The organism is Paenibacillus sp. FSL M7-0656 (assembly GCF_038003225.1).
In the GTDB taxonomy this organism is placed as follows: domain Bacteria; phylum Bacillota; class Bacilli; order Paenibacillales; family Paenibacillaceae; genus Paenibacillus; species Paenibacillus amylolyticus.
Window position 1 is genome coordinate 1 of record NZ_JBBOOT010000001.1, and the last position, 57,671, is coordinate 57,671.

The following is a 57,671-nucleotide window of genomic DNA, read 5'->3' on the forward strand; positions in this document are numbered from 1 at the left end:
AGGAGAGGCTGGGTTTTGCCCAGCCTTTTACTCTAGTAAAAAATGACAAAAAAGTTACTTTTCCATATTTTATAGGTTCACAATCTCCTGTCGAATTGATATACTGCTAGAGTATTAATTACAAAGTTGTAATAACTAATCTTAAGGAGATGAATGAATTTGAAAAAGAAATGGATGAAAACTGTCGTAACGAGTAGTCTGACAGCCGTACTGGCCGTAGGGGTAATGCTTCCTGCTTCCGCGTCTGCTGCAGATTCAACATATAAGACTATCACAACGTACAAAATTACAAGCACAGACAGCTTGAAAGCTTACATTGAGAAATGGCTCAAACAAAATGGATATACCGTATCCGAGGGGCAAATTGTAGAGAAACCTGCTACGCAGCCTGATCAAACGACGAAACCTGCTGAGCCGACAACAAAACCAACTCAACCAACAACAAAACCTGCTGAGCCTACAACTAAGCCTGAGCAACCGACTAAACCAACACAACCAGTTCAAGAAAAACCGGAAACTACACCGGCTAAAGATCCTTCAAACACGGGTAACACAGGTAACAATACAAGTAATAATGGTAGCGAAAGCACACAATCTGACTTTGCTACTCAAGTTGTAAAACTTGTGAACGCTGAGCGTGCTAAAGCAGGTCTGAACGCACTGACTTCAGATGCACTTCTGGACAAAGTAGCTGTTGCTAAAGTAAAAGATATGAGTAACAACAACTATTTTGATCACCAGTCACCTACGTATGGTTCTCCGTTTGATATGATGAAACAATTCGGAGTAACTTACAGCTATGCAGGTGAGAACATTGCCCAAGGACAAAAAACACCACAGGAAGTTGTTACAGCTTGGATGAATAGTGAAGGTCACCGTGCCAATATTCTGAGCAAAAACTTTACGCATATCGGTGTAGGTTTCTACAACGGATACTGGGCACAAGAGTTTATCGGTAAGTAATCGATTTATAATGAAGAAAGTATGATTTTCTTTTCCACAAGGTTATGCCAGTACACAGTTCAAATCTGTGTATGGCATAACCTTTTTTCCGTAAAATGACATATAAAAAATGAATTCTGAGAATGCAGCGCCAAAGTTTGCAAATTAACGACAGAACATTTATGTTATTTAGGAATAGCATCATCAGGGCGTGTCTGAAAACTCCGAAGTAAGCGGATTTTCAGACACGCCTTAATGTAAAGTCATTATAAATTATAAAGCACCCGGACTGGTGTACATGAGCGGAGATGTGATGATGAAAAAGAAAAAAAGCCTTGATTCAGCACCATGGATCTGGAGAACTGTCAGTACAGTATCCATCTTGGCAACTTTGTTGTTGTTATTTGGATTTGGTTACGCCATAAAAGACGTGATTTTCCCCGAGGGAGATTCCGCATTAACGACAGGCCAGGAGGCAACTGCTCCATCTAAGGATATCGAGGGGGAACCGGCTGTCGTGGAAGATGGCAAGATTCGGATGGCCGTCATCGGTGATTCTCTGGCAAGAGGCACGGGCGATGATGAAGGACTCGGTTTTGTGAGACGTGCAGGGAATCTGCTTAAAGATAAAGGATATGACGTTCAGGTTCTTAATAATCTGGGTGTAAACGGTTTGAGAACAGATGCTTTATTGGAAAAACTCGATGAGCAAGGCGTACGTTACGTCTTACAACAATCCAATTTTATCTTGCTCTCGATCGGCGCAAATGATTTGTTCCAGGGAGGACAAGTTCTACAGGGGGAAGATCCGCCAACAGCAGAGCAGCTGGCAGCGGCTTTGCCGGAAACGTCGAAGCGCCTTCAAGAGATATTGAAGAAAGTAAAAGAAATTAATCCCGATGCGCAGATTGCGTACATAGGGTTGTACAATCCATTTGGCGATGTGAAGGAACTGGAGAAGCCAGGTAATGCAGTGGTAGCTGCATGGAACGATGCTGCACTGGCTATTTTGAACAATGAGGACAAGATGACACTGGTCCCTACATTCGATTTGTTTGAAAATCATCTGGGGGAGTATCTCTCGTCAGATCATTTCCATCCCAACGGACAAGGTTATGAGCAAATTGCAGTTCGGATTGCACAGGAATTCCAGGCAGATACATCGGCAGAAGGGAGCGGAAATTAATGGCAGAGCAACTGTATGATTCCGTCCTATCCGTACAGAATCTGAAAAAGCGGATCGGACGCAAATGGATCATTAAGGACGTTACATTTGACGTAAAACCTGGTGAAATCTTCGGATTTCTCGGTCCCAACGGTGCCGGCAAAACAACTACGATACGGATGCTGGTCGATCTGATCAAACCAACAGAAGGAAAAATTAAAGTTTGTGGTTATGATGTGAATCGGGACCCTGAGCGTGCTTTGAAGTATGTAGGCTCCATTGTTGAAAATCCGGAGGTATATACATATCTGACAGGGTGGGAGAACCTGGAGCATTTCGCTCGCATGCAACCAGGTGTGGACAATGAACGAATTCAGGAAGTTGTAGATATTGTGCGTCTGGATCAGCGGATTCACGATAAAGTCAGAACGTACTCATTGGGTATGCGTCAACGGCTCGGTATTGCACAAGCGCTGCTTGGGCGACCGCGTCTGCTTATTCTGGATGAACCGACAAATGGTCTTGATCCAAAAGGGATCAAGGAACTTCGTGTCTTTATTAAGCAACTTGCCAGCGAAGGTATGGCTGTATTTGTCAGCAGTCACTTGTTAAGTGAGATCCAGCTTCTCTGTGACAGAGTAGCCATTATCAGTGCTGGGCGTGTGCTTGCTGTTGGAGGTGTAAGCGAACTGATTGAAGATCATTCGAAGTTGGCTATATGGCATGTTTCACCACTGGAGCAAGGCAAAAAAATGTTGCAGGATGCAGGCATTGCTCTGGTAGGTCGACCTGCGGATGTGATGGATGATACCATTGTTGCGGGCCTTGGTCCCAACGCTGTGGTTGCCGAGATGCACGAAGATCGAATTCCTGATATGGTGCAACAGATGGTTCAAGCTGGTATACAGGTTGAAGGGGTACAGCGGATTCAGCCTACGCTTGAACAACTATTCTTAAAAATGACAGAAGGTGAATCCATTGAGTAATATCATGCCGCTGATCCGCAATGAAACGATTAAGATGGTGAAGAAAAAACGGCTTTATATTATATTTATTGTACTTGCGGTCCTCGTACCGATGTTTACGTATGCCCAGATGAAATCTGCGGAGAATAATCGCGATAAGTTTGGCGGCGATTGGCGTCTTGAACTGCAACAGGCCATCACAGACAATCAAAATTCGCTCGGTAGCGATCGGGTACCTGAAGAGTACAAAAAATATAGAACTGTATATATCCAGCAGATGCAGTATTATCTTGAGAATGACATCAATCCCAAAGAACCGGGCGGTGTCACCTTTACGCGGGAGTTCATGAACAACGCGGTTGGATTGTTTATTCCACTGTTAATCATGGCTATTGCTTCAGATCTTGTTTCTGGTGAACGTACGACAGGTACGATTAAAATGCTTTTAACGCGTCCGGTTAGACGCTGGAAAGTGCTTTTGAGTAAATTAATTACGCTGATTATGTTTGTTTCGATCATAGTGGTATCAGCCTACATTATATGTTATGTCATATCGGGTGCGGTTTTTGGTTATAAAGGCTTCAACATGCCAATCTTCACAGGATTCAAAGTTGTGGGAACAGATGTCGATATGTCGGCAGTGCATGCTGTAGACCAGTGGCTGTACATGCTCATGCAGGCAGGACTGATCTGGTTTGTGAGTGTAATTGTGGCTATGCTTGCATTTATGGTATCTGTGCTTGTGCGCAGTACTGCTGCAAGTATTGTTATCATGATGGCCGCTTTGATTGCAGGAACAATCTTGACCAGTATGGCAGCGTCCTGGCAGACCGCGAAGTATTTGTTCATGGTTAACCTCGAACTTCCGAATTATTTGTCTGGCGGGTTACCTCCAATCGAGGATATGAATTTAGGTTTTTCCCTTATTGTGCTTAGTGTTTGGGGCATTGCTTCACTCATTGTGTCATTCCTTGTCTTTACGAAACGGGATATCTTGAATTAAAATGGACAAGGATAAGAAAACATCTGTTTGCATTTTAGGCATTTTTTTAGTTGCAAGTTAAGAAGGGGGAGCATGAATGGTCGAGCAAATCGATATGTCGGCAGGTTCGACAGGCGGAGGACAGGGGTCTTCAGGCTACGACGCGGACGACATTCAAGTACTTGAAGGGTTGGTAGCGGTACGGAAACGGCCGGGGATGTACATCGGCAGCACCAGCACTTCAGGTTTACATCATTTGGTATGGGAAATTGTCGACAACGCTGTCGACGAACATCTCGCCAAATTCTGCTCCAAAATCGATATCACGCTGCATAAGGACGGTTCTATTACGGTTCAGGATAACGGAAGGGGAATTCCGACAGGTATACATAAAACAGGGATTCCTACTCCCCAGGTCGTGTTTACGATTTTGCACGCAGGCGGAAAGTTCGGTGGATCAGGATACAAAAAATCAGGCGGTTTGCACGGTGTAGGTGCGTCAGTTACTAACGCATTGTCCGAGTGGCTTGAAGTCGAGATTTTCCGTGATGGCAAGATTCATCGTCAGCGATTCGAGTATTGGAAGGACAAAAAAGGGATTGAACATGTCGGTGAACCGGTCTCCGGTCTCGAAGTGTTAGGCAATACCAATCGGACAGGTACAAAAGTTACATTTAAACCGGATATTCGGGTGTTCCAGAGCGGTATTCAATTTAATTATGATACATTGGCAGAACGGCTTCAGGAGATTGCTTTTCTGAATTCGGGTCTGAGAATTGTGCTCAAGGATGAACGTTCGGGCAATCAGGATGAATACATGTATGAAGGTGGAGCAAGCCAGTTTGTTGCTTTTCTTAACGAAAATAAAGATGTGCTGCATGATGTTATTCACTTCTATGCGGAGAAGGATGACATTGAAGTCGAAGTGGCAATCCAGTATAACGCGGGTTATACCGAAACGCTGGCTTCGTTCGTGAACTCGATCTCTACTCGGGGTGGCGGTACACATGAGACCGGATTCAGGGCTGCGTACACTCGTGTAATGAATGACTACGCGCGGCGTACCAGCATGATTAAGGAAAAAGATAAAAACCTCGAAGGCAATGATTTGCGTGAAGGTATGATGGCCGTCATCAGTGTCAAGATGTCAGAGGTTGAGTTCGTAGGTCAGACCAAGGATCAGCTCGGCAGCGCTTCCGCTCGAAGTGCAGTGGATTCGGTCGTGTCCGAGAATATTCAACGGTTTCTGGAAGAAAACCCGCAGGTAGCGCAAACGTTAATTCGCAAAGCGGTCCAAGCCTCCAGAGCCAGAGAAGCAGCCCGCAAAGCACGTGATGATATGCGCACAGGCAAGAAACGTAGCGAAAGTTCCAACCTGAACGGCAAACTAACGCCGGCGCAATCAAAGGATTTTACCCGAAATGAGTTATTTATTGTCGAAGGGGATTCCGCAGGTGGTTCTGCCAAACAGGGACGTGACTCGAAGATTCAGGCTATTCTGCCGCTCAAGGGAAAACCGCTCAATCCGGAAAAATCAAAGCTGGCCGACATTCTCAAAAATGAAGAATACCGCGCCATTACAGCGGCGATCGGGGCGGGCATAGGAACCGAATTTGCAGTTGAAGACAGCAATTATTCCAAAATTATCATTATGACCGATGCGGATACGGACGGCGCACATATTCAGGTGCTGCTGTTGACCTTCTTTTATCGTTATATGAAGCCTTTAATTGATGCAGGCAAAGTATATATTGCTCAGCCGCCATTGTACAAACTTACTCGTAAGTCTGGTAAGCTTGCGAGTGTTCGATATGCATGGACGGATGAAGAACTGGCGAATTATATGAAGGAATTCGGTAATAATGTTGAGCTTCAACGTTATAAAGGTCTTGGTGAGATGAATCCGGATCAACTGTGGGAGACAACAATGAATCCGGAAACTCGTGCGATGCTGAAGGTACAGATTGTTGATGCAGCAAAAGCAGAACGTCGTGTATCTACGCTCATGGGTGATAAGGTTGATCCGCGGAAACGCTGGATTGTAGAGAACGTCGACTTTACAGAGTACGAAGAATAGAAGGTGCTTGGAATGAGTCCATCAGAACAATTTATGCCGGCCTTTCTCGAAGAGGTCGTTGGGGACCGTTTCGGTCGCTACTCCAAATATATTATTCAGGATCGAGCCATTCCGGATGTCCGGGATGGGTTGAAGCCAGTACAACGGCGTATTCTATACGCCATGTATGATTCAGGTAATACGCCTGACAAGACTTACCGCAAATCTGCCAAAACCGTTGGGGACGTAATGGGTAATTATCATCCACATGGTGACTCATCCATCTATGAGGGCATGGTGCGGATGGCTCAGCCATGGAAAATGGGCCATATGCTCGTGGACGGTCATGGTAACTGGGGATCACAGGATGATGACCCGGCAGCGGCGATGCGGTATACGGAGGCCCGTTTGTCGCCCATCGCGATGGAGATGCTTCGCGATATCGAGAAACGGACGGTTCTGTTTAAGGATAATTTTGATAATACGGCCAAAGAACCGGTTGTATTGCCATCCCGTTATCCGAACTTGCTGGTTAATGGTGTCAGCGGTATTTCCTCCGGATTTGCAACGGAGATTCCTCCACACAATTTGCGTGAAGTCATTGATGCTTCGATCGCTGTGATGGAGAAACCGTCGATTGAGCTGGACGAAATCATGATGTTTATGAAGGGTCCTGACTTTCCAACAGGCGGATTGATTATGGGCGGTGACGGCATTCTGGATGCCTATCGCACAGGTAAGGGACGGATCTATATCCGGTCCAAAACCGAGATTGAAAACATGCGTGGTGGCAAACAGCAGATCGTCATTACCGAAATTCCTTATCAGGTCGTGAAATCTCGTCTGGTTACAGCGATGGAGAACATCCGACTTGAGAAGAAGGTTGAAGGTATTGCCGAAGTGCGTGATGAGAGCGGACGTGAAGGTCTGCGAATCGTGGTTGAGTTGAAAAAAGAAGCGGACGCACAAGGTATTTTGGCTTATTTGCTGAAGAAAACCGACCTGCAGGTCACCTATAATTTCAATATGGTTGCGATTGTGAATAAAGCACCTCATCAATTAGGATTGAAATCGATTCTCGAGGCTTACATTGCCCATCAGCGGGAGGTTGTAACATTCCGTACCCGGTTTGAGCTGGAGAAGGCGCAAGACCGTGCGCATGTGCTCGAGGGCTTGGTAAAAGCACTTAACATCCTTGATGAGGTCATTGCGGCCATCAAAGCGTCGAAGAACCGTCAAGATGCCCAAAACAACCTGATGTGGATGTTTGGATTCACGGAACGCCAAGCGGATTCCATCCTTACGTTGCAATTGTACCGTTTGACGAATCTGGAGATCAATTCTCTGGAGAAGGAACTCGGTGAACTGATGAAAAAGATTGCACAATTACAATCCATTCTGGATAGTGACCGCAAGCTCATCGGAGTCATCCGCAAGGAATTGATGGAGATTCGTGAGAAATACGGCATAGACCGTCGTTCTGCGATCCAGGGTGAAGTGGAAGAACTTAAGGTTAATCTCGAAGTACTTGTGAATGCGGAAGATGTATTTGTTACGTTATCCAAAGAGGGATATGTGAAACGTACAGGCATGCAGTCCTTTACACGTTCTGGTGGTGAACGGAGCGGAAGTGGTGTAAAAGACGGCGATTATATCGCTCAGGTTCTGGAAGTAAATACGCTTGAGAACTTGCTTGTCTTTACGAGGAAAGGTCAGTATTTCCTGTTACCTGTTCACCAGGTACCTGAATTCAAGTGGAAAGATCCAGGCACAGCCATTGTGAATGTCATTCCCCTTGCGAAAGATGATCGTATTGCAAGTGTGCTTGCTGTGAAATCCTTTGAAGAGCCAAACCACAGTCTGGTCTTCGTTACGCGAAGAGGACAGGTGAAACGGACGGAGCTGAAGGATTACGTGACCAAGCGTTCCGGTGCAGTTGCGGCTTGTAAAGTGGGCAAGGATGATGAAGTGTTATCTGTACATCTGAGTACAGGTGGTCAAGATATTATGTTGATTACAAAAGAAGCCATGGCGATTCGTTTCCGAGAGGATGAGGTTAATCCAATGGGACGTGTATCCGGTGGTGTTCGTGGTATTCAGTTAAGAGATACAGATGAAGTTGTATCCGCTATATGGGTAGAAGGAGATGAAGGTGAAGTTGCCGTGTTGTCCGATCTGGGATATGGTAAACGATCATTACTTCTGGATTACGCTATACAGAGCCGTGGAGGCAAGGGGCTTGCCACATTCGAGTTCAAAGAAGGCAAACGTGTGAAACCGAATGGTAGCCGTATTGTTGGAGCGTTTTATTGCAAAGAGCAACGTAAGATCACTGTAATGACCAAAGAAGGCCAAGTGTTCCCGATCTCTTCGGAAGGTGTTCCGATTACAGAGCGCAAACATATTGGCAAGCTAATCGTTCATGTGGACAAACAGGACGAGATCGTTGAACTTCTAAGGGACTTCAATGAGAATCAACCACCATCATCTTCATAAAAACAAACAAACGAGACTTTTCGCAGAACAGCTAATCCTGTCATGCGAGGAGTCTTTTTTTGTTGTTCAAAGGCGGATTAGAAGAGGGCATTCATGCGAAGTTTAACAACCTTCGTCGATTACGGTCGATCGCTAGGAAATTGAAAAAAGGCAGCAGGAATGCGGCTTTGGAGCGCGAAAACTTAAGCAGGTGAAGTGATAACCGGTTGCAGAGAGGAGCGATGGAAGATGTATAATTCCGATTTTGCCAAGTGCTGGTCCAGGTTGACCAAAGATTATAAATTGCATATGGATCAAGAGCTGGCACCCTCATTAACGGAGGCTCAGCTGGCTGTTCTGGAGGTACTTGAAGACCATCAGAAGATGAAACCTTCGGATCTGATTCCTTATCTGTCAACTACGCCAGCTGCTGTAACCATGCTGCTCGATCGAATGGAGAAGAATGATCTGATTCGCAGGAATCGGGATAATCAGGATCGACGCATTGTGTGGGTATCTCTATCAGAGAAAGGAAGAATGGAGACAGTGCGGGGAATCACCATCCGTAATGAATTCATGAACTCTGTTCTCAGTAACATTTCCATGCACAATCAACAATTGCTGGTATATCTGTTAGGCAAAATGACAACACCCAAGACCAAAGAGCCTGCCTTATCTACTTCGGTATGATACCATGCTGATTCTTATGAATAACCATAGGAGTGCCTGCTCGTTTCATGCAGGAGCCCTATGGTTATTTTATTTACAAATTACATATGCTACACACTGTGTCCAGGTTAGTTGAGTAAAGGCATGGATGTAACACAGTTAGTATGTCCTAATATTATTTTTGTGAATTCATATGTAAATAGTTGACTATGTAAATATTTTTGTTATAATAAATAATTGTTCCCCTGATATTTCGTGTACGAAATATTATATTCCAAAAGTAAAAGGGTGAAACAATGACTGATACGTATGAAGTATTCTATATTATTAATTCGTTCCGCCAAGTGAATCAAATGCTTTTTCGAGCATTTTGGAATGAAAACAAGGAGATCGAGCTGACTTCGATCCAGTTTATGGTGTTATCCATCCTGAGGGAGCGTCCTTCCATTGGCATCAACGAAGTGGCTGAGCTATGCCATATGGGCAGCAGTTCCATGAGCGCTGTTGTGGAGCGGCTCGTCAAAGGCGAGTATATCGTTCGGACACGTTCGGATGCTGACCGCCGATCCGTTAAGCTTCAGATTACGGATAAAGGGGAACAGGCCCAACAGGAAACGCACCATTTGTGGATGGAAAGAGTGTCACCCATTCTGGATATATCGAAGGAAGACCTTGAGCACCTACTTAGAATTCATAGTCAAATGATTAAAAAGTTAGAAGGAAGAGAGATGAACAACATATGAGTACGACTACTGCTGCAGCTCCATCCTCAGCGATGGACAACATCAAGAAAGGCCCTATTGTAGCGGCATTGTTAATTGGTGCCTTTGTGGCATTCCTGAACCAAACCCTGATGAACGTAGCGCTTCCTAAAATCATGGATGACCTCGGCATCGGGCCAAACAAAGCCCAATGGTTAACTACGGGTTATATGCTTGTGAACGGTGTGCTGATTCCAATTACGGCATATCTGATTGCCAAATTTTCAACGCGTCAAATTTTCATTACAGCCATGACTCTATTTACCATAGGAACGTTAGTCTGTGGTCTTAGTCCAACCTTCACTATTCTGATGGTAGGTCGTGTTATTCAAGCGGCAGGTGCAGGTATCCTGATGCCTCTCATGACCGTTGTATTCCTGACCATCTTCCCGATTGAGAAACGCGGTCAGGCCATGGGAACCATGGGGATTGCGATGATTCTGGCTCCTGCGATTGGGCCTACACTTTCAGGTTATGTGGTTGAGCATTATTCCTGGAGATTGTTGTTCTACATCATCTTGCCATTCTCTATTATTGCAACTGCAATTGGTATTGCTTTTGTCAAAAACGTAACACGTCAGTCCAGACCTAAACTAGATTATCCAGGCGTTATTTTATCTACACTTGGTTTTGGTAGTTTGCTCTACGGATTCAGTGATGCGGGTACCGATGGATGGGGCAGTGCAATTGTCATTGGATGTCTCGTCGTAGGTGCGATATCCCTGATTCTGTTCGTTATTCGTCAACTGACAACAGATCATCCGCTCCTTGAGTTCCGTATTTTTAAATACAACATGTATACATTAACAACGATTATTAACATGCTCGTGACAATGGCGATGTTTGCAGGTATGATCCTGCTTCCTATCTTCCTGCAAAATATTCGTAATTTCTCACCGATTGAATCAGGACTTCTGATGATGCCCGGTGCGATATTGATGGGGATTATGTCCCCAATTACAGGTCGCATATTTGATAAAGTGGGCGCACGCTGGCTTTCGGTTGCAGGTCTTGCCATTACGGCAATTACAACTTTTGGACTGAGTCGTCTGGCAATCGATACTACCTACGGCTACATGATGTTTATCTACACGGCTCGTATGTTCGGTATGTCGATGCTGATGATGCCAATCCAGACAGCAGGTCTGAATCAACTGCCTCAACGTCTGAACGCGCATGGTACAGCGATGTCCAATACATTGCGTACAGTTGCCGGTGCGATCGGTACAGCCATTCTGGTTACTATCATGAGTAGTAAGCTCAAAACACATCTGGCAGATGCAGTGGCTGCTGGCCAAGTTGACCCTAATAATAAGACAGCGATGTTAGCAGCTACAGCAGATGCAACGATTTACGGTGTTAACTATGCATTCATCGTGGCTACTGGAATGACCGTGGTTGCTTTGATCATGGCGTTCTTTATTCGGAAAACAAAACCAGCTGTTGAGCCTGTTACTGTAGAACAGGAAAAAGCAACGGCTACAGCATAACGAATATCAGATAAAACCAAAAAGAGAACTCTAGCAGTCGATGGGGTAACCCTAACTGCCTGAGTTCTCTTTTTTTGGTGTGCGCGATAGGAGGAGAGTACTTTTATTATTCGGGCTGGATCGTTGGATCGATAAGAAATACAGGATCGGGCTCATGACCGAACTGTTTGAGATTAATGGTTCCGTTTAGTTGAAACTCCACACCTTCGCTAATCAGTTCTGTTTCCTGCATCATGCGCGAGTGTTCGTCCGGTATGGAGATTTCTCCTTTTGCATTGACGACACGGTGCCAGGGTAGACGTTCCTTGCGGCTCATCGAGTGCAGAATACGTACGACTTGTCTCGCGGCTCTTGGACTTCCGGCATGTGCTGCAATCTGACCGTAAGTCATCACTTTACCTTCGGGAATCGCCGCGATGATCGCAACGACTTGTTTGGTAAACGGGGTCATCATGATGTCTCCTCTCTGTATTTTAGGTATATAGCTGAAAATATGAAAAAACGTGTCGTTCAGATACAGAATCTGAACGACACGTTGTATGGACAGATGTAACCTGATCCTGTGCACTTATAGAGGTTGTTCGATAAAACCGCTTTTGATCCCATCTTATCGGTATTGAAAACCAGTCTTTTTGAACACGTATTTATTGAGATTGTCCAAAAGCTTTTTGGTACACAGCGTCTGGCCATTCTGCCCAGGGGAATTCTCTTGCAGGCAAAGATTGCAGAATAACTTCTTCCTTAGTAACTGGATGAGGAAAAGCAGCAATCGCAGACCATAGAGCAATCTGTTGCCCGGGTTTATTCACGCTTGCGCCGTACTTCTGATCCCCGTACAGAGGGCAGCCGATTTCTTTCATTTGCACTCGAATCTGATGAGATCTGCCGGTGTGCAGTTCGATATGGACGAGGCTGTAACGGTCTGTCTCGCCGATAACACGGTAATCCAGAACGGCATCCTTACCGCCAGCCGTACCTTTAGGTACAACAGTAACGGTATTTGTACGTGCATCTTTCAGGAGCGTGTGTTTTAACGTTCCCTGCTGTGCAGGCAACTTGCCGTGTACAACAGCCGCATATATTTTACGGAAATGACGTCCCCGCACAGTCTCGGACAATCTCGAAGCTGCTTTAGAAGTCTTGGCAAAAATCATTGCCCCTCCAACAGGACGATCAAGTCGGTGTACTAACCCGAGATAAACATTGCCAGGTTTGTTGTATCGTTCTTTCAGATCCTGCTTAAGCAATGTAAGCAAATCCGGATCACCTGATGAATCTTCCTGTGTAGGTACATTGACCGGCTTCGTAATGCCTAACAGATGGTTGTCTTCGAACAGAATCGGAATTGCATCGTGATCATGCCGATGTTCTGACATGATTAAGACTCCCAACGGCCCAGAATACCACAAGGCAGATCAAGACCACTACGTGTGATCGGCAGACCAATTTCACCTGCAGTAATTTCACCACCGTACTGAGCAGACATCGTCATGGTCAACATGTTGCGCAGAACCGTAGAGGAAATGCCCGTAGTGTAGGAGTTAACCAGCATGAATAATGGATTATCCGACAAGATCGTCATACATGACTTCAGGAAAGGATATAGGTTCTCTTCCAGTTTCCATGTCTCTCCATTAGGGCCACGGCCATATGAAGGAGGGTCCATAATAATGGCGTCGTAACGATTTCCGCGACGTTGTTCCCGTTGTACAAATTTGAATACATCATCTGTAATAAAACGAACAGGGCGATCAGCCAGTCCGGATAATTGAACATTTTCCTTGGCCCATTGAACCATGCCTTTAGCTGCATCCACATGCACAACAGATGCGCCTGCATAAGCAGCAGCTACCGTTGCTCCGCCTGTATAGGCAAACAGGTTCAAGACAGAAATAGGGCGTCCTGCATTGGAGATTTTATCCATCATCCAGCTCCAGTTGGCGGCTTGTTCAGGGAACAGACCAGTGTGCTTAAAGCTGGTAGGTTTAATGTGGAATTTCAGGTTTTCGTATCCGATCGTCCAACGCTCGGGAATGGGCTTTTTCATATCCCAGTTACCGCCACCGGAAGAGCTACGATGATAGTGACCATGCACCTGACGCCATTCATTGGTTTCTTGCTCAAGGGGCCAGATAATCTGTGGATCGGGTCTGCGTAAAATCACATCTCCCCAACGCTCCAGTTTCTCGCCGCCTCCTGTATCGATTACTTCATAGTCCTTCCAATTCTTAGCTACGTACATAATGATTTATCCATCCTTCAAAAGTCATTTGGATACTATTGTACAACAAAAAAGGGCTTGGACGCCAGTTGGGGGACGGGAGTGCACCATATACTGAAAAACAAAGATAACCAAAAATTTAATTTGACAATGATAATCATTATCACATATGATTTTGTTAATCAAAAATTCATTCTTTCTTCATAGAGAGAATATAACATGATCAAATAAAGTGAGGGAAAAATAGATGGCTAAATTGTTAGTGGCTTATGCGAGCATGACAGGAAATACAGAAGAAATTGCAGAACTGATTGTGGAAGGAATTACACAGGGAGGCCACGAGGCAGACCTGAAATCCGTAACGGATTGTAATGCATCTGATGTATTGGACTATGACGGATTCATGATCGGTGTGTACACCTGGGGAGACGGGGAGTTGCCAGATGAATTCCTTGATTTCTATGAGGAGCTGGATGAGCTTGACCTGAGTGGTAAGAGAGCTGCGGTGTTTGGTAGTGGTGACACCTCGTATGAGCAGTTCTGCGGTGCAGTTGATCTGGCGGCTGCCAAGCTGCAGGAGCGTGGGGCGGAGGTATCTCCAGAGATGTTGAAAATTGAATATAGTCCGCTTGAGCAGGAGAAAGAAACATGCCGTGACTTTGGCAAACGCTTCGCTGCTGCCGGATTACAGGTGTCCTAAAGATCATGTTAAGACATAATGTTCAGGCAGCGATGCCAGTCGGAAGGAATGATCTTCCTGGACGTCTGCTTGAAGATTACAGATTGGAAGAAATGCTGCGCAGCCCACATCGATTCATCCGCCCTGAACCAGTGTCTGAGCAGCGTCTTCCACTTCAATGGAGGCACCGTGTACAATATGCGGTGAGCCATGCGGTCAATGCTTTTTACAGTCTCGACCCCGATGTTCGCAAAGAGGTACCCGTACAGTATTTACTTGAGAAGTGGTGGCCCAGAAAGACGGATGGTTTCGAATCTGTTCTCCATTACTGGGATGTGAAGAACAAGATTACGGATGAATTGTCACTCGCCATTGCAATGAACGATGATTTGAAGCATCCAGCCATTCTTTTTGAACAGTGGAGAACGGAGTTACCTTCATTATCCATGCATTTATCGATGATAATTCAGGCGGCCTGGCAACCAGAAGGCTGGGATTCGCTGCTTATTCAGAAATATATGGTTGTCCATGATCCAAACGTAGTTGAGGCGTTTCAGCATATGGTCAGTGCATTCTGCTGGGAAGCCTTCGGAAAATTACCGGGTATGATCGAGATATACTGCTTGTTGGAAGGACGCAAAATCAGGTACATCCCTGGACGCCAGTCTCTGATCCGTTCCATGGACTACATTCGCTTGATACGTGACAGCATGCCGCAAGCAGAAGTGGCGGAGTCAGAACAGTTTACGACGCGTGATAAAGCGCGCATCCACGAAGAGGTAGATCGCTGGAGAACGGAAGCCATTGAACCGAAGAAAACATGGTTGATGTGAAGACAGTTGAAGGATAACGATATATCATGCAGATAGAGGAGGGGAAGTTGCCATGTCTACCGGTCTAAGTCAAGATATAAGCAACAGCAAGAGACGTGCAGGAACTTGCGAATTCAGTCCGTTGCCAGTACCCCAGTCGGTTATACGAAAGTTGCTTGATGAAGCAGATCCTTCATTATATGTAATGAGTTCAGAACCTTGGAGGTTTATGTTGTTTGCAGGCGAAGGACGACAGCTTTATCTGGAAGCGGTCAGACAGAGCTATCCACCCCATCTGGCTGATCGCTACGGCGATTGGGCTACATATCAATACACGGAAGCAATTCCAACCCATCTGGTTGTCGTGGCGCCTAGAAATGCCCGTGAGGATGATCTTCTGCCGGCCAAAGCCTGGAGCAAACGCTTTAGTATTCTGGCTGCGGAACAGGGGTTGAATGCGGTCTGGAAGATCAATGATTATCAACAACATCCTGTGTTTATGAATTTGATGGGTTTGACAAGTGAAGAGAAGGTGCTGGGGGTCTTTCATATCGGTTACGGAGACCAGCCTGCATTGCGGGATATGGATGCAAGCAGACCAGCCTCTGAACTGATGACGGTTTATGACCATCTGGTCTAAAAAAATGATTCATTAGTTCTCTTATTTGCTGGTGCTGAATAGAAAATCACGAACGAGCTGACGATTCGTCTGATCTTTGTTGTAGACGGAGAACAACCGATTGGATACGGTAAGGACATTGCCAAAAAAGAATCGTTCGAATTGGGTCTGTCTGCCCCCGAATGAACCAGACCCAAGCTCCCAGATCAGGCGGAACAGAGCGTTGCGTTCGTGAGAAGCCATATCGTTCCCTTTCAGATATATATTCAGTGAAGGAGCGATATCGGATTGAAACTCTTCTTCCTGAGGGATCATAATCACCCCGCTTGAACCCAAGAGTTGCAGAATTTCAATCATCTCAGGATAAAGTTTCGGAAAGAGGAGATTGGCTGCCATCAACGGTTTGGGTGCAGGTAATACAAATCCTCTTCCGTCAGGTATGGCACCTGCCTCCGCGGCCAAGGCCAATGCTTTTAACGATTCAAGACCTGCGAACACACGTGCAGATTTCTCTATAACATGTGCTTCCGTATTCAGATCCAGCGTATCCGTGAGAAGCTGGATTGTACCGAGAACAAATTCCGTCTTGGCTATATAACGACACAATACCTGATGACCTGCATGAATATGAAAGTTGCTACCACTGAAGAGACGCGAGGACATTTCCTCACTTCCTGCAAAAAATATTCGTTCATGCGGAACGAGCACCCTGTCAAAGATGACGATATTGTCCATTTCTTCATATCTGGAACTCAGGGGATAATTAGTGTGGGATTCGGTTGCGTAGGTATCCCTGCATACCAGACTGATTCCCGGAAGATCATTGGGGACAGCAAAAGAGAATGCAAATGGATTTTCGTCATCAAATGGGGCGGGAGAAGGTGACGGATAGACAAAAATCTCATCCGAAGTGGCAGCTTGTGTAGCCATCATGAATGCTCCGCTAATAATGAGACCTTCCTCGGTGCGATCCACGACCTTTGCGGCAATAGCATCTTCCGTAGCATCCAATTGCCCTGAGATTTTGCTGGCATATGGCTGAATGAAGGCATGGGATAACGTGATATCATGATCACGGCAGTACGCATAATAATTTTTGAGATTTTCTGCATATTGGGGAGATAGTTCGTTCAGGAGATCGGCACCTGTGTAAAAGGACATTATGGCTGTATTCATGTAATCGGGTGAGCGACCAAGAAAGCCATGATGCACATTTGCCCAGATATTCATCCCTTCCCGTCGTTTACGGAGGTCGTCGGCACTGGTTGGAGGCAGGAAGGATATGCCCACAGGTTTGCCGTCTGCCGGGGAGGCATACGTCATCGTTTCTGCAAATTTAGGATCAGATTGCTGATCATACATGTACATCTGAGTCTCCATTAAACCAGCAAATGCTACATGTTCAGAGCGTTTTCCAGTAATAAGGTTACCTTTGTACCAGCAAGGGACGGACTGTGCATCAATTCGTTCGCGATACTGTGTGCCACTTTTAACAGGCATTGTTATTCACCTCTTGGTTCTAATCGTTCATAGGCATACTGACTTCTTACGTAGTGTACGTAGGTCATCTGTCCAATGTGCATTTAAGAGGTGAGAAGGATTTTTACAGAATAGGGCTTGATAATAATTATCATTCTTGTTACAATAGACAAAGAAAAAAGGAACCGGTAAGGGCTCCTTTAAGTGAATCATATGAAATTACTTATTTTACTTCAAAAGTCTTACAGTCTGTTTCAGCAGACTGACTTGCTTCTTTGGAACTGTGACTCACGATGTAGATCGAGGAAGCGTTACATTTGTTTTCTTGAGCCCAGTGACGACAGGAATTAACTTCACACAATACGTCTTTTGCCATGATTGATAACCTCACTTTAATTGGATTACAGTCGTTGGTATAAAGATCCGGATATAACAAGTTGCCGCTTGTTAATCTGGAAAATTTTTGCTCTCGTGAAATTCGGAGGGCTTTTTTGCGTTATACACAACGATGCATACTTAGAATAGCAAATTTAATTGAAGCTTGCAACCAAATGCCCCCATCTGTGGCAAAATAGTGGACGTGCTGTGGTTATATTTGCAAAAAGGCAGTAGTATGTTATTATTTAATAGTAATAATTACGATTAAAAGTCTAATTGATTCTATATAAATTGAACTAAACATTTACACGAAAACGGAGAGGACAGAAAGAAGCTGAAGAAGCGGAGCGTTCGCCTTTATCACCGGATTTCCTCTCTAGGGAAATAATTAAAAAATCTGGGGATAACAGCGATCGGAAGGTTGTTCTGTCAACGAAGTGGTCAGTGTAAATATTCATTAGTTCAACTTATATAACTTGAATCATGGACTGAAACTATAAATGAAGGAGCATGTGAATACATGAGCAAAATAAACCATATGAACCGGATTCCCCGCGCGAAAGGGATCGATATGGCTGCTTTTTACACGCCGAAAGAGTGTAGACGCAAAGCCCAGCATATTGTATTTTCCGCTGAAAATGAGCGTATCATTAACGAATTCATAACCATTCTGGGCATGAAAGAGAAGTTCAGAGAACATGATGTATCAATCCCCAACAAAATGGTCATGTTCGGGCCACCCGGTACGGGAAAAACATTAACGGCTTCACATCTGGCGGAGCGCCTTGATCTGCCATTGGTTCTTGTGAGATTAGATGCGATCATTCATAGCCATCTTGGGGAGACGGGGAGTAACGTACGTAAGTTATTTGAATATGCAAGAATGAATCCCTGTGTGTTATTTCTGGATGAATTTGATGCCATAGGCCGGACACGTGAGAGCAATGATGAAGTGAAGGAGATGGCGCGTGTCGTCAATACATTGTTGCAATGTCTGGACGAATTCGATGGGGACAGCATTCTGGTGGCTGCAACGAATCTGGAAACCCAACTGGATCACGCCATCTGGCGGCGGTTTGATACGAAGATGACCTATGGTATGCCAGATGATGCAAGTCGCAGATTGTATATCAGTAAGTTGGTGGGATCATTTGAACAGGAGACTCGGCTGGAAGATTACATATGTGAACGCTTGACCGGGTGCAGTTATGCGGATATAGAGCAGATCGTTTTGAAAGCAAAGCGGAAAGCAATCATTGTCAGTAGTGTACTTCATAAGCAACTGATCTCGGATGCTTACGATGAATACAGACCACGTGTATTAGAGTGTTGATTGCTTCCATTCTGGATAAAGCAACAAGGAACAACGTTGAACTAGCCCAGTCTCCTGAATGGAGTTCTGGGCTAGTTGTCATGTTAGCGAGGTGCGTTATACTTTAACGGCTGCTCCGTATGCTTTTTCTGTATTCATAGCTTCTTGTGTTGCAGTCCAGCGTGGCAGGCTTAATCTGAACATGCTGCCTTCCGGGCTGCTGGAGACAAGTGTCAGTTCACCGCCCTGTTCCTGAGCGAGAAGCCGGCTATATGTTAATCCTAGACCTAGACCGCGGTTACGACGTTTCTTGAGTTCTCCACGATAGAACCGTTCAAAGATTTTGGGTTGTTCTTCAGCTGCGATGCCTGTGCCGTGGTCCTTAACATCAACGTACAGCATCTGTTCTTCTGTACTTAGATAAATATCGAAGACAGCCTTCTGTTCAGGAGCTGTGGCATGAAGTGCGTTATTGAGCAAATTAACAATGATCTGCTGAATGCGGAGAGCATCCCCCATGGTAAAAAAGTTAATTGGAGGTGCGTGCAGCTGAACCTCTGGCATTTTGTCCTCATACGCAATCTTCCACTGATAGATGATCTCACCGACCAACAGTTTCAGATCCGTCCGTTCCTTGCGAACGGTAACACTTCCTGCAGCCATGGCGTTATAGTCAAGCAAATCTGCCACCATTCGCTCCATGCGTTCAGATTCCTTCAAAGCGATATCCAAAAATTCTTTACCTTCCTGTGGACTCACGACATCGTCACGTACTGCCATAACGAGCCCCTTGATGGAAGTTACCGGTGTCTTGAGTTCATGACTTACCCCTGCCAGCGAAAGTGTACGCCATTCTTCGAGTTGTTGGAGACGAGTGGCCATATCGCGAAATGAATTTACAAGTTCATTGATCTCACGTTCTCGTGTATTCAAGTCAAGACTCACATCATAATTGCCACCTCGAATCTGTTCAGCGGCATAGGCGACCTGACGAATCGGTCTGGATAACTTTTTGGACAGGAGATAGATTGTAAACCATCCACAGAGGATTAGTCCTCCGAGGATTAGAGCCACGAGCCATATCGTCTCTGGACCAAATGTAATGGATTGTTTGGACTGCATGACCCACACTTTGCCCAAGGTTTGATCGCCCTCGGATATGTTGACCGTTACACCTGCATATTTGTTGTTTCGCGGTTCAAGATAGTCGTCTGACAGTCGATAATGCACATCTTTTTGCTCCATTTTAGGCTGGGAAAAGATCAATTGATTGTTATTGTCCAAGATCATGACACAAAAATAATTATCTGTGTTGAATAGTTTCTCTCGCTTGGTTACCAGTCTGTCCAGATCGGGTGGAACTCGAAGCATATTATTCTCACTGGTCACTCGATCGGCAATCTCCAGACCAAGCAGTTCTGCGGTTTTGAGGCTTTTCTCAATGGAAGTTGTTCGAATCCAGTAGAGTGCCCCTGCCGCAATAATCGTGAAACCAATGCACAAAATGAGAAAATATCGCAGTGTCCAGTGTGACAGAATGGATATCGTTCGTTTGGGTTTCTTCTGTTTCAGTTGGCGATCCAAAATTGATACCCCATTCCTCGCAACGTCCGAATTTCTCCCGTCTCTGGCGACCAGTGGGAGAGGGCTTGACGTAGTCGTTTAATCGATAGATCCACAGCACGATCACTGCCATCATAGTCCATCCCCCATACCTGTTCAATAAGATGATCTCTGGTAAATGTACGATTCGGATAATCGGACAGGAAGAACAGTAACGACAGGTCACGAGGTGTGAGTGCAACCTCTGCACCGTTCAGCAGCACCTGCTTGGCAGCAAGATCAATGACGAGATTTCCAAAAGAACGCTTCTCTTCGCCACCTGAGGTCCAATGTGGATTACGGCGCAACACCGCATTAACTCTGGCAACCACTTCTTCCGGTACAAAAGGTTTGCTCATATAATCGTCAGCACCGGCATTTAGTCCGTTGAGACGGTCTGAAATGTCATCCAGTGCAGTTAGCATGATCACGGGACAAGCACTTTTTTCACGAATAATTCGCAGCAGATCCCATCCGTCCATTCCTGGCAGCATCACATCAAGTAATACAAGGGAAGGCGTTACGGTATCAAAAAGGGTAAGTGCAGTCGGTCCATCTGCTGCATGATGAACTTCAAATTCTGCTTTTCTCAGATAAGCAGCCAATACTCGTGCAATAGCTTGTTCATCCTCGACGATAAGTATGGATTTCAAGAAAAGCGTTCTCCTTTCGCTTTGTAAACTTGTACTGATTTTACATGAGCCAGAGCGTAAAGCCAATCCTGTATTACGGATTTCAAAAAAATATGTGACTTGTCTTATCTTGACTTCTTCCTGACACATTCAATTGATATGATTCACTCCAAGAAGCAACCTAAACAATCATGTACTGGAGGAAACATAGAGATGAACAAGAAAGCAAAAGCATGGCTTATTACAGGTGTAGCGGCGGTTGCCGTAATCGGTGGCGGTGGTTACTATATCACAAACAGTTACTTGGGGAACAACGTGGAGATTGAGCAGGTGCTTCCTGCGAGCACAGCGACTTCCACCACAGCTGTAGATAGCACAGGAACGGTTGTAGCCAATGAAACTGCTGGAGCAGAGCAACTGAACGGAGACTGGAGCATCAGCGAAGGTTCCAAAGTATACTTCTCCGTAACCACATCACAGGAGACAGTTAACTTTGTGGACGAGAAGGTAACAGGCAATTGGACAATTAATGTAGATGATGCTGCTCAGATGAAGGCAGAAGGACAGATCGAGATGGACGGAATTGATTCCGGGAATGGACAACGTGATGGTCACGTGAAGCAAGCCGATTTCTTCGATGTCGCTACATATCCACAAGCTACATTTACAGCGACTTCATTTGAAGGGGTACCTGCGGAATGGCCTGTCGGTCAAACGGTTGCTATCAAAATGAATGGTACCATTACGGTTAAAGGTATTGAAAAAGAAGTAACCTTTGACGCAAAAGCTGCTTATGAGAATAATGCAGTATTGTTGTCGGCAACATCGATGGTAACGTTCGAAGATTTCGGAATGGAAAATCCGCACTCCGTTGTGCTCTCGACTGAAAATGATATCCAGATACAACTTGAATTGAAACTTTCTAAATAAGTGTAACAATGATCATATACCTGAAAATCTGTTCTGTTCTGCCTTACGGTAGACGGACAGATTTTTTTTTTTTTACAAAATAGTGTGATTAATATAACTCAAATGTAACTGTCACAGGATCATATTGTTAAAATAACTGCTGTTTCCTTTGGAAAATGCCGTGTTACCCATCACTATTAAGCGCTTACAATGAGGAGGAATCATAACATTCATTGATCCATGCACAATCAAACACAAAAAGGGGGAGATCAAGAGTGAACAAAAGGTACATAAGCGGGTGTCTGGTATTACTAATGCTGTTCTGTGATCTGGGGTTGATGGTTCGTCCAGCGGCTGCAGAAGATGCAAAAGTGAACGTGGCACTTAACAAGGCGGTTTCGGTAAGCACAGAATATTTGGAGCATTGGAGCAAAAAGGAGCACTTGGTTGATGGTAAAAGTGACACGCATTGGGCTGCTAAGGCTGGAGTGACAACGGAACAACCACAGTGGGTGATGATTGATCTGGGTGAAGACTACAATCTGTCCGGAGCGGAGATAACGTGGAGAGAAAACACGGTTGTGAAATATATGGTAGAAACATCTGCTGATCAGCAGGCATGGACCAACGTTGCTGATCAAAAAGAAAATGCCGATCCCAAACAGATCGCTGATCTGACGTTTCAGCAGAATGATGTGCGATACATCAGATTGAACATATCTTTTTACAAGGGTGAGGGTGTCTGGCCGGAAATATTGGAGTTCAAAGTGTGGGGAGAAGCAGAAGGAACTGAACCAGCCAATATTAAAGGATATGATGAGATCGAAGTGAGAACGGTGACCAGAAGTGCGCCAATTCTGCCCAACGAGGTAAAGGCACAGTTTCAGAATGAAAAATCGGGAATGGTACCTGTGACTTGGGATTATATCGACCCTATGCAATACGCCTCTGCAGGCGAATTTACGGTAACAGGAGTTGTATATGGTGCGCCTCCAGAACCTCAGCTTAAAGCTAAAGTGATCGTTGAGGGATATCGTGCAGACTATGTTAGAGGTGTTGATATTTCCACGTTGACTGCCATTGAGGACAAAGGCGGCAAATACGTGGACAGCAACGGTACAGAGCGTGATTTGCTCGATATACTCAAGGACCGCGGTGTCAATTATGTACGTCTTCGTTTGTGGAATGATCCACAGAAATCAGGGGGATACAACGACAAGGACGATGTCATTCGTTTGGCCGAGCGGGTGAAGAAAAAAGGTATGAAGATCCTGTTGGATTTCCACTACTCGGATGAGTGGGCGCACCCGGGCCAGCAGCTTCTTCCCAAAGCTTGGGAAGGTCTTTCGCCCGAAGAGCTGAAGCAGGCCGTATACAACTATACGTATGAAGTTGTGCGAGAAATGAAAGCTAAGGGCGCCATGCCTGATATGGTGCAGATCGGTAATGAGATCAACAGTGGTGTTCTGAACGGTTTGAGCAGCGACGTGGATTTCGAGCAAAATGTTGCATTGCTGAAAAGCGGAATTGATGCTGTACGTGCAGTAGAAGGAGAGATCACCGATAACGCGGATAAGGTGAAGATTATGATCCATCTGGCTGAAGGTGGCAAGGTGGATACGTTCAAATGGTACTTTAAAGAGTTAAGTGCTGGCGGACTGGAATATGACATTATCGGACTGTCGTATTACCCGTTCTGGCATGGGACGTTTGCGGATGTACAGAAAACGATGAATGAAGTGTCAGTCGAGTTTGGCAAAGATGTCATTATCGCTGAAACGTCCTATCCGTTTTCCTACAAAAACGGGGACGCTCATGGAAATATCATCGGATCGGACGAAGCGCTTCATGTTGGGGGAGCAGACTTCCCTGCAACCGTTCAAGGTCAATATGATGCCATCGCCGGCATTATGGACATGATTGCGAACGTGCCAGGAAATCATGGCGCAGGTTTCTTCTACTGGGAGCCAGCGTGGATTCCGGCGGGGGTAGGCTGGATTGCATCTGAAGGGAATGCATGGGAGAACCAAGCGATGTTTGACTACGATGAATTTCCGGCCAACGGCGGGCATTCTTATGAAGGCAGAGCGTTATGGTCCCTTGATGTGTACAAACGCGGATTGGAGCTTCTGCCCGCAGACCGCCAGCAACTGGATGCGGCACTTACACGAGCCAAATCATTGGTACGGACTGATTTTACTCTGGATAGCTGGGTGACTCTGGCTCCGGCAATCTCGGCAGCGAATGATGTATACCAACAGGCATACACGCCGGGTGGGGTAACTCAATTAGATACAGATGCAGCGACAACAGCATTGGAACGTGTGATGCAGCAGATGCAGGTTATCACCCCGCAGCTTGACGAGCTCAGAGCTAAAATAGCGGAAGCGCGTACGTATCAGCAGGCTGACTGGTCTGCGGCCACTTGGGCGGTATTGACCAAAGCGCTGGAAGGCGCTGATCAGATCTTGAATGATCCAAGAGCAACACAGACGGATGCGAATACAGCGGTTAAACGTTTGCATGATGCCATTCAAGGTCTATCCAATGTGGACAAAACACAACTGCACCAGTACATTCAACAAATGCAGCAGCAGACTAAATCTTCCTATACACGCCGGAGCTGGTCTGTATTGGAACAGTCTTTGCAGGCAGCGATTCAGGTCCGAGATAACAATGCTGTTGTCCAGTCTGAGGTGAATTCAGCACTAAGTACGTTGAAACAAGCCTTTACTAACCTAGTCTCTCTGGAGGCTTTAACAACGGGCAAAACGGCAACGGCTTCAAGTAGTGCAGGGACAGGAGGCAATCAAGCCAACTCTCCTGAAGGTGCAATTGACAACAATCCGAACACTTCATGGGGAACAGACCAGAGTAAGGATAGCTGGTGGCAAGTGGATTTGGGTCAGGTTGCTAACCTCCGTAAAATCGAAATGTCGATGTGGAGTGGCGGCATCAAATATACGATCGAAGTGTCCAACGATAACAAAAATTTTGTGAAAGTAGTGGACACCACAAGTGATGTAGTTGTATCAACCGCACCTAGCCATGTACTTCCAGAAGGCACGGAGGGACGTTACATTCGGGTAACGATTAAAACAGGTCCCACATGGGTAGGATTCATGGAATTTGAAGCATACGGTACGTTCCCAGCGGACAAATCTGCACTGCAAACTAATGTAGATACCGCTGAGAAATTAAAACAAACCGAATACACGACATCAAGCTGGAATGTATTTAGTAAGGCACTTTCTGAAGCGAAGGCATTCATTCTGGGTGTTGAATCTTCAACGCAAGATGTAAGCAATGCGGATCGTGCGTTACAAGATGCTGTGAGTAAGCTTGTACGTCAAGATGTAACACCTGGCCCTGGCCAGCCATCACAACCTTCCAACCCGGGAACAGCTCCTTCAACGGGGAATCCGGCTGTAACACTACCGGTTGAACCTGGTAATCCGCCAGTTAAGGGTCTAATAACGGTAAAAGGAACAGCAACCGGGAATGACAAGTATTCGATTCGTCCAGATGTATCTCAATTAACCCAGGCACTGCAATCCATGGATGCAGGAAATCGTACGTTGAAACTGCTTGCAGATGTACCCGACACAGCCAAGACAGTCACATTCCAGTTGGCTGCAAGTCAACTGGCGGCATGGATTCGTTCCGAGGAAGTGAAATCCCTGGATGTAGTTGTAGGACAGACTACCGTTCGTGTTCCTCTGAGATCACTCCCGCTAACCATTGCGGAGACTGAGGGAACGTTCGACATCGTAGTGGCAAAAGGATCGACAGATACATTGTCCACATCTCAAAAAGCAGCGATCAGTAATCATGCGATTGTTGATGTGAATCTGTTAATGAACAATAAGCCATTGCAATGGACAAACAGAGCAGTTGAAGTTGCTCTATCCAATGTGGAGCAACCTAAGAAGAGTGATGTAGTTATGATTGTACATTCCATATCTCCAAGTGGAGAAATGAAACCTGTTACGTATTCCAAGTACGATGATAAGACCAAAACGATGGCGTTCAAACCACTGGAATCCGGCAGTTATGTCATTGAAGAAGTTGAAGTGCCATTACATGATTTGCAAAATCACAATTGGGCAATCCGAGAGGTACAGAACCTCTACGGTAAAGGGATTATTTCGGGGATGAGCGCAACTCGTTTTGCCCCGCAAGGTGAACTGACCAGAGCACAATTTTTGCAAATGATTATTAAAGGTATTGGTGATGCACGCCAGCCGGATCCATCTATTTCAACACCAACGGATGTGAAGGAAGGGCAGTGGTATACCGATTCAGTACGACTTGGAATGGAAATGGAAATAATTCAAGGCCGAGCAGATGGAAGCTTTGGAGCGAATGAACGCATTTCACGAGAAGAAATGGCCGTTATGCTGAACAGAGCACTGAAGGTTGTGCAGCGTGAGGGTGCGACCAATTCTGTACAAGGAAATATGGTGTTTGTAGACAACGCCGAGATCGCAGCATACGCCAAAGAAGCTGTAGCCTCAATGCAACAACTTGGGCTGCTAAATGGCATGCCTGATGGCACGTTTGCTCCGAAAGAAACAGCGAACCGTGCACAGGGAGCTGTTGCAGTCGCCAGACTGATGGAACAACTGTATTAGAGGTAGTTCAAAACGTCCGTTTTTATTATGAAGGATGATGCTTGGTGGCATTATCAACACTCATGAATAGAAAATAACAAAGCAGGTAAAGAGATCGGATCATATGATTCGGTCTCTTTATTTTTTGTGAAAAGAGATTATAACGGACCCGCTTTCTCTAAATAGGCATATAAACAATTTGTTAATGTCGTATTGACAATATCGAATTCATTTGTTATCATTTCGATAATATCAAAACGACAATATTAAGAAATGGGGAATGAGCTATGTTTGGATTCCGATTTGCGAAATTTCAACCCAGTGAATATGTCATGAAGGTGAAAAATGGTGAGGTACAGCGTCAAGGTGTAGGATTGTCTTTCTATTATTATGAGCCGACCACATCGGTAGTGGTTCTACCCGTATCCTCGGTGGATGTACCGTTCATGTTTGAAGAGATTACGGCGGATTATCAGACGGTTACTGTGCAGGGGCAATTAAGTTATCGCATTGTGGATTATTTGAAAATAACCCAGAGCCTGAATTACACGTACAATTTGCGCAAAAATCGGTATATCTCCGACGACCCCGGCAAGCTGGATCAACGGGTGATCACCACAGCGAAAGTACTAACCAAGAAACATCTGGAGCAAATGCCGCTGAAAGAAGCTATTCAATCCAGTGAACGGCTGGCAAGCAGCATGAAACGCGAGGTTGTACAAAGTGAAGAGTTGGAGAAATTGGGCGTTGAGTTGATGAGTCTATCGATTCTGGCCATTCTGCCTAATAAAGAGACGATGCGTGCATTGGAAGCACAGGCGCGGGAAGAGATTTTGCGTCAGGCAGATGAAGCGCTCTATGTACGTCGGAATGCATCGATTGAACAGGAAAGACGAGTGAAAGAGAACGAACTGAACACCGAAATTGCCGTAGAGACGAAGAAACAGCAAATTCGTGAGACCCAATTGCAGACAGAACGCTCGGTGAAACAGAAACAAAACGAGATGGAGCAGGAGCAGCTTCAGTTTAATACAGCGATGGAGGAACGTAAGCAGCAACTGATTGAGTTAACTATTGCTAATCACAATGCCGAGGCAGACGCCAAAGCGTATGAGATTGCTGCCGTGATGAACTCATTGCAAAATGTACAGCCCAATGTACTACAAGCAATGGCGAATATGGGCATGAATTCTGATAAGCTGATCGCACTCGCGTTCCAGGAACTGGCTGAAAATGCAGGCAAGATTGGGCAACTAAATATCTCGCCGGATCTGTTACAGGGATTAATGTCTCCTGCGCCAGGCAGAGATCAGGGAGGTCGAGCGAGATGAGATTAGGAAGAAGAGAGCAAGCAGAGCAGGCAGGGAAATCAGTACGTCAGCAGGCCACGGCAGATGATCGGATGAGTGAACACAAGCTGATTCTGGTGAAACGCCGGACCCGACTGGAAGAGTTGGTGGTTCGATATAACACGGTGCAGCAAGCTCAGTTCTATATTGAACGTCTGGGCGCAGACTTCAGTGATTATATGGAGGAAGACCGTCGTTATCGGCTATCTGTGCAGCAGGCCCAGCAGCAACTGGGTCAATTGGGACGGGTTCAGACGATTGATCGGGAACATGTGCCCAATTTTATCTTTGGAGATCAGGATATCGTGGTCGTGGTTGGACAGGATGGGCTTGTAGCCAACACCCTCAAATACGTAACCGAGCAGCCGCTCATCGGTGTGAATCCGGACCCGATGCGTTGGGATGGCGTGTTATTACCTTTTACCGTGAAGGATCTGAGCTTCATTGTTCCTGATGTCATTCGAAAGCAACGAACCTTGAAAGAAGTCACTCTCGCCAAAGTGGAACTCAATGATGGACAGTATCTATATGGTGTGAATGATCTGTTCATTGGTCGGAAGACACATGTATCGGCTCGTTATGAAGTGCGTTTGGGTACATCCGCAGAACAACAATCTTCCAGTGGCATCATTGTATCCACAGGCATGGGATCGACAGGCTGGTTCAAAAGTGTGCTGGCGGGAGCCACCGGCATTGTTGGATCGGCTGCATGGCAGAACATGAATTCCGAAGCGGAGGTCGCTACAGCATCCGCATCCATTCATGGAAGCAGGCAAGAGCTGAATCATTTTAACTGGGATGCGCCTTATTTATATTTTTCAGTACGTGAACCGTTCCCGAGCCGGACGACAGCGGCCAATCTCGTGTTTGGACAGATTCATTCAAAGCAGCCATTGCACATTGTATCCCAGATGCCGGAGGACGGTGTTATTTTCAGCGATGGGGTCGAGCAGGATTTTCTTGAGTTTAATTCAGGGGTAGAAGCCATCATTGGTTTGGCAGAGAAGAGGGGACGTCTCGTGGTCTAAACCTTTATTTTCAAGCCGTTTCCGACTAGAATGGGTAACTAGATGTGATACACTGACGTCAGGAAACGGAAAGAGGGTTAACGATGCAGTCGATATTGTTGGTTGAAGATGATGCCAAGTTAGCAGGATTACTGGCGGCTTATCTGACCCGAAATGGATTCCAGGTACAGGTCACAGATGATTTTCGTCATGTACTGGATGAATTTGTGGAAGTGAAGCCGGACCTTGTGCTGATGGATGTGAATTTGCCTCAATATGATGGATACTACTGGTGCAGGCAGATACGCACACATTCCATATGTCCCATTTTATTCATATCGGCTCGTGATAGTGGTATGGATCAGATTATGGCGTTGGAACATGGAGCGGATGATTATATTACAAAACCTTTTCAATATGAAGTTGTTCTTGCCAAAGTCCGTAGTCAGCTGCGCAGAGCCTATGGTTCTTACGCTGCTGTTCAACAGGAAGTGAAGGTGAAGAACGGTCCCATGATCCTTTATCCTGAGCGATTTGTATTGAAATATGATGAGCGTTCTACCGAGCTGACACAGAAGGAAGCGATACTGGTGGAAGCGCTGATGGCGAAGGCAGGGCGAGTTATCAGCCGAGAAAAATTGTTAGAACAGATGTGGGAAGATCAGCATTTTATTGATGATAATACGTTGAATGTCTATATTACACGTGTTCGCCGGAAGTTGAAGGAGCTGGGTGCAGAAGAGATTTTGGAGACGGTTCGCGGAGCGGGTTATCGTGTGTTGGATCTGGATTCATCCTCACAGGGGAAAGGGAAATGAGACTGTTCCTGAAAGACCACCAGATGTTAGTTGGATTTTATGTGTTACAGATGCTGCTGGTTCCGTGTGTGTACTGGCTCTCTGGTGAGGGCCGTCCGATGAAGATTGTTCTCTATGGCATGCTGATCAGTACTGTTGTGCTGTTGGTCTATCTGATCATACGTTACTTCCAGCTGCGAGCGTATTATCGTCTGCTTGAACAACCACGAAAACTGGTAAACGGACCTTTCCAAACGCTTGGAAATTCGGTCGTGGCGGAAGCCATCCAGCAATTGTTACATGAACTGGAGCGTAATCGGCAGAACGAGATGGGGCTGTTACGTACTAGCAAGGAACAGCAGGTGGTATTCATGAATCGCTGGGTTCATCAGATGAAGACCCCGTTGTCCATTATCCAACTGACCTTGGAAGATGTGGACGATGAGACGGCTGGCAGTATTCAGGATGAGCTGGATAAGCTACGCAAAGGACTTGAAATGGTCTTGCATTCATCAAGGCTTGAACAGTTCGAAGGGGATTTTCGTGTGGAGCTGTTGTCTTTGCAAGATGTGCTTCGAAGTAGCATTGCAGAGAACCGACGTTTGTTTATTCGCAGAGGCATTACGCCGGATATCCGTATGGAGGGCGACCTCCAGATATATAGTGACTCCAAGTGGCTGCGGTTCATGTTCACCCAGATTTTGACCAATGCCGTGAACTATTCTGATAGCAAATCAGGCAAAAAAGTGATCATTACAGGCTATAAGCAGGAAGAGCGTACAATCCTGGACATTCAGGATGAGGGAATCGGCATCTCGTCCGAAGATATTCATCGCGTGTTTAATCCCTATTTTACAGGCGAACGGGGCAGACAATACCACGAATCTACGGGAATGGGATTATATCTGGTCCGTGAGATCAGTGCCCGCCTGGATAATCGTGTCGAGTTGTTTTCGGAGCCGAATGAGGGAACGTTGGTTAGATTCAGCTGGATTCATTCGAAATATCCGAAGTGAAAAGTGCTTTGCCCATGGGCGAGGTGCTTTTTTAATGGACAGAAGTGTCATAGAGAAGGCAGGGGAACAGAACCTTAAACGCATTGTAAGGGAAGTTTAAGGTAATTCGATAGCACCGTTACGGGAGGTCAGTTAGGATAAGAATAGAATTAACGTATAAAGAATGACGGATTAGGAGGGAATTACGCATGGAAATGTTACAGGTATCAGGACTGAACAAAGTATATCAGGGCAAAGTGCAGACTCAAGCCCTTAGTGATATTCATCTGACAATCAAACAAGGTGAATTTGTGGGTATTATGGGCCCGTCGGGCAGTGGAAAAACTACATTGTTAAACATGGTCTCCACCATTGATGAACCCAGCTCAGGCAAGGTGCTGATTAATGGCATGAACCCGTTTGATATGAAAAAGAAAGAACTTGCCATGTTCCGGCGTCGGGAACTCGGATTTGTCTTTCAGGATTTCAATCTGTTGGACACGCTGACTGTTGCTGAGAATATTGTACTTCCATTGACACTGGACAAGGTCAAACTGAAGGAGATGGAGAGCAGACTACATCGCATTACAGCCAAGCTCGGGATTGATCACATTCTGGATAAACGAGTTTACGAAATCTCGGGCGGACAGCGACAGCGCACAGCCATTGCGAGATCCATGATTAATATGCCTTCGATTGTTTTGGCGGATGAACCCACTGGCGCATTGGATTCTACGTCATCCCAAGCGGTCATGGAGTCACTTGAACAGATTAACCAGCAGGAGAAAACGACCATTATGTTGGTCACACATGACCCGCTTGCGGCAAGTTATTGTAACCGTATCGTGTTCATCAAGGATGGAAAACTGGCAGCCGAGGTACACCGCGGAGATAATCGACAGACGTTTTTCCAGCGGATCATTGATACTTTATCCTTCTGGGGAGGGAATTCACATGAGCTTTCCTCAGTTCGCGTTTAATAACATCCGTCGTAATGGGCGAGCGTATATTGCTTTTTTTCTTAGCAGTGTGTTTATGGTCATGATTTTCTTCGCGTATGCGGTATTTATCTATCATCCATATGTGGCAGAGTTGCCAATGGGTGACACAACCGCTACGGGGATGCAGATCGCTTCGGTTATTGTGTATGTGTTTGCATTTTTCTTTGTTATGTATTCCATCAGTGCTTTTCTCAAATCACGGAACAAAGAGTTTGGCATTCTGACCATACTTGGTGCAGAACCCGCACAGATTCGGAGATTGGTCATTTTGGAAAACATGTTGATCGGCTGCCTGTCCATTATTGCCGGTATCGGCGGAGGTATGTTGTTGTCCAAGTTGTTCCTGATGTTAACCACTCGTTTTATCGGGATGGATGATCTGCCCTTTTATTTTCCCGTGAAAGCGATTCTGATTACGATCGGGGCCTTTCTGTTATTATTTTTCTGCATTTCACTTTTCACATTGGTTTTTATCGGAAACAAACGGACGTTAGAACTTTTGACGGGAACCAACAAACCTAAAAAAGAGCCCAAAGCTTCATGGTTCTTCTCACTTCTGGGTTTTGCATTACTTACAGTAGGTTTTGTGGTACTCCGCAGCGGGTTAAATGGCGGAACAATCATGCTTGCAGCAGTAACAGGGATAGCCGGGACGTATTTTTTCTATTCACAACTTTCCGTGCTCATCATCCGTTTATTGAAGCGTAATCGTAAAACGGTATGGCATGGTACACGTCTGTTGTGGATCTCAGAGATGAGTTATAAAATGAAGGATAATGCCCGCATGCTCTTTATGGTGACCGTGGTGATTGCGATTGCTTCAATGAGTGCAGTTGTAATTTTGTCACTGGATCAAGAGAACCGGGAGCAGTTTACAAACAACGATTTTCCAGTCAAATACAATGTGTACACTCCTTCGGATCAAATGGATATGAGCTATATTGATTCGACACTTGAAGCAGCAGGCTTGAATTATCAGCAAGTGTATCTGGAGTACTTTTGGTCTGATGCGGATCAGAGTGCTGTCTCGGTTATGCCGCTCAGTCATTACAACCGATTCAATGCGATCCAAGGAAAAAAGACGTTCCAATTGGATTCAGCATCAGCATTATTCGTAGATTCGCGTAATGAGAAGGATCAGGATCAGATCGATCGAAACAGGTTTCGCAATTATGCGGAAGGAGAAACCTTGACTCTGAATCTGGAGGATGGCTCATTGCAAGCAAGAGTTACAGCTACGGATGTAGAGCCACGTTTCGCAACCTTGATCTATTCTACAGGTGTAGTCGTTCTCCCAGATGAGAAGTTTGAAGAGATCACACAACAGTTCAATGCAAATAGGTTATCAGGCAAAGTTCTGTACCAGATTCCGGCATGGGGTCATGCTGTACCTGACCGGCACTCCTCGGAAGCCATGGTTAGCGATCAGCTACTGTCGTCCGCAGATACCATTCGAAGCGATAATGCTTCGGATGAGAATTACTCCGGATTTCTGACCACTCGATATGGAGATTTTGAGAGATACAGACAGGGTACAGCACTATTTACCTTCCTGGGCATATTTATCGGATTAATCTTCTCGATCTCTTCCGCAAGCTTTTTGTATTTCAGACTGCATACCGATCTTGAAGCGGATGGAAGGATGGTGCATTCTCTTTCGAAAATGGGTCTCAGTTTCCAGGAAATGAAACGATCATCCACCGTTCAGATTGCCATTTTGTTCTTTTTACCGATCGGGGTAGCTATCATTGAAACTTTGGTCGTAGTTAAGCCATTCCTGACTGAATTCGGTATTACCAATTATACGATGCCGGTGTTGACTGTATTTGGTGCTTTTGTACTTGCACAGACGTTTTATTTCATCATTATACGTTCGAGATATATCGCTTCTCTGCGCAAAATGATGGTGTAACCATCTTAGAAACAAACGGTCATGAGGACCGACCCATGATTTGTTCATTGCCCGCATTTCTTGATTCAGATCAAGGAAGCGCGGGCTTTTTTGCGATAAGATGAATGTATTCACAGATTATATTATCGAGGAGGACGATTATCATGAGTATCACGTCATTGCAAGAAGTCAAAATATTTAGTGAGGACCGGTTTACGAAACGTGTTTTATTCCAACAGGGTGGTGGAGTGACCTTTGTCCTTCATTTTCTGCCAGGGCAGCAGCTTCCCGTTCATAAACATCCGGGCACAGACGTTATTTTGCTGGTGGTCGAAGGCACAGGCACACTTATTCTGGATGGAAAAGAACAAGGGGTGAAACAAGAGGATGTGATCCATTGCGGCGGTGAGGTCGAGTTCGCATTCCATAATACAGGAGATCAGGAGGTTCGTTTGTTCGTGGTGTTAAACAAAGTGCCAGCAGCATCCTATGCAAAGGACATCTAACATCTAATATCAAGGAATCGATAAAATGATTCACTGATTGGCATCAATATAAGGGGGAACTCTATTCTGGAGTTTCCTTATTTATTTTTATTCAAGAATACTCTGCTCCAACATTCGTCCTTCTAGCAATCTCCGGGGTGTATATCCAGTGTATGTTCCCATCGCAAAACAAAAAGCATACCTGGGTCTGAGAACATCAGATCTTAAGTACGCTTTTTCGTATTCCGGCAGCAATTTGTTCATTCATCCGCTCACTGTTCATTCTGCCTAGAAGTATCCCAGCATTTCCTTGGCTTCAATCGACATCAGCTGTGGAGACCATTGTGGCTCCCATACGACTTGAACATCAATATCGGTCTTATTCGTATTTTCCTGCAAAACCCATTTCACCGCACCGACAATTGTATCGTGCAGCGGGCAACCTGGTGTAGTCAGCGTCATTCGTACATGAACCCGTTCAGGCTCTTCCCTTACTTCATACACCAGACCCAGGTCAACGATATTGACACCTAATTCAGGGTCATACACTTCCTTGAGACATTCTAGCAAATGCGTGGTTTGTTCCATCATGTTCACTCTCCAGTCCACCTTATTTATGTTAACGTCTGAATACCAAAGCAATATTTGTTATATAAACGATGGAGACAAGAGACAAAATCGTCCCTCCAACCATCATGACCTCAGCCAGATTAATCAGAATTCCACTGACAAGCAAAAGGCTTCCAGCGACCATGGCGAGCATACCCCAATTGACATACCGTTCACTCAGCATACCTGCCATCAGCGGTGTTCCGGGTCTGCCTGCCTGCTTGCCATATTTGTGGGTCCACCATAGAAAAGGCACGATTTTGGAGGCATAACCAAGTATGGTGAGAGACACCCAACCCCCGAGATATACCCATCCAGACAGCAGAACAACACGTGGATGGAGAAGCAGTTCAGTCCCTTGCGAGGAATAGATCAGTAGGGCAACAGCATATACAGCAAACGCACGGCTTACATACACAGACCAGCGGATACCCGGACCTGGGTTACTTTTGTGCCGTTTCTCCTGAATTTGCTCCAAGTGATACACATAGAAGAGCAGGGCTGAGGTTAGAAGTAGGAGCGCGAGCCAGAGCAGGCCTCCCTTAATACCTGTCAGAAATGCGACAACACCTGTAACTACAGCTGCATTCCACAGAACCAGGACCACTTTTTGCAGTCGAATGGAATAATCGTGGGACAGGTAGAACATCGGAAGCATTTTGTAACTGAATCCGGTAATTAACATGCCAAACCAGCCAAGTGTTCCCATCCAGATATGTGCGCCGAACAAGCGTCCGTGCAGACCATTCCAATCACCAAATGCAAAATTCAAACCCATCAGCATACCGGAAAGCCCGGTTAGAACCAGATAAAGACAGGAACAAGCTGCACTGATCGTTACCGGATTCCACTGTGAGGCACGGAAGAGGGTAACGCCCATATTCCATCCGAACAACAGAATGCCAGAGAGCGCGAGTGTAGCAGAACCCGCAATCCAGATGACATCTGCACGGATGAAGCCGAATAACATGCCCACGATTCCGATACTGAACAAGAAATAATGACAATAACCGAGGAACAGACTATAGATATTGGATTGCAAAATAACGTGTATCAACTGATAAACGGCACCCATAGCCAGCATGGTTGCCCACCCGAGCACAAACTGATGGGCATGAAACCAGCCTTCGGGTCCTCTGAGTTCATCACCAAGCCAGCCTGTCAGCGAGAGCAGGGAGAATGCGTGATACATTACAAATCCAAAGATGCCCGTGATGATAAAAAGAAACGGCAACCTGGACATGGTCTTTGCCTCCTTACCCTTTTTCAATTCTCAATTTGGCCGTACCATCGGCTTGATCCTCAACCGTGAAGGGGCAACCGAGATTATTTAACTCTTCAATCAAGAAGACTGGCACACGGTCATTGTGAATCAGTACGACTTCCCCAGGTTTGCAACGCTCCAGTGCGGCAAGGGTTCGCATCATGGGTTGTGGCGGTTCCAATCCGCGATTGTCCAGTATAACGGTGGGCGCCTGTAGGGATTCAAAGTTTTCAATCGCAACAGCTTGCTCCTCTGGATGGCCTTTGCATGAAGCTGATTCTTCGTCTGAACAGGGCTCAGAAACGACTTCCGATCCAGATAAAACCATTGCAGATAATGCTTTGTCACCGGTTTTATTTTTTTTGTGCACAAACGTGGTAACCCAGTGATCTGAACCTTTTCGTTCCGATGTGCTGGAGTATCCTTTCATCTTGAGAATACCGAGCAGGGGCGTTGGTTTGAATGGAGCGTGTAGTACAAATACATCTTCATGCTGAAGGCCTTTGACCGTGTCCATGATCAGCTGAAACGGCTCCAGCTTTTTACTCAGATGAGGACGCACATCCAATTCAACAATATGGACATCAGATGGAGACATGTGCGTTCACATCCGATCCTGCACTAGCTACATCCGCCTGCTGTACCAACTGTAGAGAAGGTTCATACAGGGCGGCCATTCCACCGTACAGCGCATAGAAGAATGACTCCGGCGCATCGAGGGAGAAGGACAGATAGGCTTTGGGGTCCATCCCGAGTACACGCTCAAAAAGTCTTGCACTGTCATAGGCGTAAAAACAGAAATGAGTATATTCGAACACAGGCATTTTTTCGTAAATGGTAATAATCTCTTGCGCATACTCGGCCTGCTCACGCTGTGCTATCTGCACCATGGTTGTGGCATCTTCCAACCTCAGCGTGATGCGAAGTGTAGTATCGTCAATGATTTCAACGTGGGCCATAGCGGTTCAGCTCCAATCTATAATTTGCTGATTTTGACTTGGAAGGTTGTAGGACCCTGCTCAATATACTCCCAGTTGAAGCCATCAGGATGTGTGGACTGGAATTGGAATCGAAGTGGCTTAGGATCGTGATCGTTAATGAGCAGCATGGATTCCTGTGGTTGCAACTGATCAAACGTTTCAAAAATAACTTTATGTTTCAAATGCGGTGGATACTCCGTAGCATTAATGGTTGCTGCGTATGTGTTCAAGTGTCATTCCTCCAAATAGGGATAGTGTGGTGTTGCAATTTGATTATAGAAAACGTGAGGAGGTGGCTGTGTGAGCCTGCTCACACTTTTTCTTTTGCCATAATTTTGCCTTATTTAGACCAGAATCCTGTTTGGTAAAGGATTACAGAGCATATATAAATGTGCAACTGTGCGCTATGTTTCACTTCTTGTGATATTTTGCACAGTTCGCCGAGCGAGACATCCTTATATTTAGCGTCAAGATGACAAGCGATGAGAGGAAGAAAGTTCCCTCCTTCAGCCGATGTTAAGACAGCACCCTAGAGAAGGGAGGTACGTGTATGGAATCAAAATTAATGGACCCGTTTGGAAGAGTGCATGATTATTTGAGAATTTCGGTTACGGATCGTTGTAATCTCCGCTGTGTGTATTGCATGCCGGAGGAAGGAATGCAGTTTGAACCGACAGAACGCATCCTGTCCTATGAAGAAATCACGTCCATCGTTAATGCGCTTGCTCCACTGGGCATTCGGAAATTGCGTTTGACCGGAGGAGAGCCTCTTGTTCGTAAGGGGCTGGATCAACTGATTGCGATGTTATCCGCTATTCCGGGAATTGAGGACATCGCATTGACAACCAATGGCATCTATTTGGCAGCTTATGCGGATATGCTGAAGGCTGCGGGACTAACTAGGGTGAACATAAGCCTGGATTCTTTGAAGCCAGAACGATTTGCAAGCATTACTCGAGGCGGCAAGGTGCAACGTGTGCTGGAAGGCATTAAGGCCAGCCAAAAGGCCGGATTTCATCCGATCAAGCTGAACGTGGTGCTGATGAAAGGCGTGAACGACGATGAGGTGGAAGATTTTCTGCTGATGACTCGGGATGAACCAATTCATATTCGGTTTATTGAGTACATGCCTATTGGTGAAAGTGGAGAAGGATGGAGATCAGGATATATGCCCCTCGAACATGTACTGGAAACATGTGGAGCGCGATGGGATTACGAAAGATGTGGAGAGATATACGGGAATGGACCTGCGGACAGTTATCGCATAGTGGGGGCTGCTGGAACCTTTGGTCTGATTCACCCGGTGAGTAGCCATTTCTGCGGGAATTGCAATCGGCTGAGACTGACGGCAGACGGTAATATCAAACCTTGTCTCTACTGGTCGGATGAATTCAATGTTCGTCCACTCGTAGGTGATGACAAGGCGGTGCAGGATTTATTTTACAAGGCGCTCGGAGCCAAACCCGAAACACATGACATGTTAAAAGACTTAAACGGGCAACAGATCGACGGCAAGCCAACGTTGCGACATATGTCGCAAATCGGAGGTTAGCAACAGTAGTTCAGGATTCAATTTGCGTCAACAGGTCATATATGTGGGAGGACAACAATGAGTAACAAAAGCATGCCCTGGATGGGCAAACTCAAATATTTTGCCAAACGTGAAAAAAGTGCGGAGGGCTGGAGTGAAATGTCCCCGGTCAACCGGGATTGGGAAGATGTCTACCGCCGCCGCTGGCAGCATGACAAAGTGGTGCGTTCCACACACGGAGTCAATTGTACAGGATCATGCAGCTGGCAGATCTATGTGAAAGACGGCATTGTCACTTGGGAAACGCAGGCTACCGACTATCCTTCAACCGGACCGGATATGCCGGAATTTGAACCCCGTGGATGTCCACGCGGAGCGAGTTTTTCATGGTATCTGTACAGCCCGCTACGTGTCAAACATCCTTACGTACGTGGTGCATTACTGGACATGTGGCGTGATGCGCTTCAGACGCATGGTGACCCGGTTCAAGCATGGTCCAGCATTGCGGATGATCCGGCCAAAGTGAAAAGATACAAATCGGTCCGTGGTAAAGGGGGATTAATTCGCGCGTCATGGGGTGAAGTGACACAGATTATCGCCGCTTCGCTGATTCATACGATCAAAGAATACGGGCCAGACCGGATTATTGGTTTCTCTCCTATTCCTGCAATGTCGATGGTCAGTTATGCAGCAGGATCACGCTTCTTATCTCTGATGGGATCACCATTGCTTAGTTTTTACGACTGGTATGCCGATCTCCCACCGGCTTCACCTCAGATCTGGGGCGATCAAACGGATGTGCCGGAGAGCAGCGACTGGTACAATTCTGGATACATTCTGGTATGGGGCTCCAATCTGCCAATGACGCGGACACCGGATGCCCACTTCCTGGCTGAGGCACGTTATCGGGGAACAAAAGTGGTGTCGATCAGCCCGGATTATGCGGAGTATGTGAAATTCGCAGATACGTGGATGTCGGTAAAACAAGGAACGGACGGCGCTTTGGCGATGGCTATGGGCCATGTCATTCTAAAAGAGTTTTATATTGAAAAACCTACGGACTATTTCATGCAATATGCCAAACAGTATACGGACTTTCCAAATCTGCTGATTGTGGAAGAAAAGGACGGCGTACACACAGCAGGCAGATTTCTAGTTGGGGAAGATCTGGGCATCACAGGTAATAACATGGCTTGGAAAACGCTCGTTTACGATGAAAACAGTGGAACCTATGCGATGCCGAAAGGAAGTTTGGGCTTCCGTTGGGGTGAAGAAGGCACATGGAATCTCAAAATGGAACAGGTGGAGAACGGTGAGCCGATTGATCCAAGACTATCCATGCTCGGCGTCCATCATGAACTTGTAACGATTCAACTGCCGTACTTTGATGATGAGGGAACACATGTCATGGAGCGGCAGATTCCTGTACGTCAGATATGGTTAGGAGAAAGGTGGATTACAGTAACAGCCGTATACGATCTGGTGCTTGCCAAATACGGAATTGAACGTGAAATGACGCGTTCTGCGGATTCAGCAGAAGTAGTCAATGGTGTGGAACAGTTGAGTGTACGTGTTAACCATGGAGATGAAATCTTGCATGCACCACAGGTAAAACCATTCACTCCAGAGTGGCAAGAGAAAATCACTGGTGTGGACCAAGAGACTGTCGTACAGATTGCACGTGAGTTCGCACAGAATGCGATCGATACCAAAGGTCGTTCCATGATCATCATGGGAGCCGGTATTAATCACTGGTACAACTCCGACGTTATCTATCGCGCCATTATTAACTTAATTCTGATGACAGGTTGTCAGGGTGTGAATGGTGGAGGCTGGGCCCATTATGTTGGTCAAGAAAAATTGCGTCCGGCTGAAGGATGGCAGACGATTGCCTTTGCTCGTGACTGGACCGGACCTGCACGTCTGCAGAACGGAACATCCTTCTTCTACTTTGCAACAGATCAATGGAGATACGAGGAGACCCAAGTGGGAGAGTTGACTTCGGCGCTTGAAGGTGAACCGCGGTTCCAGCATGTGGCTGATTATAATGTGATGGCTGCGCGTATGGGCTGGCTTCCATCCTATCCACAATTCAATCGTAACTCGATTGATCTGCATCAGGATGCGCTACAGGCCGGAGCAACGACGAAGGAAGAGATTGGCGCTTATGTTGCTTCCGAGCTACAGAACAAAAATCTGAAGTTCTCGATCGAGCAACCGGATGATCCGGCGAACTTCCCGCGTGTACTATTTGTCTGGAGAGCGAATCTGATCTCAAGTTCTGGCAAAGGGCATGAGTATTTCCTGAAACATCTGCTCGGTGCAACGAACGGATTGCTGAACGATGACGATCATGGACTGCGCCCAGAGCATGTGGAGTGGGTGGATGAAGCACCGGAAGGCAAGCTTGACCTGATGATCAACATGGATTTCCGTATGGCAGGTACAGCGATGTATTCCGATATTGTGCTGCCAGCAGCGACCTGGTATGAGAAAAGCGATCTGAGCAGTACGGATATGCATCCGTTCGTTCATCCATTCAACCCGGCGGTAGCCACGCAGTGGGAATCCCGTTCTGACTGGGATACCTTCAAGGAAATCGCACGTGTATTCTCCGAGATGGCTGCGCAGCAATTCGATGGGCCGCAGAAGGAGATCATCGCTACACCACTCTTGCATGATTCACCGGATGAGCTTGCTCAACCGTACGGAGAGATCAAAGACTGGAGCGCGGGAGAATGTGAAGCGATCCCGGGGAAAACGATGCCGCATATTCAGGTCGTGGAACGTGATTATGCTGCCGTATATAACAAAATGATCAGTCTAGGACCTGTGGTGAAGGATAAACCAATCGGTACCAAAGGCATGTCCTGGTCTGCCAGTGAAGAGTATGAAAAACTCAAGGGTATTCTGGGCGTGCATCGTAAAGATGGCGTTGGACAAGGGTGTCCGGATCTGAGCACCGACCGCAATGTTGCGGAGGCCATTCTGACCTTGTCCAGTACAACGAACGGCAAGATGGCTGTACGTGCGTGGGAAGCGCTTGAACAGAAAACGGCATTGCATCTGAAAGATTTGGCTGAGGAACGATCTGAGGAATGTTTTACATTTGACGAGATCACTTCCAAACCGAAAACGGTCATTACTTCACCTGCATTCAGCGGATCGGAAAAAGGCGGACGCCGATATTCGCCATTCACCACCAATGTGGAGCGCCTGATTCCATGGCGTACATTGACCGGCAGACAGCAGTTCTATATTGATCATGCGATGCTCCGTGAGTTCGGAGAGACATTAGCGACATTTAAACCTGTGCTGAAGCATACGCCGTTCCATCCGAACAGCAAACGTCCGATCGAAGGTGGCAAAGAAATTGTCCTAAATTACCTGACACCGCATAACAAGTGGTCAATCCACAGTATGTACTATGATGCGTTGCCGATGCTGACGTTGTTCCGAGGTGGCCCGACAATCTGGATGAACTACGAAGATGCAGAAGAAGCGGGACTGGTCGACAACGACTGGATCGAATGTTTCAACCGTAACGGGGTAGTCGTTGCCAGAGCCGTAGTAACACACCGTATTCCTCGCGGCATGGCTTTCATGTATCACGCCCAGGACCGTCACATTAACGTTCCGGGTACCAAAATATCACAGACACGTGGGGGGACACATAACAGTCCGACACGTATTCATGTGAAGCCAACGCATATGATCGGTGGTTATGCCCAGTTAAGTTATGGCTTCAACTACTATGGCCCGACAGGCAACCAGCGTGACCTCAATGTCATCATAAGAAAACTGCAGGAGGTGGATTGGCTTGAAGATTAAAGCACAAGTCAGTATGGTCATGAATCTGGACAAATGCATAGGGTGCCATACATGTAGTGTAACATGCAAAAACACCTGGACTAATCGTCCAGGTGCAGAATATATGTACTGGAACAATGTGGAGACCAAGCCAGGGGTCGGTTATCCAAAACAATGGGAGGACCAGGAGCGTTATCGCGGTGGCTGGGAGATGAAGAATGGCAAACTGGAATTGAAGTCCGGCACACGGGCAAGACGCTTGCTTAACATTTTCCATAACCCGGATCAGCCTACCATTGACGATTATTACGAGCCATGGACATACGAGTATGAGAAACTGACGAACAGTCCGGAGAAAAAACATCAGCCTGTAGCACGACCAAAATCCCAGATCACTGGTGAATATATTAATCTGGAGTGGGGGCCGAACTGGGAAGATGATCTGGCAGGTGCCCATGTAACCGGGATGGAAGATCCCAATATGAAGGGTGTCGAGGACTCGATCAAAATGGATTTTGAACAGGTATTTATGATGTACCTGCCACGAATCTGTGAACACTGCCTTAATCCGGCCTGTGTGTCCTCTTGCCCTTCCGGAGCGATGTACAAACGGGAAGAAGACGGAATTGTACTGGTTGACCAAAATGCCTGCCGCGCATGGAGATTCTGTGTATCGAGCTGCCCATACAAAAAGGTCTATTTCAACTGGCAGACGAACAAAGCCGAGAAATGTACCCTTTGTTTCCCGCGGATTGAAGCGGGCCTGCCAACGATCTGTGCCGAAACCTGTGTGGGACGTATCCGTTATATCGGCCTGATGCTGTATGATGCAGACCGTGTTGAAGCCGCTGCTTCCGTTGAAAATGATCAGGATCTCTATGAATCCCAGATGGATATTTTCCTTGATCCGAATGACCCTGAGGTGATTCGCGAAGCGCGCGAGGCCGGAATTCCAGAGGATTGGATTATTGCAGCGCAGCAGTCCCCTATTTATAAAATGGTTATCGACTGGAAAATTGCGCTCCCGCTTCACCCAGAATACCGCACCATGCCAATGGTATGGTATATTCCACCGCTTAGCCCGATAACCAATCGGGTAGAGGGACAGGGAAGTTCGCTGGAGGCCAATGATATTTTCCCGGCGATTGATAACATGCGTATTCCCGTGGAATATCTGGCCAATCTGCTTACGGCAGGAGATACAGATCAAATCCGTGAAGTACTGCGGAAAATGGCAGTTATGCGCATTCACATGCGTAACCAGCAGACGGGCAAGACCAGTGAATCGGAATTACTGGAAAGAGTAGGCATGGATGCTCAGGAAGTGGAGGACATGTACCGACTGCTCGCGATTGCGAAATACAATGACCGTTTTGTCATCCCGCCAGCTCACCGTGAGGAAGTGGAAGATCTCTTCAGCGAACAGGGCAGCTGCGGACTTGATTTTGCAGGGGGTCCAGGTTCTTGCGGAGTATTCTGATGGGAGAGGAGACAACGACAACGATGACGATCGAACCCAATGAAGGAACAGGTCAGGCTCTGGTTTACGATACGAATACGAGAAGAATGGTCTGTAAACTGATCTCCTATCTGTTGCAATATCCCGATACAGCGTGGAGAGAAGGGTTGCAGGGATTGAAGGAAGCTATACAGTCCATTTCCGATGAGACGGTGAACCAGATCTTGCTGACATTTGTAGATAAAGCACAGGCAGTAAACTCGATTGAGTGGCAGGATTCGTATGTTCGAACATTCGATTTTGATAAAAAGTGTAACCTCTATCTCACGTATGCTCTTCATGGAGATGAACGGGATCGGGGCCCGGCTCTGATTGAATTGAAACGCAGATATGAAGCTGCGGGATTTTATATGGAAGTGAGTGAGTTGCCGGATTATCTGCCTATGGTGCTTGAATTTGTAGCTGAGGCGCCCGAGGAAGATGCCTTGGGTGTGCTCTCCAGCTGCCATAAGGCTCTGGTCACGATGACCGAAAGCATTACGGGACAGAACAGCCCATATGGACCATTGCTCAGTCTGATGTTACAGGTCATTCCTGAGCCCCCAGCTCCTGATGTACCCAAACAGGAAGAAGCAGCTAACCAACAACCTGAAGATCTCATGCAGATTGCGGCTCAGATGAGGAGGGGGAATCGGTGAGTACACTGGAACTTTTGTTATGGGGCGCTCTTCCCTATATGGTCATTGTTTTCTGTATTACGGCAACGATCTGGAGATATGTGACGAATCCCTTCAGTTGGACGTCCAAGTCGAGTGAGATGCTGGAGAAACGAATGCTAAAATGGGGAAGTTTACTCTTTCATATCGGAATATTCGCCGTAATCTGTGGACATATTGCCGGTTTACTTGTTCCGGTGGAGTTCTATCGCTGGATCGGACTGAGTGATGAAGGATATCACTTGATGGCTATCGCAGGAGGACTGCCTGCGGGGATCATTGCATTTGCAGGTGCAGTCATTCTGCTGGTTCGCCGTTATGTTGCTCGCCGGGTCCGGGCGACGAGCAGCATCGGGGATTGGCTGGCCCTTGTCATGTTGATCATTGTCATTGTCACCGGAATACTGGCGACCTCGGCCAATGCGGTGAATCACACAGGTTTCGACTATCGAACAACGATTAATCCATGGTTGCGCGGTCTGATCGTATTCCAGCCTGATCCGGTTCTGATGCAGACGGTACCTCTGAACTTCAAAGTACACATTCTGCTCACTTTTGTACTGTACTGCGTGTTTCCATTTACTCGTCTGGTTCACATGCTAAGTATGCCACTGGGTTATCTGAAACGCAGTTATGTGTTATATCGCAGGAGAGATGGAGCTGTGTATCCGAATCAGGAACAAAAAAAGGAAAGGGCGATGTAAATGCAACATAAAGGAAAGGTTCAACTGCCCTTGCAAACCGCAAGTCTGGTTCTTGGTTTCATGGTATGGGTTATCCTGTCATCTCTGATGCCATTTATTAAAGAGGATATTGCGCTTACATCTTCCCAGCTTGCATGGGCAACAGCGATTCCTGTATTGATCGGATCGATTGCCCGTATTCCGATTGGTTATTGGACGAATCGATATGGAGCACGTAATATTTTTATGATTAGCTTTGTCCTGTTGCTGGCTCCTGTATGGTGGATTAGCCGTGCGACATCGTTCAGTGATCTGGTGATAGGTGGACTGTTCCTCGGTATTGGGGGAGCTGTCTTCTCCGTCGGTGTAACTTCACTGCCCAAATATTATCCGAAAGAGCGACATGGGTTTGTTAACGGGATCTACGGAATTGGTAACCTGGGGACAGCACTGTCTGCATTCGGAGCCCCGCTGATTGCTGATCGTATGGGGTGGTCTACGACGGTTCTGCTCTACAGTATTCTGCTACTAGGAATGGCAGCGCTGAATTTTGCTTTGGGAGACAAAAAGGAAACTCGTGTTAATGTTCCGCTTATGCAGCAACTGAAGGCCATATCACGCAACAATAAACTATGGTTGCTCTGTTTATTCTATTTTCTGACATTTGGTTCGTTCGTGGCATTTACGGTATATTTGCCAAATTTCTTAGTCAGTCACTTCCAGATGGACAAAGTCGATGCAGGTATTCGTACAGCGGGATTCATTCTCGTTGCTACCATCATGCGACCTATTGGAGGCTGGCTTGGAGATCGATTTAATCCGTTCAAAATATTAATGTTTGTCTTCGGCGGATTAACGATTGCAGCGATTGTATTATCTTTCGCGCCGTCATTCTATATCTACACCATTGGATGCCTGACTGTGGCCTTATGCGCAGGGACAGGTAACGGAACTATTTTCAAATTAGTGCCAATGTATTTCGTTAAACAACCAGGTGTGGCAAATGGGATGATCTCGGCTATGGGTGGTCTGGGCGGATTCTTCCCTCCGTTGATGTTGACTTTGTTGTACAGCATGACGGGACATTATGCCATTGGTTTCATGGCTTTGTCACAGATCGCGCTGGTCAGCCTGATACTTGTGATCTGGATGTTCTACCAAGAGAAGCTTCAGTTATCTGCCAGCATTCTGGAGAATACAATTGAAGCGATTCTGATCACGGATACGAATAGTGTCATTACTTCCGTGAACCCGGCCTTCACTGCGGTCACTGGTTATAGCGCTGAAGAGGCGGTTGGACAGAGGCCAAGTCTGCTGAAATCTGGCAAGCAAGATAAACGATTCTATGACCAATTATGGTTGGAATTACGTGAAAAAGGATATTGGCAGGGCGAGATATGGAATCGGAAGAAAAACGGAGAGATCTATCAGGAATGGCTGAGTATAACGGCGATCCGTAATGAAGCTGGCGAAGTTAAATATTATGCGGGCATGTTCAGTGACATGGGCAGGCCAGAGCTCACAATCGCCTGATACATGTATCGGTAATTGTGCATACAGCAAGAGACCTTAACATCGATTGCAGGCGTTAAGGTCTCTTTTTGCACACATAGATTGGTGTAGGGGGTGTGGGTGAAAACCACAGTGGAGCTGAGTGGTCACGCATCCCTTTGTTGCTTCAATGCTTGTAAATCAAGAATGATGATCCGGCTACGATCCACTTCGAGCAAATGCTCTTTTGTAAGCTGGTTCAGAAGCCGATTCGCTGTTTCCCTTGTAGTTCCGATGGAATTGGCAAACTCCTGGTGTGTCATGGGCAGGTTGATGATAATTTGTTCGCCATGTGTCTGCCCGTGCTGCTCTGCGAGCATGAGAAGGAAGGAGAGCACACGGTTGCGTACATCCTGACCAGAGAGCACCTGCAATTTGTCCTGTAGTTCACGTATTTTGTCTCCGAGTACGCGCATAATTTTGATTGCAATCGATGGGGTACTCAGCATTAATCGTTCGAACAATCTGACAGGTATGGCCAGTAGTTCGGTAGGCGTAATCGCTTCAGCGGTAGCCGGGTAGGGGTGCGCGTTAAAAAAGCCGGTGTGTGGGAACATATCTCCTGTTTTGAGGAAAGAGACAATCTGTTCATGTCCATTCTCATCCGTTTTATAAGCTTTTACAATTCCGGTACGAATGAAAAAAACAGCTTCTTTTTCGCTACCTTCGCTAAAAATGACCGTTTTCTTGTGAATACTTCTGGAAATGGCGATATCTTCGACCTGCTTCAATTCTTCGGGGCTAAGGTCCTGGAAGATGGGGAACTGTTGTAGAAACTCCGCTGCTGAATCTTTGTTTACCCTGCTCATGAGAATCTTTCCTCTCTGTGTTCATATTTCTGAACTTCGACATCATTCAATCCTAGGAGGTTAACTGTGAAGTGAAAACCAATACGCATTCAATCGTTATCCCTCATGAACATGGCGGCTGGGCCATGGTTAGTGTACCTTTTCTGGTAGGTATGATTGCAAGTGGGCCGCAGTGGCTGCATGTGCCCTTATTTGTAGCCTGGCTTGGACTATATCTAACCGCGTATCCGTTACTGCAGTCTTTGAAAAGAAATGCCAATCGACATCGCTTATACAAGTGGTCTGCAATCTACGGTACAGTGGCGCTAATCTGTCTAATCCCACCTGTTCTGGGTCAGACCTCACTACTATTCTTTGGCCCGGTTCTGGGCGGATTGTTGCTCGTAAACATCTGGCATGTAATACACAAAGCAGAACGCTCGCTTACCAATGATCTGTGTGCCATGCTGATGTTCTCTCTAGGGGGAGCAGCTGCTTATCTCATTGGAAGCGGGCACTGGGACTTTAGAATGGCAATCGTAGTTTTGTTTTCTTTCTTACATTTTACAGGAAGTACGTTCTTTGTGAAATCGGTCTTTCGAGAGCGAACGAATAAGAGTTGGCTGATGCTAACTCGACTAGTACATATCCTTCTAATTCTCATACCGATCGTGATCGGATATCCTTGGATGTCTTTGGCATATGTCTATTCCGCCGTACGCACCTTCATATATGCAGGCAGAACACTGCGCCCTATGAAGGTTGGTATGATCGAAATTATTGGAGCCGTGCAGTTCCTGCTCTGGTCTATTCTGTTGTAATCCGCATCATTTCATCATAGCGTGATTTTTGAACACAACAGGTGATATAGATCACAACGTCACAGGATTGTTTTTGATTGCTCTGCCAAGGTTAATGGAATGATAGAACATAATTGAACTTGAGAGGGGTCGGCCCAGATGTGGACTGCATTCATGTGGGGCGGCATCTCTGCCTCAGCGGTTGTCATAGGCGCACTCGCAGCATTGTTTCTGAAGATTCCCAAACGAGTCATTGGCTGGATTATGGCTTTTGGGACAGGTACATTAATCGGGGCAGCTACCTTTGAACTACTCGGAGATGCGCTGAATGATGGAGGTATTATCCCTACAGCCATTGGATTTACGGCGGGTGCTGTCGTATATACGCTTTTTGACTTGCTCGTTTCTGCAAAGGGAGGGGCAGGGCGTAAACGCTCGGCAAAGTCGGGAGACTCGAACCAAAGCGGCCTGGGTATCTTTGCAGGCACGGTAATGGACGCTATCCCGGAATCCATCATGCTTGGAGCCAGCTTACTGGCTGGCAACGGTGTCAGTGTGGTGCTGGTGGTATCGATCTTTGTCAGCAACATTCCTGAAGGTCTGTCCAGTACGGTTGGACTACAGGGCAAGTACAGTCGTGGCAAAATCATATTAATGTGGCTGAGTGTACTATTGATCTCCGCGCTTGCAGCTCTGGGTGGGTATCTGTTTCTCGAGCAGCTACCTGAGGAGATGAGTGCAGCAATTGGTGCATTTGCAGGTGGTGGAATCATTGCCATGATCTGCTCGACGATGATGCCGGAAGCCTTTGAAGAGGGTGGGCCAATTGTGGGTTTGATTGCATCCATGGGATTGCTCGCATCGCTGTTGCTGGATCTGTAGATAAAAGAATAAGCTTCCGATGCAGCAAAGCTTTAAGGTGCACACTTCGCTTCTTCAGCTTATTTTGTCTTCTCCGTTTTTGTGTAAATATTAGTTGAATTTATATAAAAAGAGTATCCGAACAGCGTGATTTCTGATCGGATACTCTTTTTGATTATTTAACCAAAAGGAAGATATTAATGGTTGCTGGAACAGCTGCCTCCGCATCCGCAAGCTTCCTTACCTAGTTCATTGGATTCGGGCAGGCGGTTCAACTCCACCGATTTCGTGAAAAAGTGACTGATCTGCTGATGTAGCTGACTGAACTCCCGTTGAGCATAGATAAACCGACGAATGAGGCGATGATCATAGAGTGCGCGTTCTTCCTCTTCATACACCTGGATTTCAGATGCAAGCAATTCGATATTTTGCCGTTCTTTCTCCTCCAGTGCCTGATGTTTCTCCATAAATTTCTCATACTGAGTCGTAGCTTGCTCATCTGCAGCAAACTGATCAATCATGTCCCGCATCTCTTTGTAGCCTTCATCCTGTAGCAGCAGTGAACAGAGCTCCTGCATTTTGTGCATAATGATCTGTTTGTCCAATTTAACAACCGTATTCATCGCATAAACCTCCTGAAGATCTTTTCTTAACTGTATACTGTAACGCTAGGCTGCACTGTGACGATACTCACATCCAATGTGAAATATAATACTTGTCCCAAAGCTATATGAGTTGAACTAATCATTCACACGTTAGCAGCGATGGGAAGGTTATACTGTCATCGTAGTATTAGTGTAAATAATATTTAGTTCAGAACGGAACCATTTCCCTAAGCTGCTCCAATTGCAGAATAAGGATGCAGTTTCCTGTAACCTGAAGCAGTCCCTGAGTTTGCATCATGGCAAGTTTACGACTAAGTGTTTCGGGTGTGATCCCGAGTAACAGAGCCATATCTTTTTTGAAAACAGGCAAGCGGATCTCATGTTTTGCATGATTTCGGGTATGGAAATACAAAAGCAACTTGGCAATCTTCTGTTCCGTTGTCATCGCACTTAGCGAGCTGTTCCATTCATCTGTTTCACGGAGCAGCTTGGTAATGGCAAGCAGGAAATGATAAGCAAGCTTTGGATCATGTTCAAGTAATTGGTCAAAGTCATGCTTGCTGATAGAGCAGATGGCCGAAGGCTCCAGAACTTCGGCGTTCGCGACATGTGGTTTTTGGTGTAACAGGGAATCTTGTCCGAAGAAATCACCGGGAAACAGAAACCGAATAATATGTTCCTTGCCATTTTCATTGTATTTGGATAACTTCACACATCCCTGATGAACCACATAAAGCGTATCTGAGCGTTCTCCCTCCTGGACGACAACTTCGCTTTTGTTATATTTGCGGGTATGCAGAAGGGAGATCAACAAGGCAGCTTCGGATGGATCAAGATGCTGGAACAGAGATACTTTGGAGAAACAGGCATCCTTCGCTTCGTGTGTACAGATCATCGTTTAATCACCTCGAATGGTTCAGGATAGGTATAGCCATTATCTATTGTCATGTCTCAGTGAGACATCGCGGGTCCACCATGATCAGCACCATCCTTGGTCACACGCAAAACAGCGGCAGCGCCTTTGGCTACATGGTTGAACTGATGGGTTACAATCGCATAATCGCCTTCTTCGGTCACGGTGAACTCTACGACAGCTCCACCACTTGCGGGAAGCATAACCGTCTGTATTCCATACTGGATGTTGCGTGGATTTCCATCCGTATACACACGGTCCATAATGGTACCCACAACGTGGAAGGATGAGACTTCATTGGGTCCGGCATTACTGACATAGATTCGCACCGTATCTCCTACTTTGGCTAACAGGGGATGTTTTATTAATCCATAATCATTGCCGTTAAATACGACATAATCCGGTTCCCCGTTCAAAAAAGCTTCATAATCATGCTCTTTATACCATTCACTCTGGACAAGGGTATACTCACGATCAACCAAGTGATCGGAAGGGTATCCTGCTTTGGGTTCCACAATAATCATGCCGTACATCCCGTTGGCGATATGGGCAAGGACCGGTTTGGTTCCACAGTGATACATGAATACACCGGGTGAGGAGGTGGGATAAGTGAACGTGCCTTCCTCGCCTGGCATCACATCAATAAATTTGCTGCTGGGAGCAGCATGTACAGCGTGAAAATCCATGGAGTGAGGAAGGCTGGAATCTTTATTTTTCAACGTGAACACCAAGGTATCTCCCTCTGTCACTCGTAGGACGGGTCCGGGGACGGTACCATTAAATGTCCAAGCGTTGTATATCACTCCTTTGGAGATTTCGACATCTGTAACCTGGGCCGTCATTTCAATATATACCGTAGTACCTTCTCTGCGAATGATCGGGTCCACCGGGGGTTGACTGATCGCAGAGGAGGAGGAGGAGACTTCATCGTGGTGAACAGGTTTAACTGTATCGGTTGAACTACAGTGAGAGAGAGTTGCTGTGAATATAGCGAATACGAGTGACCATTTATATACATTCAGTAAGGAGAACATAGTTGCACAACCTTTACTCAAGTGATGTTTTTCACAATATAAAAAGCGGGTTTTCTTTCATTTCAGTAGTTATTTAGTTATAGATTACGTTATTGAGGTGGAGACGGGTGTGATGAGGCACACACTTGGGTATGTCGTAATAGAGGCATTTCCAACAATCTGTCTTCAATTGTTGTGCTGAGCAACGGAGTTTCATATAATTTTAGAGAGATGGATTGGTAAATGTTGAGTATTTTGACGCTGTGTATGTCGTAGTTTCAGAAGAAAGGTGGATACAGGATGAAACGTTTCGAAGATGAAGGTGCGTATAAGTATAGTTTCTATTCGGTTCTTCGACGGGGAGAGCGGATTGATGTGAAATGTCCCAAATGCGGTGGGCACGCTTCGATTGATCAACGGAATGGTCAACTCGGATGGAAGTGTTACGAATGTTACGCTCAAGCTTTTGAAGAACCAGTATATCAATATAAAGCCAAGGGGAATTGTGCTGTATGTGAACGTTGGTTTAACGTGGAAGTCACAGACGAGAAGAAGACGTCTCACCGATCGACGCATGTGGAATGTCCGCATTGTAGTTCTGTTAATCAGGTTGAATTACACGCCAAGCCGACATACCAAAGGTGTTTTTCCGAGATTTGTGCTGGGAAAGATCCTGTATTCGGGCTGGAATTATACTTCCTGGATAATTTCAGAGGAAAAATAATATGGGCTGTGAATCGGGAGCATCTGAATTATCTCATCGCTTATGTCTCCGCAGACCTGCGTGTAAAATACGGAAATATGCCTATACGAACGGCTTCACATAGTATTCCGGCATATATCAAGGATGCGAAGAACAGGGATGTGGTTGTTCGTACACTGTCGAAGCTTCAGCACAAGACTGGATGAGACTGAAATTGAAGAGTTAAAGCCGCAAGGAGAGAAGACATGAAACTACGAGTTAAACTTACTATTTTTGCAGTCATTCTGGGTATGTTGATGATTCCGGCTTATTTTATTTTACAGACATTTGGTGTATTTCAAAAAGAGACAGTATTATCTGACTATGCTCTGGCCGTTGATGTTAATGGGAAGTCCTATGGGGCTTGGCCGCTGATTAACAGTTTTGCAGCGATGGACAAAGAGGAAGATAACCGTCAGTTTTATTACCGGATTGATATGAATCATATCCAATACCTGTTTAATCTGGCTTATAAGGAGTATGATGTGAAGCCAGGCGGGGACAATCCGTATCTGGCTGGTACTGTAAACTATCAACGTACAGATCACAACTATGTACAGACCGAGAGACAGTATGAGAACGCCAATGATTTCACAACGGTTTTGAATCTGTATGATCAGGATGGGCAGGTGATCTACACCTACAATAACACCGGCAAGGGAGATAAACAGCTGGTAGAATCCATCATTCATCAGGGAATGAGCCGTAATAGTGGCGGTAGTAGCGAAGCTGCCCGCGATCCGTATATCAATATTACGGCGTTATTCCGTGACAAGCTGAACATCGATGTGAAACTGACGGTGGATGAGGAACACAAAGTGGTTACCATTCGAATGAACAAATCGGAGGCGAGATGATGAATGAGTATGGTGTACAACACGGACCTGTTTATCTGGAAGGATTAATTAGGAAGGAAGAGAACATAAAGTCCGATGAAGTGGAGTGGAAAGGCAAACTTCAAATGAGTGATGGTCATGATAAATTCCATATTTTTTATTATGGTGACTTGACTGAAGATGATCTGATTACCTGGCATGATTCGACACCTCTTCTTGTACATGCGGAGCATACGGTCACGGGTGAGCGCTATCTGCTCATTGATACCGCCAAGCACGGCTATGATGCTATGTTATGTGAGACCTATTCGGAAGACGCACTACATGACAGACCCCTTCGTCCTTACCTGGATGTTGAAGGTGAGGACATATTTGAAGTAGAGTTGACGGCTTACTACAATGTGCCTTGGGATGAAGAGTTTGGCGAAGATGTAGATGAAAATGGTGCATATGAACTGATTACGGGAGAGCGCATGCATTTTGATCAGGTCAAGCGAGATGGATATGATGCCTTTGCAATTCGCATTCTGAATCGTAAAGGAGTATGGACTGAAATTGTACAGGAAGAACTGGCTTAGATCCTGAAAACGAATGAACCAAACTGAGATGGGAGATGTCGACAAATGTATATTGTATCCCGTGTACTTAAGCCGGTTCCAGCGGAGGAACTGGATCACTTTGAACAACAGCACGCCATCTCGCTACCTTTATCATACCGTACCTGGATTGAACAATATGGGGAAGGTACATACACGGGATGGATGAATGTGCAGAGGCCAGACCCGGAAGTGTTGAAGCCTTTTGTGGATTATGATTTTTGGATACATACGGATGATTCGCCTATAAGTCAGCAGCAACTTGAGCAGTGCATCTCCATCGGCAGTTCTGTAGATGGAGATTTCCTTGCTGTTCATCCGGAAGTTGAGGGGCTGTTGTGGCTACCGCGTCATGATGAAAATATCACCTTATGGACATGCTCGGAGACTGAATTTGGCGAAACGCTGGACCGGATCTATTGTGGGTATTACCATCAGGATAAACCAATAACGCCACTTTACTTTGAGCCGTGGAATGAGCTGCGGAAACATACGTTTTACCATTTTTCAGGGACGGAACAGGGAAGCTCCATGAAGGAACTCGCCGATACATGCAAAACAGAATTTAAGTGGGATGCTGTGTTGGAGAATGAGTACATGTGCAAGATGTTCATGGTGTCGATGGGAGGATATTTACGATTTAACTATGCAGCTGGGAGAGAAGTTGCCCTGTTCTATGAAGAAAAGAATGGTGCGGAGGAGGCGACGGATAACGAAATCAGTATGTTCTTGCAGGCACATCATTGTACGGCATATGAATAGGGCTTGAGTGGAGGGAAACCTATGAGTTGGTTAAAGGAAGACATTGCGGAACAATGGCGCAATGAAGGCAAGCGTTATGCAAGGGATGTTAATGCATTTGTCCGGAGAAGTATGCAGGGAGAGCAACCGGATGAATCCGAGTTGGAGGGAGACTCCAGAAGCGGAATGAGTACTGAAGTATTCCATATGGTGAGACAGGCCAATCTCCACGGTGACTTGGAGATGCTCCGACGTGAGCTGCCAGCAGCGACGTGGCCATTGAGCGAGGCATTTCAGGCTTCCATGCAGGCTGTCAAAGTTGTAGGTTATCTGAACGAGGAAACTGTTGTATGTCATACGGGGATTTTCACGGAGAATAGTCAGATATATACGATGGATCAGCAGGGGTGGCAGTTGATCTCTCCATATACTTTTGCAGGTTGCTCATCGGTTGGACTTGACTATGCGCTTGCAGGACCGGATGGGATTCATATCATTCGTCAGCCAGATCGCAAGTTGGAAGGACAGGAGATAGCGACATATCGATGGGAAGATATTCAAGCCCGGATACAATCGGCATTACCTCGGATTGAATCACTTGCGGACTGTGAGCATCCCGAACGGACACTTGAAGGACTTATACCTATGGATGAAGGCAGAGCACTACTTATTCATTCAAGATACGGGATATATCTTGTAACGCAAGATCAGGTGACCTTGCTTCATCCCGATCTGGCAGAGATCGAAGAGTATGAGCTAGAGGATACACAGATAGATATGGGGCATGCAGCGGTATCTCGGGATGGTCGATGGATTGCCTATGGCAGCCAAGGGAGCAATCATATGGTGATGGAGCGTCGGCTGAACAAGACATACTCCCTCTATCCAGAATCGAGCTACCCTCATTATGCAGCATTCACCAGTGATAACCAGAACGTCTGGTTTAACGCATGTCATTTCTATAACGGGGTCACGATACAGGTCCCGCTGGAATCAATCGCAGGCAACGAAACGAAGGAAGATTGGCCAGTGATGGATGAGAATGCACGTGTGTATGCAGCAGCGGAAATAGAGGCGGGCATGGTGCTTGGGGATGCATATGGTTATCTGTATTGTGTGAATAACAAGGGAGAGGAAGTATGGCGCCATTTTGTAGGTAGTACGATCTATTCTCTCGCCGTATCACCAGAGCAGTCCAAGCTGGCAGTTGGTACATATGGTGGCATGCTGCATGTGCTTGATCTTCGTTCCAAAGAAATGGACGAGTACGGGATCGGTACAGGCACTCTTCGTGAGTTGGAGCGGTATGTGTTGTGGCGTGGAGAAGAACCTCTTCGCTGGTAAGGTCGTATTACAACCTGCAAAGGGGTGAAGGGATGGAACGTGAAGAGGCTGTAACGTTATTAAAATGTCACTCCTTTTCTTATGATGATCTGAGTCATCCCAAGATGGAGAACGGTTTTATTGGCAGTCTGCGGCCTTTCCGTGGACATTTGATTAAGGAGAATTTTCATGAGTTGATTGAGATACTGCGTGTTCTGGCGTCCGAACTTGCACGGCCTTCACTGGATCGGGAAGTCATGGCATGTCTATGGGGAATTACTCATATGGCCCGTGCTTGGGCCGTTGAACCCGAAGGCATGCTTCGCAGCAACAACCTCATTTCCGACGAACAGGTGACATTGATGGAACAATGGCTTAATTTGTTATCTTACGCAGTCATGATTCTAATTGAAGGCGGCGGAGAGGAAGAAGCGTTTTGGGAATATCATCAGTATCTACAAGAAGAGAAGAACTGAGTTAGGGGAGGTGTGGTGAGATTGGAGCCGAATGTATCATTAAACGTGCTAATGGACGAGCTGAATCACTTGTTAGATGAGAGAATACAGGATCAAGAGATTCGGCAATTGTTTGAAGAATATCAACAGCGGGAAGGTGCATCCGAGGAAAGTCTGGATCTATTCGAAAAGGAGTATGGCGTCCGGCTGCCTGGCGATTTTCGTGCCTTTTACCAAAGGAAAGACGGCAGTGGCTACGGGTTGCATGTGCTGTACTCGGGTGATGCCGAGACGGGCAGATGTACACCCTTTTATCTGATGTCATTGGAAGAGATTCGAGAGACCAAACAATACTTCTGTGAAGTGGATGAGAAGCTTGAAGAGTATTATTCTGCCGAAGAGATCAGCCAGCTGGACCCGGAGATCAAACCATACCTTTTCCATAAACCATGGATTCCTTTTGCAACAATTGCAGGTGGTTCACTGTATCTGATGCTCGATTTTGATCCAACGGCGGAAGGCACGTATGGGCAGATTATTATGTACGTGCACGATCCGGACTTTGTTTATTACCTTACACCTACCTTCACGGATCTCCTCAGCATGTCGAACCGTAATCTGAAGATGATGGATGAGATCACCTATTAAAATCCTGCACGATTAGACAATTCCTTCAATAATAAAGAAGCTGCCGAAGCAGCTCCTTTATCTGAACAAGTACTTTGAATGAGTCTAATGATTACCACTGGAAGAAACGATGTCCGTGAAATCCTCCGCCTGGAGGTCCTCCGTGTCCACCTGGACCACCCGGCCCGCCTCCATGAGGTCCGCCTGGATAGCCACCTCCTGGGAAATGACCAGGGTGTCCACCGGGGTAACCACCGCCGGGATATCCACCATGCCACCAAGGACCACCGATCGGATATGGTAGTGGAACAGGAACGATGGGCGGGTATGGATAGGGATAAGGGTAAGGATACGGTGGGGGTGACGGATAATAAGGGTAAGGATAACCCGCAGATTGCGGGGATGAAACTGAACCAGGGCCGTATGCCATGTAATAAGCCTCCAATGACTGGATTGATGATATCAGCCTATGCCACAGTGGT

General features: G+C 46.2%; 54 protein-coding genes. 37 read left to right on the forward strand and 17 right to left on the reverse strand.

The genetic code is table 11. From position 1 onward, the window contains the following. Positions 1-159: 159 nt before the first annotated feature. The 9 genes from MHI01_RS00005 (at position 160) to MHI01_RS00045 (ending at position 11,505) form a co-directional block, all read left to right on the forward strand. A complete protein-coding gene (locus MHI01_RS00005; RefSeq protein WP_340982211.1) occupies positions 160-963 on the forward strand; it encodes a CAP domain-containing protein in 804 nt (267 codons plus the stop codon). Positions 964-1,258: 295 nt separating this feature from the next. Continuing rightward, positions 1,259-2,128 carry a GDSL-type esterase/lipase family protein gene (locus MHI01_RS00010; RefSeq protein ID WP_127549556.1) on the forward strand — a complete coding sequence of 290 codons (870 nt, stop codon included), beginning with the start codon at positions 1,259-1,261 and terminating at the stop codon, positions 2,126-2,128. Then, positions 2,128-3,093 (forward strand): ABC transporter ATP-binding protein, encoded by a 966-nt coding sequence (locus MHI01_RS00015; RefSeq protein WP_340982212.1) that lies wholly within the window; start codon positions 2,128-2,130, stop codon positions 3,091-3,093. Before MHI01_RS00010 ends, MHI01_RS00015 begins: the two co-directional genes overlap by 1 nt. Continuing rightward, positions 3,086-4,075 carry an ABC transporter permease gene (locus tag MHI01_RS00020; RefSeq protein WP_340982213.1) on the forward strand — a complete coding sequence of 330 codons (990 nt, stop codon included), beginning with the start codon at positions 3,086-3,088 and terminating at the stop codon, positions 4,073-4,075. Before MHI01_RS00015 ends, MHI01_RS00020 begins: the two co-directional genes overlap by 8 nt. A gap of 76 nt (positions 4,076-4,151) precedes the next feature. Continuing rightward, positions 4,152-6,131 (forward strand): DNA topoisomerase IV subunit B, encoded by a 1,980-nt coding sequence (gene parE, locus MHI01_RS00025; protein ID WP_036613300.1) that lies wholly within the window; start codon positions 4,152-4,154, stop codon positions 6,129-6,131. A 12-nt stretch (positions 6,132-6,143) separates the two neighbouring features. Continuing rightward, positions 6,144-8,606, forward strand: coding sequence for a DNA gyrase subunit A (gene gyrA, locus MHI01_RS00030; RefSeq protein WP_127549554.1), 2,463 nt, complete (start codon positions 6,144-6,146; stop codon positions 8,604-8,606). A gap of 228 nt (positions 8,607-8,834) precedes the next feature. Beyond that, entirely contained in the window at positions 8,835-9,275 is a 441-nt protein-coding gene (locus MHI01_RS00035) for a MarR family winged helix-turn-helix transcriptional regulator (protein ID WP_127549552.1), read from the forward strand. A gap of 275 nt (positions 9,276-9,550) precedes the next feature. Further along, a complete protein-coding gene (locus MHI01_RS00040) occupies positions 9,551-9,997 on the forward strand; it encodes a MarR family winged helix-turn-helix transcriptional regulator (RefSeq protein WP_340982214.1) in 447 nt (148 codons plus the stop codon). Continuing rightward, positions 9,994-11,505 carry a DHA2 family efflux MFS transporter permease subunit gene (locus MHI01_RS00045; protein ID WP_340017782.1) on the forward strand — a complete coding sequence of 504 codons (1,512 nt, stop codon included), beginning with the start codon at positions 9,994-9,996 and terminating at the stop codon, positions 11,503-11,505. Before MHI01_RS00040 ends, MHI01_RS00045 begins: the two co-directional genes overlap by 4 nt. Positions 11,506-11,611: 106 nt before the next feature. On the opposite strand, the gene MHI01_RS00050 is transcribed toward MHI01_RS00045, so the two are convergent. The 3 genes from MHI01_RS00050 to MHI01_RS00060 form a co-directional block, all read right to left on the reverse strand. Then, on the reverse strand, positions 11,612-11,956 hold the full coding sequence (locus MHI01_RS00050) for an MGMT family protein (protein ID WP_036613313.1): 345 nt from the start codon (positions 11,954-11,956) through the stop codon (positions 11,612-11,614). A 193-nt stretch (positions 11,957-12,149) separates the two neighbouring features. Continuing rightward, positions 12,150-12,881: an RluA family pseudouridine synthase gene (locus MHI01_RS00055; protein WP_036672914.1), complete on the reverse strand. Its 732-nt coding sequence runs from the start codon at positions 12,879-12,881 to the stop codon at positions 12,150-12,152. A 2-nt stretch (positions 12,882-12,883) separates the two neighbouring features. Next, entirely contained in the window at positions 12,884-13,747 is an 864-nt protein-coding gene (locus MHI01_RS00060; RefSeq protein ID WP_036613317.1) for a class I SAM-dependent methyltransferase, read from the reverse strand. Positions 13,748-13,973: 226 nt separating this feature from the next. On the opposite strand from MHI01_RS00060, the gene MHI01_RS00065 reads away from it, so the two are divergent. The 3 genes from MHI01_RS00065 to MHI01_RS00075 are packed head-to-tail and all read left to right on the forward strand — an operon-like array spanning position 13,974 to position 15,857. Beyond that, positions 13,974-14,426, forward strand: coding sequence for a flavodoxin (locus tag MHI01_RS00065; RefSeq protein WP_017687802.1), 453 nt, complete (start codon positions 13,974-13,976; stop codon positions 14,424-14,426). Between the two features lie 5 nt (positions 14,427-14,431). Next, positions 14,432-15,238, forward strand: a complete 807-nt coding sequence (locus tag MHI01_RS00070; RefSeq protein ID WP_076328433.1) for a hypothetical protein — start codon at positions 14,432-14,434, stop codon at positions 15,236-15,238. A gap of 52 nt (positions 15,239-15,290) precedes the next feature. Continuing rightward, complete coding sequence (locus tag MHI01_RS00075) at positions 15,291-15,857, forward strand: nitroreductase family protein (RefSeq protein WP_340982215.1); 567 nt, start codon at positions 15,291-15,293, stop codon at positions 15,855-15,857. A gap of 21 nt (positions 15,858-15,878) precedes the next feature. Here MHI01_RS00075 and MHI01_RS00080 read toward each other — a convergent pair whose 3' ends face one another. Both MHI01_RS00080 and MHI01_RS00085 read right to left on the reverse strand, forming a co-directional pair. Further along, positions 15,879-17,336 (reverse strand): 4-hydroxyphenylacetate 3-hydroxylase family protein, encoded by a 1,458-nt coding sequence (locus MHI01_RS00080; RefSeq protein WP_340982216.1) that lies wholly within the window; start codon positions 17,334-17,336, stop codon positions 15,879-15,881. A 202-nt stretch (positions 17,337-17,538) separates the two neighbouring features. Then, positions 17,539-17,691 (reverse strand): DUF1540 domain-containing protein, encoded by a 153-nt coding sequence (locus MHI01_RS00085; protein WP_074095586.1) that lies wholly within the window; start codon positions 17,689-17,691, stop codon positions 17,539-17,541. 522 nt (positions 17,692-18,213) lie between these two features. On the opposite strand from MHI01_RS00085, the gene MHI01_RS00090 reads away from it, so the two are divergent. Continuing rightward, positions 18,214-19,026: an AAA family ATPase gene (locus tag MHI01_RS00090; RefSeq protein WP_340982217.1), complete on the forward strand. Its 813-nt coding sequence runs from the start codon at positions 18,214-18,216 to the stop codon at positions 19,024-19,026. Positions 19,027-19,122: 96 nt separating this feature from the next. On the opposite strand, the gene MHI01_RS00095 is transcribed toward MHI01_RS00090, so the two are convergent. Together MHI01_RS00095 and MHI01_RS00100 are read right to left on the reverse strand one after the other, a co-directional pair. Then, complete coding sequence (locus MHI01_RS00095) at positions 19,123-20,589, reverse strand: HAMP domain-containing sensor histidine kinase (RefSeq protein ID WP_340982218.1); 1,467 nt, start codon at positions 20,587-20,589, stop codon at positions 19,123-19,125. Further along, positions 20,574-21,260 (reverse strand): response regulator transcription factor, encoded by a 687-nt coding sequence (locus MHI01_RS00100; protein ID WP_036613325.1) that lies wholly within the window; start codon positions 21,258-21,260, stop codon positions 20,574-20,576. Before MHI01_RS00100 ends, MHI01_RS00095 begins: the two co-directional genes overlap by 16 nt. 192 nt (positions 21,261-21,452) lie before the next feature. Here MHI01_RS00100 and MHI01_RS00105 point away from each other — a divergent pair, with 192 nt between their 5' ends. The 9 genes from MHI01_RS00105 (at position 21,453) to MHI01_RS00145 (ending at position 34,307) form a co-directional block, all read left to right on the forward strand. Next, positions 21,453-22,169: a YceI family protein gene (locus MHI01_RS00105; protein ID WP_340982219.1), complete on the forward strand. Its 717-nt coding sequence runs from the start codon at positions 21,453-21,455 to the stop codon at positions 22,167-22,169. Positions 22,170-22,423: 254 nt separating this feature from the next. After that, complete coding sequence (locus tag MHI01_RS00110) at positions 22,424-26,782, forward strand: glycosyl hydrolase 53 family protein (RefSeq protein WP_340982220.1); 4,359 nt, start codon at positions 22,424-22,426, stop codon at positions 26,780-26,782. A gap of 266 nt (positions 26,783-27,048) precedes the next feature. Continuing rightward, positions 27,049-28,092: an SPFH domain-containing protein gene (locus MHI01_RS00115; RefSeq protein ID WP_100527281.1), complete on the forward strand. Its 1,044-nt coding sequence runs from the start codon at positions 27,049-27,051 to the stop codon at positions 28,090-28,092. 71 nt (positions 28,093-28,163) lie between these two features. Next, positions 28,164-29,138: a sugar kinase gene (locus MHI01_RS00120; RefSeq protein WP_340984809.1), complete on the forward strand. Its 975-nt coding sequence runs from the start codon at positions 28,164-28,166 to the stop codon at positions 29,136-29,138. 83 nt (positions 29,139-29,221) lie between these two features. Then, complete coding sequence (locus tag MHI01_RS00125; protein ID WP_340982222.1) at positions 29,222-29,935, forward strand: response regulator transcription factor; 714 nt, start codon at positions 29,222-29,224, stop codon at positions 29,933-29,935. Beyond that, positions 29,932-30,930 (forward strand): sensor histidine kinase, encoded by a 999-nt coding sequence (locus tag MHI01_RS00130; protein WP_340982223.1) that lies wholly within the window; start codon positions 29,932-29,934, stop codon positions 30,928-30,930. The genes MHI01_RS00125 and MHI01_RS00130 overlap by 4 nt, the downstream gene beginning before the upstream one ends. A 188-nt stretch (positions 30,931-31,118) precedes the next feature. Then, positions 31,119-31,889: an ABC transporter ATP-binding protein gene (locus MHI01_RS00135; RefSeq protein WP_017687815.1), complete on the forward strand. Its 771-nt coding sequence runs from the start codon at positions 31,119-31,121 to the stop codon at positions 31,887-31,889. Beyond that, a complete protein-coding gene (locus tag MHI01_RS00140; RefSeq protein ID WP_340982224.1) occupies positions 31,864-33,822 on the forward strand; it encodes an ABC transporter permease in 1,959 nt (652 codons plus the stop codon). The genes MHI01_RS00135 and MHI01_RS00140 overlap by 26 nt, the downstream gene beginning before the upstream one ends. Before the next feature lie 143 nt (positions 33,823-33,965). Beyond that, a complete protein-coding gene (locus MHI01_RS00145; protein ID WP_339194174.1) occupies positions 33,966-34,307 on the forward strand; it encodes a cupin domain-containing protein in 342 nt (113 codons plus the stop codon). Between the two features lie 267 nt (positions 34,308-34,574). Here MHI01_RS00145 and MHI01_RS00150 read toward each other — a convergent pair whose 3' ends face one another. The 5 genes from MHI01_RS00150 to MHI01_RS00170 are packed head-to-tail and all read right to left on the reverse strand — an operon-like array spanning position 34,575 to position 37,369. Next, positions 34,575-34,874: a metal-sulfur cluster assembly factor gene (locus MHI01_RS00150; protein WP_282322146.1), complete on the reverse strand. Its 300-nt coding sequence runs from the start codon at positions 34,872-34,874 to the stop codon at positions 34,575-34,577. Between the two features lie 31 nt (positions 34,875-34,905). Continuing rightward, complete coding sequence (locus MHI01_RS00155) at positions 34,906-36,138, reverse strand: hypothetical protein (RefSeq protein ID WP_282320961.1); 1,233 nt, start codon at positions 36,136-36,138, stop codon at positions 34,906-34,908. A gap of 13 nt (positions 36,139-36,151) precedes the next feature. After that, positions 36,152-36,757, reverse strand: a complete 606-nt coding sequence (locus MHI01_RS00160) for a DUF2249 domain-containing protein (protein WP_282320962.1) — start codon at positions 36,755-36,757, stop codon at positions 36,152-36,154. Then, a complete protein-coding gene (locus tag MHI01_RS00165) occupies positions 36,744-37,118 on the reverse strand; it encodes a hypothetical protein (RefSeq protein ID WP_282320963.1) in 375 nt (124 codons plus the stop codon). The genes MHI01_RS00160 and MHI01_RS00165 overlap by 14 nt, the downstream gene beginning before the upstream one ends. Before the next feature lie 17 nt (positions 37,119-37,135). Further along, positions 37,136-37,369 (reverse strand): DUF2249 domain-containing protein, encoded by a 234-nt coding sequence (locus MHI01_RS00170; RefSeq protein WP_036613358.1) that lies wholly within the window; start codon positions 37,367-37,369, stop codon positions 37,136-37,138. Between the two features lie 320 nt (positions 37,370-37,689). On the opposite strand from MHI01_RS00170, the gene moaA reads away from it, so the two are divergent. The 6 genes from moaA to MHI01_RS00200 are packed head-to-tail and all read left to right on the forward strand — an operon-like array spanning position 37,690 to position 46,871. Continuing rightward, positions 37,690-38,691 (forward strand): GTP 3',8-cyclase MoaA, encoded by a 1,002-nt coding sequence (moaA, locus tag MHI01_RS00175; protein ID WP_282320964.1) that lies wholly within the window; start codon positions 37,690-37,692, stop codon positions 38,689-38,691. A gap of 57 nt (positions 38,692-38,748) precedes the next feature. After that, positions 38,749-42,501: a nitrate reductase subunit alpha gene (locus MHI01_RS00180; protein ID WP_340982225.1), complete on the forward strand. Its 3,753-nt coding sequence runs from the start codon at positions 38,749-38,751 to the stop codon at positions 42,499-42,501. Next, a complete protein-coding gene (gene narH, locus MHI01_RS00185) occupies positions 42,491-43,960 on the forward strand; it encodes a nitrate reductase subunit beta (RefSeq protein WP_253501249.1) in 1,470 nt (489 codons plus the stop codon). Before MHI01_RS00180 ends, narH begins: the two co-directional genes overlap by 11 nt. Beyond that, the gene (narJ, locus tag MHI01_RS00190) at positions 43,945-44,637 is read left to right on the forward strand and encodes a nitrate reductase molybdenum cofactor assembly chaperone (RefSeq protein ID WP_282320966.1); all 693 of its coding nucleotides are present in this window, start codon (positions 43,945-43,947) and stop codon (positions 44,635-44,637) included. The genes narH and narJ overlap by 16 nt, the downstream gene beginning before the upstream one ends. Beyond that, positions 44,634-45,359 carry a respiratory nitrate reductase subunit gamma gene (narI, locus tag MHI01_RS00195; RefSeq protein WP_310336437.1) on the forward strand — a complete coding sequence of 242 codons (726 nt, stop codon included), beginning with the start codon at positions 44,634-44,636 and terminating at the stop codon, positions 45,357-45,359. The genes narJ and narI overlap by 4 nt, the downstream gene beginning before the upstream one ends. After that, the gene (locus tag MHI01_RS00200) at positions 45,360-46,871 is read left to right on the forward strand and encodes a nitrate/nitrite transporter (RefSeq protein WP_253501243.1); all 1,512 of its coding nucleotides are present in this window, start codon (positions 45,360-45,362) and stop codon (positions 46,869-46,871) included. A 125-nt stretch (positions 46,872-46,996) separates the two neighbouring features. On the opposite strand, the gene MHI01_RS00205 is transcribed toward MHI01_RS00200, so the two are convergent. Next, positions 46,997-47,698, reverse strand: a complete 702-nt coding sequence (locus MHI01_RS00205; protein WP_253501240.1) for a Crp/Fnr family transcriptional regulator — start codon at positions 47,696-47,698, stop codon at positions 46,997-46,999. 71 nt (positions 47,699-47,769) lie between these two features. On the opposite strand from MHI01_RS00205, the gene MHI01_RS00210 reads away from it, so the two are divergent. Continuing rightward, the gene (locus MHI01_RS00210; protein WP_340982226.1) at positions 47,770-48,498 is read left to right on the forward strand and encodes a YwiC-like family protein; all 729 of its coding nucleotides are present in this window, start codon (positions 47,770-47,772) and stop codon (positions 48,496-48,498) included. Positions 48,499-48,636: 138 nt separating this feature from the next. Continuing rightward, the gene (locus MHI01_RS00215; protein WP_253501237.1) at positions 48,637-49,359 is read left to right on the forward strand and encodes a ZIP family metal transporter; all 723 of its coding nucleotides are present in this window, start codon (positions 48,637-48,639) and stop codon (positions 49,357-49,359) included. A gap of 176 nt (positions 49,360-49,535) precedes the next feature. Here MHI01_RS00215 and MHI01_RS00220 read toward each other — a convergent pair whose 3' ends face one another. From MHI01_RS00220 to MHI01_RS00230, 3 genes are all read right to left on the reverse strand, one after another. Beyond that, positions 49,536-49,961, reverse strand: a complete 426-nt coding sequence (locus MHI01_RS00220) for a YlbF family regulator (protein WP_253501234.1) — start codon at positions 49,959-49,961, stop codon at positions 49,536-49,538. A 190-nt stretch (positions 49,962-50,151) separates the two neighbouring features. After that, positions 50,152-50,838, reverse strand: coding sequence for a Crp/Fnr family transcriptional regulator (locus tag MHI01_RS00225; protein WP_253501231.1), 687 nt, complete (start codon positions 50,836-50,838; stop codon positions 50,152-50,154). A gap of 56 nt (positions 50,839-50,894) precedes the next feature. Further along, on the reverse strand, positions 50,895-51,890 hold the full coding sequence (locus tag MHI01_RS00230) for a multicopper oxidase domain-containing protein (RefSeq protein ID WP_253501228.1): 996 nt from the start codon (positions 51,888-51,890) through the stop codon (positions 50,895-50,897). A 279-nt stretch (positions 51,891-52,169) separates the two neighbouring features. Between MHI01_RS00230 and MHI01_RS00235 the strand changes: the two genes are divergently transcribed. The 7 genes from MHI01_RS00235 to MHI01_RS00265 are packed head-to-tail and all read left to right on the forward strand — an operon-like array spanning position 52,170 to position 57,210. Further along, a complete protein-coding gene (locus tag MHI01_RS00235; protein ID WP_282320967.1) occupies positions 52,170-52,778 on the forward strand; it encodes a hypothetical protein in 609 nt (202 codons plus the stop codon). Between the two features lie 39 nt (positions 52,779-52,817). Then, entirely contained in the window at positions 52,818-53,468 is a 651-nt protein-coding gene (locus MHI01_RS00240; RefSeq protein ID WP_036672890.1) for a hypothetical protein, read from the forward strand. After that, positions 53,468-54,025, forward strand: coding sequence for a hypothetical protein (locus tag MHI01_RS00245; protein ID WP_340982227.1), 558 nt, complete (start codon positions 53,468-53,470; stop codon positions 54,023-54,025). The genes MHI01_RS00240 and MHI01_RS00245 overlap by 1 nt, the downstream gene beginning before the upstream one ends. 45 nt (positions 54,026-54,070) lie before the next feature. Continuing rightward, on the forward strand, positions 54,071-54,805 hold the full coding sequence (locus MHI01_RS00250) for an SMI1/KNR4 family protein (protein ID WP_339283143.1): 735 nt from the start codon (positions 54,071-54,073) through the stop codon (positions 54,803-54,805). A gap of 21 nt (positions 54,806-54,826) precedes the next feature. Continuing rightward, positions 54,827-56,128: a hypothetical protein gene (locus MHI01_RS00255; RefSeq protein WP_340982228.1), complete on the forward strand. Its 1,302-nt coding sequence runs from the start codon at positions 54,827-54,829 to the stop codon at positions 56,126-56,128. 32 nt (positions 56,129-56,160) lie between these two features. Continuing rightward, the gene (locus MHI01_RS00260) at positions 56,161-56,583 is read left to right on the forward strand and encodes a hypothetical protein (protein WP_340982229.1); all 423 of its coding nucleotides are present in this window, start codon (positions 56,161-56,163) and stop codon (positions 56,581-56,583) included. Positions 56,584-56,604: 21 nt separating this feature from the next. After that, positions 56,605-57,210, forward strand: coding sequence for an SMI1/KNR4 family protein (locus MHI01_RS00265; protein ID WP_340982230.1), 606 nt, complete (start codon positions 56,605-56,607; stop codon positions 57,208-57,210). Between the two features lie 91 nt (positions 57,211-57,301). Here MHI01_RS00265 and MHI01_RS00270 read toward each other — a convergent pair whose 3' ends face one another. Next, complete coding sequence (locus MHI01_RS00270; protein ID WP_076328451.1) at positions 57,302-57,619, reverse strand: hypothetical protein; 318 nt, start codon at positions 57,617-57,619, stop codon at positions 57,302-57,304. Positions 57,620-57,671 lie beyond the last annotated feature (52 nt).

What these genes read in the sequence shown, in the direction of transcription:
- MHI01_RS00225 (WP_253501231.1), bottom strand. Translation starts at nt 50,838, where the DNA reads ATGATCTGTACACACGAAGCGAAGGATGCCTGTTTCTCCAAAGTATCT.
- MHI01_RS00205 (WP_253501240.1), bottom strand. Translation starts at nt 47,698, where the DNA reads ATGAGCAGGGTAAACAAAGATTCAGCAGCGGAGTTTCTACAACAGTTC.
- MHI01_RS00070 (WP_076328433.1), top strand. Translation starts at nt 14,432, where the DNA reads ATGTTAAGACATAATGTTCAGGCAGCGATGCCAGTCGGAAGGAATGAT.
- MHI01_RS00080 (WP_340982216.1), bottom strand. Translation starts at nt 17,336, where the DNA reads ATGCCTGTTAAAAGTGGCACACAGTATCGCGAACGAATTGATGCACAG.
- MHI01_RS00160 (WP_282320962.1), bottom strand. Translation starts at nt 36,757, where the DNA reads ATGTCTCCATCTGATGTCCATATTGTTGAATTGGATGTGCGTCCTCAT.
- MHI01_RS00200 (WP_253501243.1), top strand. Translation starts at nt 45,360, where the DNA reads ATGCAACATAAAGGAAAGGTTCAACTGCCCTTGCAAACCGCAAGTCTG.
- MHI01_RS00260 (WP_340982229.1), top strand. Translation starts at nt 56,161, where the DNA reads ATGGAACGTGAAGAGGCTGTAACGTTATTAAAATGTCACTCCTTTTCT.
- MHI01_RS00010 (WP_127549556.1), top strand. Translation starts at nt 1,259, where the DNA reads ATGAAAAAGAAAAAAAGCCTTGATTCAGCACCATGGATCTGGAGAACT.
- MHI01_RS00115 (WP_100527281.1), top strand. Translation starts at nt 27,049, where the DNA reads ATGTTTGGATTCCGATTTGCGAAATTTCAACCCAGTGAATATGTCATG.
- MHI01_RS00090 (WP_340982217.1), top strand. Translation starts at nt 18,214, where the DNA reads ATGAGCAAAATAAACCATATGAACCGGATTCCCCGCGCGAAAGGGATC.
- MHI01_RS00235 (WP_282320967.1), top strand. Translation starts at nt 52,170, where the DNA reads ATGAAACGTTTCGAAGATGAAGGTGCGTATAAGTATAGTTTCTATTCG.
- MHI01_RS00085 (WP_074095586.1), bottom strand. Translation starts at nt 17,691, where the DNA reads ATGGCAAAAGACGTATTGTGTGAAGTTAATTCCTGTCGTCACTGGGCT.
- MHI01_RS00035 (WP_127549552.1), top strand. Translation starts at nt 8,835, where the DNA reads ATGTATAATTCCGATTTTGCCAAGTGCTGGTCCAGGTTGACCAAAGAT.
- MHI01_RS00130 (WP_340982223.1), top strand. Translation starts at nt 29,932, where the DNA reads ATGAGACTGTTCCTGAAAGACCACCAGATGTTAGTTGGATTTTATGTG.
- MHI01_RS00270 (WP_076328451.1), bottom strand. Translation starts at nt 57,619, where the DNA reads ATGGCATACGGCCCTGGTTCAGTTTCATCCCCGCAATCTGCGGGTTAT.
- MHI01_RS00140 (WP_340982224.1), top strand. Translation starts at nt 31,864, where the DNA reads ATGAGCTTTCCTCAGTTCGCGTTTAATAACATCCGTCGTAATGGGCGA.
- MHI01_RS00250 (WP_339283143.1), top strand. Translation starts at nt 54,071, where the DNA reads ATGTATATTGTATCCCGTGTACTTAAGCCGGTTCCAGCGGAGGAACTG.
- MHI01_RS00055 (WP_036672914.1), bottom strand. Translation starts at nt 12,881, where the DNA reads ATGTCAGAACATCGGCATGATCACGATGCAATTCCGATTCTGTTCGAA.
- MHI01_RS00075 (WP_340982215.1), top strand. Translation starts at nt 15,291, where the DNA reads ATGTCTACCGGTCTAAGTCAAGATATAAGCAACAGCAAGAGACGTGCA.
- gyrA (WP_127549554.1), top strand. Translation starts at nt 6,144, where the DNA reads ATGAGTCCATCAGAACAATTTATGCCGGCCTTTCTCGAAGAGGTCGTT.
- MHI01_RS00245 (WP_340982227.1), top strand. Translation starts at nt 53,468, where the DNA reads ATGAATGAGTATGGTGTACAACACGGACCTGTTTATCTGGAAGGATTA.
- MHI01_RS00255 (WP_340982228.1), top strand. Translation starts at nt 54,827, where the DNA reads ATGAGTTGGTTAAAGGAAGACATTGCGGAACAATGGCGCAATGAAGGC.
- MHI01_RS00105 (WP_340982219.1), top strand. Translation starts at nt 21,453, where the DNA reads ATGAACAAGAAAGCAAAAGCATGGCTTATTACAGGTGTAGCGGCGGTT.
- MHI01_RS00240 (WP_036672890.1), top strand. Translation starts at nt 52,818, where the DNA reads ATGAAACTACGAGTTAAACTTACTATTTTTGCAGTCATTCTGGGTATG.
- MHI01_RS00180 (WP_340982225.1), top strand. Translation starts at nt 38,749, where the DNA reads ATGAGTAACAAAAGCATGCCCTGGATGGGCAAACTCAAATATTTTGCC.
- MHI01_RS00050 (WP_036613313.1), bottom strand. Translation starts at nt 11,956, where the DNA reads ATGACCCCGTTTACCAAACAAGTCGTTGCGATCATCGCGGCGATTCCC.
- MHI01_RS00120 (WP_340984809.1), top strand. Translation starts at nt 28,164, where the DNA reads ATGAGTGAACACAAGCTGATTCTGGTGAAACGCCGGACCCGACTGGAA.
- MHI01_RS00135 (WP_017687815.1), top strand. Translation starts at nt 31,119, where the DNA reads ATGGAAATGTTACAGGTATCAGGACTGAACAAAGTATATCAGGGCAAA.
- MHI01_RS00125 (WP_340982222.1), top strand. Translation starts at nt 29,222, where the DNA reads ATGCAGTCGATATTGTTGGTTGAAGATGATGCCAAGTTAGCAGGATTA.
- parE (WP_036613300.1), top strand. Translation starts at nt 4,152, where the DNA reads ATGGTCGAGCAAATCGATATGTCGGCAGGTTCGACAGGCGGAGGACAG.
- MHI01_RS00015 (WP_340982212.1), top strand. Translation starts at nt 2,128, where the DNA reads ATGGCAGAGCAACTGTATGATTCCGTCCTATCCGTACAGAATCTGAAA.
- MHI01_RS00165 (WP_282320963.1), bottom strand. Translation starts at nt 37,118, where the DNA reads ATGGCCCACGTTGAAATCATTGACGATACTACACTTCGCATCACGCTG.
- MHI01_RS00145 (WP_339194174.1), top strand. Translation starts at nt 33,966, where the DNA reads ATGAGTATCACGTCATTGCAAGAAGTCAAAATATTTAGTGAGGACCGG.
- MHI01_RS00045 (WP_340017782.1), top strand. Translation starts at nt 9,994, where the DNA reads ATGAGTACGACTACTGCTGCAGCTCCATCCTCAGCGATGGACAACATC.
- MHI01_RS00040 (WP_340982214.1), top strand. Translation starts at nt 9,551, where the DNA reads ATGACTGATACGTATGAAGTATTCTATATTATTAATTCGTTCCGCCAA.
- MHI01_RS00215 (WP_253501237.1), top strand. Translation starts at nt 48,637, where the DNA reads ATGTGGACTGCATTCATGTGGGGCGGCATCTCTGCCTCAGCGGTTGTC.
- MHI01_RS00230 (WP_253501228.1), bottom strand. Translation starts at nt 51,890, where the DNA reads ATGTTCTCCTTACTGAATGTATATAAATGGTCACTCGTATTCGCTATA.
- MHI01_RS00065 (WP_017687802.1), top strand. Translation starts at nt 13,974, where the DNA reads ATGGCTAAATTGTTAGTGGCTTATGCGAGCATGACAGGAAATACAGAA.
- MHI01_RS00155 (WP_282320961.1), bottom strand. Translation starts at nt 36,138, where the DNA reads ATGTCCAGGTTGCCGTTTCTTTTTATCATCACGGGCATCTTTGGATTT.
- moaA (WP_282320964.1), top strand. Translation starts at nt 37,690, where the DNA reads ATGGAATCAAAATTAATGGACCCGTTTGGAAGAGTGCATGATTATTTG.
- MHI01_RS00060 (WP_036613317.1), bottom strand. Translation starts at nt 13,747, where the DNA reads ATGTACGTAGCTAAGAATTGGAAGGACTATGAAGTAATCGATACAGGA.
- MHI01_RS00150 (WP_282322146.1), bottom strand. Translation starts at nt 34,874, where the DNA reads ATGGAACAAACCACGCATTTGCTAGAATGTCTCAAGGAAGTGTATGAC.
- MHI01_RS00220 (WP_253501234.1), bottom strand. Translation starts at nt 49,961, where the DNA reads ATGAATACGGTTGTTAAATTGGACAAACAGATCATTATGCACAAAATG.